We start from the raw sequence: 54852 nt of genomic DNA, 5'->3' as shown, positions 1-54852 counted from the left end.
TGTGCTTGTCGAGGAAATCGACCTCGCGCTGCGTAGCGGCGCGCATGGCGCGGCGGGTGCCGTCCATGATGTCCGACAGCTCCATGCCGCCGCGCTGGCGCAGCTTCTGGAATTCGGTGAAGCCGGCGACGAAGATCTTCTCCAGCCCGATGTTGTTGTTGCGCCGGGTATTGTCGTACAGCGCAGCCAGATCCGTGCCGCCCCAGAAGCGGTCCTCGAACTCGTCGGTGCGGCGGAGCGCCGATTTCAGCGTGAAGAACTTGCTGAAAATGTGCCACCACGACAGCAGCGACAGCAGGGCAAGGATGCCCATGACCAGTTGCACGACGAAGCTGGCTTCCAGCACCAGCGTCAGTATCGACATGTCTTGTGCGCCGATTGCAACGTCCACCCTGTTCTCCCTGTATTCAGTTTCCGGCTGTTTTTACAGCACACCGGCCTTACGATGACACGAAATAATGCCGTAAACCCGTGGCGCCTGCAGCTTAAGGCGTCACCCCCCCGACTCAATACTCTCCCGCGGGCTTGGGAGCCGGCAGGCCGAAATGCTGGTAAGCCAGCAAGGTGGCTACGCGGCCGCGCGGCGTGCGTTGCAACAGACCCTGCTGGATCAGATACGGTTCCAGCACGTCCTCGATGGTGTCGGAGGCCTCACCGATCGCCGCCGCCACGTTGTCGAGCCCGACCGGGCCGCCGCCGAACTTCTCGATCACCGCCGACAACAGCTTGCGATCCATCACATCGAGCCCGGCATGGTCCACGTCGAGCATGGCGAGCGCAGCATCGGCGACGGCGCGGGTCACCACGCCATCGGCCTTGACCTCGGCGTAGTCGCGCACCCGGCGCAGCAGGCGGTTGGCGATACGCGGCGTGCCGCGCGAGCGGCGTGCCACCTCGAACGCACCTTCCGGATCCATCTGTACGTTCAAGAGGCCGGCCGAGCGCTCGACGATGCGGGTCAACTCTTCCGGGGTGTAGAACTCAAGCCGCGCGACGATACCAAAACGATCGCGCAGCGGGTTGGTCAACATGCCAGCCCGCGTCGTGGCGCCGACAAGCGTGAACGGCGGCAGGTCGAGTTTGACCGAACGCGCCGCCGGGCCTTCGCCGATCATGATGTCGAGCTGGAAATCCTCCAGCGCCGGGTAGAGGATTTCCTCGACCACGGGGCTGAGGCGGTGGATCTCGTCGATGAACAGCACGTCGTGCGGTTCGAGGTTGGTCAACAGTGCCGCCAGATCACCGGCGCGCTCCAGCACCGGGCCGCTGGTCTGGCGCAGGTTCACCCCGAGTTCGCGCGAGATGATATGTGCCAGCGTGGTCTTGCCCAGGCCCGGCGGGCCGAACAGCAGCACGTGATCAAGCGCCTCGCCGCGCCGCTTGGCGGCCTCGATGAAGATTTCGAGCTGGCCGCGCGCCTTCTTCTGGCCGACATACTCGTCGAGCAGCTTGGGCCGCAGCGCGCGTTCCAGCGCCTCTTCCTGCTGCGACAGCGTCTTGGCGGTGACAATGCGCTCGGAAGGCAGCGAGGAGAGGGAATCGGTTTCGATCATCGGGAAAAACGGCCGGCAAGGGAGTGAAAGCCGGCGACCAGCACCACGGCCGCCATGTACCCGGCCATGATATCGGAGAAATGATGCACGCCCAGCACTACGCGGGCGAGGCCGCCGGATAGCAGCCAGATCACGCCCAACGGCCACCACAGCGCCTGTCGCGACGGCCAGCGCTGGGACATCAGCCAGGCCGCAGCCAGGCCCAGCGCCGCGGCGCCCATCGCATGGCCGCTGGGAAAGGACGAGCTATGCGTTGCCATCAGCGCTTCAAGCCCGGGGCGGGGCCGGGCGGTGGCGGACTTGAGCAGCCAGTTCACGCCCCACACGCAGGCCAGGAACAGCGGCAGGCCCGGCCATGCCGCGCGGCCGAGCCGGCGCAGCGCAAGGCCGAGCAAGGTGGAAACGGTCAGCGTACCGGCCAGACTGCCGCACCAGCCCAGCATCACCGCCAGTTGCACCCAGGCCGGTCGCGCGTCGTAGAGCAGGGCGAAAGCGGCGGCATCGAGCCGGCTGAGCCAAGGCGCGGACAGGCTGGCGGCCAACAGCGCATAGGCCAGCGCGGCGAAGCCCGCGATCGGTGTCGCCAGCCTCAAGCCTTGCTGGTCCTGGCCTTGGGCTTGAGCCGCACCAGCGGCGAGCGGCCACCGTTGGCGCCGGCGCTTTGCAGCTCGAACCAGCTGGACGCCTTGATCAGGCTGGAAAGCTTGGAATAGCCGTAGTTGCGTGCATCGAAATCGGGGCGAACCTGTACCAGCAGGCTGCCGAGGCTGCCGAGGTTGGTCCAGCCGTCGTCATCCGAAATCTGCGCGATCGCATCGGACAGCAGGCGCTTCAGTTTGCGATCGACCGGCAGCAACTGGCGGTTTTCCTGCTCGCCACCCGCCTCGCTCGCGGCGTCGCTTTCCTCGGTCGCGGACGGCTGCAGGATTTCGACGTAGACGAACTTGCTGCACGCCTTCACGAACGCTTCCGGTGTCTTCTGTTCGCCAAAGCCCCATACCTGCACGCCATCCTCGCGCAACCTCGTCGCGAGCCGGCTGAAATCGCTATCGCTGGAGACGAGGCAGAAGCTGGTGTAGCGCTGCGAGTGCAGCAGGTCCATGGCGTCGATCACCATGGCGATGTCGGACGCGTTCTTGCCCTTGGTATTGGGAAACTGCTGCACCGGGTGGATGGCGAAGCGGGCACACAGCTCGCGCCACGATTTCTCGTGGCGACTGAAGTCGCCATACACGCGCTTGAGCGCCAGCGTGCCGAGCGTGCCCGCTTCCTTGAGCACCTGCTCGATCCAGTTAGGCGACACATTGTCGGCGTCGATCAGCACTGCGACATTGGACATCGATCCACTCCTCTATCTGGTAGGGCGGGCCGGCGCTAGACCTTGGCCAGGCTCTTCAGCGCCAGCCGGATGCCGTCGTTGACGCTCACATCCACCGGCAGCGCCTTGATCGCGGCGGCGGCTTCGCGCTCGTTGTAGCCCAGCGCCAAGAGCGCGTGCTGGACGTCGCTCGTAGCGTCGTCCGCGGCGAACAGCGGACCGCTGACCTTGGCGGCGACGGCAGCGGAAGTCGGCAGGCTGCCAAGCTTGCCTTTCAGTTCCAGCACCAGCCGCTCGGCGGTCTTCTTGCCGATGCCGGGCACCTTGGACAGGCGTGCCACGTCTTCGCTGGCGATGGCCAGCGCCAGCTCGTCGCTGGACAGGCCGGACAGGATGGCGAGCGCGATCTTGGCGCCGATACCGGTGATCTTGATCAAATGGCGGAACAGGTCGCGCTCGGCGCGCGTGGCGAAGCCATACAGCAGCTGCGCATCCTCGCGCACCACCATGTGGGTATAGAGCTGCGCGTCGGCGCCCAGTGCAGGCAGCACGTAGAAGGTGCTCATCGGCACATCGAGCTCGTAGCCGACGCCATGCACGTCGAGCACGATCTGCGGTGGTTGTTTTTCCAGCAGCTTGCCGGCGAGGTGACCGATCATGGGCGGAACCTGGGTGGGGAAAGGCACCAGTATACGGCGGATGGCAAATCGCGCCGCCAGGCAGCGGCGCGATCGCGCGATTGAACAGGGGCGGGCGCGCTCAGGCGACGCCCGCGACGAGCCCTTTTACCGCAGCCTCAGTCGAACAGTTCTTCGAGGAAGCTCTTCTTGCGATAAGGCTTGTGGCCTTTCTGGTAGTGATCGCCATGGTATTGCTGCGGCTGCTGGAATTGTTGCGGTTGCTGCGGTTGTTGGTAGGCCGGCGCCGCGGCGGGCTGCGCTTGCTGGGGCGACGGGGCCATCTCGCGCGCTGCGCGCTCGATGATCTTGTCGAGTTCACCCCGATCGAGCCAGACACCGCGGCATTGCGGGCAGTAGTCGATCTCGACGCCTGCGCGCTCGCTCATCACCAATTGTGTGGTCTTGCAGACGGGACAATCCATGTTCTACCTCGTAGCGGGTTGCGAAAACGATCAGACGGCGGCCAGCAACCGCAGTTCCTTAGTGGGGCGAACAAAACCCAGCGCAGCGGCTCTGGCAAGAAGCGCGAAACGCAGACAGTTACAAGGCGTACGGCAAGTGAGTGCAACGTAGCCAGAAGGGTTTTGTTAGCCCCTCGAAGGTGCAACTGCGCCTAGCCCAGGCGACCACGACGGATGGTCAGGCCGCCGCCAAGCTGCTTGATCGCGCCGCCCTGGTGCTGGGCGTGCGTCAGTGCCACCGCGAGCGCATCGGCCGCATCGGCCTGCGGTATGCCGGAAAGCCGCAAGAGCCGCTGCACCATATGGCCGACCTGATCCTTGTCGGCATGGCCATTGCCGACCACCGCCTGCTTCACCTGCAGCGCCGTGTATTCGGCGATCGGCAGGTTGGCGGTAACGAGGCCGGCGACGATGGCGCCGCGCGCCTGCCCCAGCAGCAGCGTCGACTGCGGGTTGACGTTGACGAACACGATCTCGACCGCGGCGATGTCGGGCTGGTAGGTGGTGACCACCTGGGCGATACCATCGAGCAAGGCCTTCACCCGCTCGGGCAGCGTGCCGTTGGTGGGGGTCTTGATGCAGCCGGAAGCGACGTAGTGCCGGTTCTGGCCGACCACGTCGATGACGCCGAAACCGGCGACGCGCGAGCCCGGGTCGATGCCGAGCACGCGCATCAATCGTCCCCGATCACCGAATCGCCCTTGGCGAAGGTCCAGGTGCGGCTGATGCCGATGATGTCGGTGTCCTTGCGGATTTCCGGCGGGAACGGGCCGAACGGCGCGGCCCGCTTGACGATGGCGAGCGCAGCGGCATCGAGCTCGGCATTGCCGGACGAGCGGCCGACTTCGGCGACGACGAGATTGCCGTTGGCGTCGATCTCGATATTGAGCAACAACCGGCCGTAGAGCTTCTGCCCGTACTTGTCGGTCGGGTAGGAGAGGTTGCCGAGTCGCTCCACCTTCATTCGCCAGTCCTCGACATAGCGGGCGAAGCGGTATTCGCGCGAGCGGGCGCCGATGAAGGTCTTGCGCGGCCGGGTCTGGTACTGCTCCCAGCGCTTGCTGATCTGCGCGGCGGAGCCCGAGAGCTCGTGTGCCTGCTGGCGCAGGTCTTCCTGGTCGAGCCCGTCCTGCGAATCGGCCGGCTTGTCGCTCTTTTGCGACGCGGGCAGCGTGGCGTCGCGGCGATCGAGCTTGGTCATCAGCTGTTGCGCTTCCTGCTCCAGCTGCTTCTGCTTGCGTTGGGTGCGCTCGAGTTCGACCGAGGCCTCCTGCGATTGCACCGGCAGGGGGCTCTTCACCCGGCGGTTTTCGGCGTCGGTATTGCCACCGCCATCCAGATTGGCCTGGGCTTCGACATCGGCCTTGGTCGGCGCGCTTTCGGTGCGCTGGTTGACCAGCACCACTTCCAGCGGCTGGCTGGAAAACAGCGTCTTGGGGTCGGGCATGACAAAACGGATGCCGAGAATCGGTGCGGCATGCAGCAGCATGGACAGGAGCACTGCCGAGGCCATGAAACGTTGCGCGCGATCCATTGTCTTTCCGTAAGCGAAGCCGGTTTCTAGAATCGGCCGAGTGTAGCATAGGGCCAGGGGCCGGCTGCGTGGTGGGGTGCGTAGTCGTCGTGCGGCACGGGATGCGCGGCCGGGATTGCCGTTTGCCTTGGGTGGGGGGCTTGCATAAACTGCGCTATAGCCCACTGTAAGAGAAGCGTTCCATGCGTCTGATCGTTGCCCTCATGTTTGCCTTTGCCGCGTGCTGTAGCTTCGCCGCCGAGGATGGCGCCAAGGTGGCAGCCAAGTACAACTGCCTGGCCTGTCATGCCGTTGATCACAAGATCGTCGGTCCGGCGTACAAGGAAATTGCCAAGAAATACCGTGGCCAGAAGGGTATCGAAGCGAAGCTGATGGCCAAGATCAAGCAAGGCGGCGGCGGTGTCTGGGGCCAGATTCCGATGCCGGCACAACAGATTGGTGATCAGGACCTGCGTACCATTGTGCGCTGGGTGTTGGCGCAGTAGGCGGGAGTGTGGCAGCAGTGTTCGTGCGTATTGCGCGGCGTACACTAACTGATTAAGCTCCTTGCCCATTTGGCGGGTGAGCGCCTGTAAGCTCCCGCCCGTAGTTCTGAGAAGCGAGCACAACGATGGCCAAACTCACGGAACAAGACATCCTCGCCTGGAACGGTTCGGAAGAGGATTACATGAACGCCGACCACCTGGCGTTCTTCAGGGAAAGGCTATTGCAGATGAAGGCCGAGCTGCTGGCCAACGCCAACCAGACCAGCCAGCATCTGCAGGAGCAGGAAGCCACGCCCGATCCGGCTGATCGCGCCACGCTCGAGGAAGAGTACGCGCTGGAGCTGCGCACCCGCGATCGCGAGCGCAAGCTTTTGCTGAAAATCGATTCCACCGTGCGCAAGATTGACGACGGTTCTTACGGCTATTGCGAGGATACCGGCGAGCCAATCGGCCTCGCGCGCCTCGTGGCTCGCCCGACCGCATCGCTATCGCTGGAAGCGCAGGAACGCCGCGAGCGCATGAAGCGCCAGTACGCGGATTGACCATGCCCGCGCGTACGCCGGACGACGCGGAGCGCAATGCGCGCGCGCTGGTCGCCCGGTCCGGTGCGCGCATCACCCCGTGGCGGGTCAAGGTGTTGCAGGTGCTGCTCGATGCGCAGCGCCCCTTGTCGCATCAGGATGTCCTCGCGGTACTGGAGGATGACGCCGACCGCGTCACCGTCTATCGCGTGCTCGAATGGCTGACCGAGGTGGGCCTTGCGCACAAGCTGGCGGGCGACGATCGCGTCTGGCGTTTCTCGGTGGCGCCGGCACCGCACCGCCACGCCCACTTCCACTGCCATGTCTGCGGGCATTTCTATTGCCTGGAGGATGTGAGCGCCGATCTGCCGGTCACCCTGCCCTCCGGATTCGCCGCCGAAGCCGTTGAAATCACGGTCAAAGGCATTTGCGCGGACTGTCGTTAGGCGCTAATCTAGCCCTTCGCCAAAATTTAATGCATTGCGACATACGATAGCCTGTCACTTCACAGGTGCTGTCGCCGTGCTGCCAGGACCGCTTATGCAATACCAGACCGACGACGTACGCATCCGCGAGATCAAGGAGCTGCTGCCCCCGATCGCGCTGCTCGAGAAATATCCTGTCACCGAGACGGCGTCGGCCACTGCGTTTGAAACCCGGCAGGCCATCCATCGCATCCTGAACAACCAGGATGACCGCCTGCTGGTGATCGTCGGCCCGTGTTCCATCCACGATATCGATGCCGCGCTCGAATACGGTCGCAAGCTCAAGGTGCTGCGCGAGCAGTACAAGGATCGGCTCGAGATCGTGATGCGCGTGTATTTCGAGAAGCCGCGCACCACGGTGGGCTGGAAGGGGCTGATCAACGATCCGTACCTGAACGGCAGCTTCAATATCAACGACGGCCTGCGCATCGCTCGCAAATTGTTGCTCGACCTGAACGACATGGCCTTGCCAACGGCGGGCGAGTTCCTTGACATGATCACGCCGCAGTATGTGGCCGACCTGATGAGCTGGGGCGCCATCGGCGCGCGCACCACCGAATCGCAGGTGCACCGCGAACTGTCCTCCGGCCTGTCGTGTCCGGTCGGCTTCAAGAATGGCACCGACGGCAACCTCAAAATCGCCATCGATGCGATCCATGCCGCCGGTCGTTCGCACCATTTCCTGTCGGTGACCAAGTACGGCCACTCGGCCATCGTGTCCACTGCCGGCAATCCGGATTGCCACGTCATCCTGCGCGGCGGCAAGGAACCGAACTACGATGCCAACCACGTGCGCGCAGCGCAGGCGGATCTGGCCGCCTCCGGCCTGCCGCAGAAGGTGATGGTCGATTTCAGCCATGCCAACAGCCGCAAGGACTACCGCCGCCAAGTGGAGGTCTGCAACGACGTCTGCGCCCAGGTTTCGGCTGGCAATGATGGCCTGTTTGGCGTGATGATCGAATCGCACCTGGTCGAAGGTCGCCAGGAGCTGGTCGGCGATCAGGCCGCCTGCTATGGCCAGTCGATCACCGACGCGTGCATCGGCTGGGAAGCGACGGAACAGCTGGTGGCTGATTTGGCCAACGCGGTGGCCGAGCGCCGCGCATTCAGCCGACTGGCAAGCGTGACCGCCTGATCGCTGCGGCGCCGCCCGAACGCCCCGCGTTGCGGGGCGTTGTCGTTTGTGGCGTTGCCGCGCCAGGCGCGGGCTCGCTATGCTGGGGCATCGTCCTGCCGGAACCCGCCATGCGCCTGCCGCTGCATCTGCTTGCCCTGCGCAATGCGCCGCTGCCCTGGCGCAAGGGGATGTGCGCGGCGGTCGCCGTGGCCATTCCTGCGGTCGCGGCCATGCTGCTGGGGCAGCCCTGGGGTGTGTTGCTGGGTGGCATCGGCGGACTCTATGCCAGCTTTCTCGATTTCGGCGGCACGCTGCGCCACCGGCTGTGGACGCAGGCGGCCGGGCTGGCGCTGATCCTGGGGGCTGCCGTGCTGGGCCATTGGGTGGGGGGAGATTCGCCCTGGCTGTTCCTGTTGCTCGCGCTGCTGGCATTCGGTACCGGCTGGGCCGACGGCAGTGGCGCCGCGCTGGAGGCGATCTTTCGCTTTGCCCTGCTGGCGTTGCTGATCTACGCCTTCGTACCGGCGCCACCCGCCGTGGCGTTGGCGTTTGCCGGCGTCGGCGTCACGGCAGGCCTCGTTGCGGTCGGCATCGACAGCCTGCTGTGGCCGCGCGCGCTGCCGCGCCAGCATCCTGGGCTCGCCAATAGCGTGAAACAGATCGCCCGTGGCAGAACGGCCGGTTGGCGTCACGCGTTAGGCTATGCCGTGACCTGCTGCGCGGCATTGTGGCTGGCGCTCGATCTGCATTCCGTGAGGCCAGCCTGGGTGGCCGCGGCGACGGTGTTCGCCATCCGTCCGGACGGGCCGGACAGCCTGCGCCGTTTGTTCCAGACCGCGTTCGGCACGCTGGTCGGTGTGGCGGGCGCCTGGCTGCTGGCGCACCTAACTCCGCATCCGGCTATGCTGCTGCTCTGGGTGTTGCTGCTCGCGTTCTACCGGCCGCTGGCCATGGTGCACAATATGTGGCTGCACAGCGCCGCGCTGACCGCCTTTATCCTGCTGCTGTTCGATATCGCGTTGCAGCCCGGGGGTGCTGCCGCAGGGGCTGCCCTGCTGCGGGAGCGGCTGAATGACGTGATGCTCGGCTCGCTGGTCGCCTTGATCGGTGTGGCGCTGTTCAATTCCGCCGCACGACGTCATCTGCTGGCGCGGCTGGGAGGGCGCTAGCGCGCCCTAACGCCCCAACGCCTGGCGTACCCAGCGTTCCACTACCGCTTCGTTGATCAGGCCGCCGGCTTCCGGATTGACCTGCGAGAGATCGACCCCCAGCCTCGCCGCCAAGGCAGCGGCTGCGCGGGTGACTTGCAGGATGTCGCCCGTTTGCGGGGAGGATGCCGTCGGCGTCACGGCGCATGCCGGTGGCAATCCGTCGATCAGCGCCAGCCAGTCGGAGTCCTCCTCCTCGATTTCCATCATCAGCAGCAGTTCATCGCTGTCGACCGTATCGTTGACGCTGACAACGAAACTGGCCACGGTGCCGGCGGCAGGGGCGTGGACAACGACTGGCGCGCCGTCCGCGTCCAGGCTGACAAGGGGGGCATCGCCATGCACCCAATGGCCGGGCTGGGCATGGAGGGCGGTCACCGTGGCCGGGCAGCGGAGCGCGGGTGCGCAGATCAGGTGGGTGGTGGTCTGGGGCATGGTGTGACTATTCCACGAGTGCCGCTGGCGCACCAGCCCTGGCCGTGCCCTTGATCTGAACCAAGATGCATAGCGGCATCGCGAACTATGATGCTGAGGTGTGGAATTAACATTACGGCGCAATATCCGTGTGCCTACGATGATCCACAGCCCAACTCAGGTGATCCTGCAGGAGCATACATGGCCCACGAAAACATCCTGTTCGACGACATCCGTCCCGGCATGCGCTACGAGCGCAAGCACACGATGAAGACGAATGACGTCACGCTGTTCGGCATGATCGCCGGTTCGCGCGGGGAGGGCGAGCTGTGCAGCGTGCCCGCCATCGGCGCTTTCCCGCTGTTCTCGTCGACCACCGTCAATTTTTTTCCCGGCAATGGTTCCATACTCGCCGGGCACGAGCTGAAATCACACGGCTGGATCCGCGAGGGCGACGAGCTGACCATCGTGCTCGAAGTCACCGAAAAGCATGAGGTCTCCAAGCAGGTGGTGGTGCAGTGCGTTTGCACCAACCAGACGGGCGAGCAGATTGCTTCCGGTCCCATCGTGGTGGTTCCGCCCACCGAGAAACGGCTCAACCGTTTCGACGACCCGCCGCAGCTCACCTTGCGCCAGCACTATGTGTTCGCCGCGCTGCGCGCCAAGGCGGACGATCTGCCGCCGGTGCCGACCGCCGTGGTCCACCCCTGCGATCACGATTCGCTGGTGGGCGCGCTGGAAGCGGCCAAGGCCGGTCTGATCATTCCCATCCTGGTTGGCCCGCGCACCAAGATCGAAGCACTGGCGCACGCCGAGGGCGCCGATCTCACCGGCATACGCATCGTCGACGCCGAGCATAGCCACGACGCCGCCCATAAGGCGGTGGCGCTGTGCCGCAACGGCGAGGCCGAGGCGCTGATGAAGGGCAGCCTGCACACCGATGAGATGATGCGCGCCGCGATGAGCTCGACCACGGGCCTCAGGAGTGGCAAGCGGGTGTCGCACGTGTTCGTAATGGACGTGCCCGCCTATGGCCGCCCCCTGCTGGTGACCGATGCCGCGATCAATATCGCGCCCGATCTGGCTGGCAAGGTCGACATCACGCAGAACGCGATCAACCTGGCGCACATCCTCGGCATCGCCGAGCCCAAGGTCGCCATCCTGTCGGCGGTGGAAACGGTGTACGACAAGATGCCGTCGACGCTCGATGCGGCGCTGCTGTGCAAGATGGCCGATCGCGGCCAGATCACTGGCGGGATCCTCGACGGCCCGCTGGCGTTCGACAACGCGATCTCGATGTCCGCTGCCAAGACCAAGGGCATCAAGTCGCCGGTCGCGGGCCAGGCCGACATCCTGGTGGTGCCCGATATCGAGGCCGGCAATATGCTGGCCAAGCAGATGAGCTACTTCGCCGGTGCCGATTCGGCCGGCATCGTGCTCGGCGCGCGCGTGCCCATCGTGCTGACCAGTCGCGCCGACGACGTGAAGACACGGATGGCTTCGGCCGCCGTGATGGTGCTGGTGGCGCACGCCGGCCGCAAGGGAGTCCCTCATGCCTGAACAACAGCTGATTCTCGTCATCAATGCCGGCTCGTCCAGCATCAAGTTCTCGCTGTTCGATCAGGGCGAGGCCGATCCTGCCCTGCTCTACAAGGGCCAGGTCGAAGGCATCTACACCGAGCCGCGTTTCTCGGCCAAGGATGCGAGCGAGGCCAAGCTAGCCGACGAGGGGCTGCCAGCTAACCAGCCCAAGAGCCACGACAGCGCGCTGCGCCATATCCTCGCCTGGCTGCGCGAGCACACCGCTGGGCGCACGCTGGCAGTGATCGGCCATCGCGTGGTCCATGGTGGCCGGCGCTTCTCGCATCCGGAACGGGTCACAACGGAGCTGATCGCCGAATTGGAAAAGCTGGTGCCGCTGGCGCCGCTACATGAACCGCACAACATCACGCCGATCCGCATCCTGGCCGAGCTGCTGCCCGAGGTGCCGCAGGTGGTGTGTTTCGATACCGCCTTCCACACCACGCAGCCGGATGTGAACCAGCTCTACGCCTTGCCGCACCAGCTCTCGGAAGCCGAAGGCATACGCCGTTATGGTTTCCATGGCCTTTCCTACGAATACATCGCCAGCGTGTTGCCCGCTATCGACACCCGTGCCGCGGAAGGGCGCACCGTGGTCGCCCACCTGGGCAACGGCTCGTCGATGGCGGCGCTGTCGGCGTGCCAGAGCGTCGCCTCGACCATGGGCTTCACTGCGCTGGAAGGCCTGCCCATGGGCACGCGCAGCGGTTCGATCGACGCCGGCGTGGTGCTGCACTTCCTCAACCATCTCAAGCTCGATGCCAAGGCCATTGAGGACCTCTTGTACAAGCAGTCCGGCCTGTTGGGGATGTCTGGCTTGTCGAGTGACATGCGCGAGTTGCGCGGCAGCGACGATGCGCGTGCGCACTTTGCCATCGACTATTTCGTCAGCAAGATCGCCCGTGAAGCGGCGTCGCTCGCGACCGCGCTGCAAGGGTTCGATGCACTGGTATTCACTGCCGGCATCGGCGAGAACGACGCGCTGACGCGGCGCGATGTCTGCCGCCAGCTGCGCTGGCTGGGCCTGGAGCTCGACGAGACGGCCAACGCCGAGCGTAGTGGCAGCCCGCGCCGGGTGTCACTGCCGGAGAGCCGCATCAGCGTCTACGTGATCCCGACCAACGAAGAGCTTATGATCGCGCGCCACGCGCTGCATTGTCTGGCGCAATGATCGTGGCATCAAGCGCAAGGGCGGCCCACGGGCCGCCCTTGTCATGCGCGCTTCATGCGCATCGCCAATACTGCAACGCTTGTCAGCGACCTCGTCCCATCCCTACGATAGCGGCTCTTATACGCGGAGCAGGCTGATGCAAGACCTTGATGCGGTCATCGATATGTCGCTTGAGCCGCGACGGATCAATCTTACGGGCTGTATGCGCTGGTTGAACGATGCGTGGTCGCTTTTCGTAGTGCATGGCTTGACTTGGGCCACGATGTTTTGGCTGATGTTCTTGCTGGTTTTGTTTTGTATGGTCATTCCACTGTTAGGGATGGCATCTTCAATACTGAATGTAGTGTTGTTTGCTGGATTGATTACATCGATCGACGCTGCTCGACGTGGCGAGAAACTTGAACTTGGCGGACTGTTTTCTGGGTTCAAGCGCAATTTCGGAGAGCTGCTGCTGACCGCGGTGCTTATCTTGGCAGTCTCCATCTGTACCTTGTTCATTTTGCTAGCCATCACTGTCGCAATTGGCAGCCCCTATCTGCTGATGATTGCAAAGGGACAGTTGACCCCTGAGCTCATCAAAACCCCCGAATTCGCTGCCGGTCTGCTCGCGGTCGTGCTGGCTTGCGGCCTGGTGATGCAGCTGGTGAATAGTGCGTTCATGTATGCACCAATGCTGGTTGTTCTCCGCGGCGTCAAGGCGATGGATGCGATGAAGCTGAGCGTATTGGCGTGTTGCAGAAACATCCTGCCATTTTCGTTACTTGCAGTGCTCTGTATACCGGTACTAGTGCTGGTGTCGCTGACTTTTGGGTTGGTGCTGCTTGTGCTGATGCCATATGCAGCGCTAGTGAGCTACACCAGCTTCATCGACATCTTTGGCGAGGAAAACTGACGTGTCCGAGAGTCCGTTCAAGGGCAAGACCGGCGTGCAGCGCGTGATCAATGCGTTGGGCTACTCCCTCGATGGCCTCAAGGCCGGCTGGGACAACGAGGCCGCGTTCCGCCAGGTATCGCTGCTGGCCTGTGTTGGCGTGCCGCTCGCCTTTATCGTTGCTCTGCCAGGCTGGGCACGCGTGGCGGTGATCGCGAGCCATCTGCTGACCGTCATCGTCGAGTTGCTCAATTCGGCCATCGAGGCGGCAGTGGATCATACGTCGCTGGAAAAGCACCACCTGGCCAAGCGGGCCAAGGATCTCGGCAGCGCGGCACAACTGGTCTGCCTGCTGAACCTCACGCTGATGTGGGGATTGGCCGTTCTCGGCTGATTCAGAGCGCCAATAAAAAACGCCCTTCGCGGGCGTTTTTTATTGGGCTGCAAGCGCTCATTCGAGCTTGTGCAGCTCCGATTCGATATCGCTCAGCAGGATGTTGAGCGCCGAATCGGAGATCAGGATCTCGCCCAGGCATAGTATCAGCGAGGCGACCATCAACAGCAGGCTGCCACCGAACAGCAACTGCGCCCCAAGCGTTTGATGGATGGCCATCAGCACCATGGAGATCAGGCAACACAGCAAGCTGCCGATGCCGAACGCCTGCATGCCGCGGATCAGCGCCACCCGCCGCCGCAGGTTACCCAGCTGGCGCAGGTTGTTCACATGCGGCTCGTGATTATGGGCGTCGTACAGCTGGCGGATGATGGTGGAAAGTGCAAGGAAACGGTTGGTATAGGCGAGCATCAGCAACGAAATCGCCGGAAACAGCAACGATGGCGTTGTAATGCTGAACTCATCCATTCTTCTTGAAATCCTTGATCACGTGTTGTTGCCGGCGGCTGACAGCGAGGCGGTCCGGCACATCGCGCAGCACGGCCACCCAGTGCGTTTCACCGCCGTTGGAGGGCACCTTCTCGAAGCCGATCAGGGAATCGCGCGCGACCAGGCAATTGCGATGTATCCGCACGAAGCGGCTGCCGAATTCCTCTTCCAGCCGGGTCAGCGAATCCTCCAGCAGGTATTCGCGCTCGCGGGTACGCAGCGTGATGTATTTCTGCTCGGCCTTCAAATAACGCGCCTCGGCCACCGGGATCAGGTGCAGGCGGCCGCGTTCGGTCACGCTGAAATGACTGCGAGCGGTCGACGACGGCTCGGCCATGCTCTTGGCCTCGCGCTGTTCGCGCACGCGGTTGAGTGCGTCGAGCAGGCGCTCGCGGCGGATGGGCTTGAGCAGGTAGTCGATCGCGCGCACTTCGAAGGCGGCGACGCCATATTCCTCGAAGGCCGTGGCGAAAATCACCGCCGGCGGTTGTGACAGACCCTGTAGCTCGCGCGCCAGTTCAATCCCGCTCATTTGCGGCATCTGGATGTCGATGATGGCGGCATCGGCATCGGCCTCGGCCAGCTGGGCCAGCGCGGAAACCCCGTTGGTGGCAGTGCCGACGATTTCCAGCGGAATTTCGGCGGCACAATCGTTCAATACATCTTCCAGGCGGCGCAGCGCCGGCAACTCGTCATCGACCAGAAAAAGGCGCAATGGCGTCGTCATGAGCAATCTCCCGATAAGGGACCACAATGTGTACTTGATAATAGCCGTTCACGGCTTGCGTCGTGAGGTTGGCTTCGGCGTCGAAATGCAAGAGCAGGCGCTCGCGGATATTCTCGAGCGCGATGCCATTTCCCTGATGCTGCCGGACCGCGTCCACCGGCGGCAGCGGATTGCGCACATCCAGGTGAAGTTGATCCCGGATCCGGAAAATATTGACCTGGATCGGTGCCGGTTCCAGTGCCGGCTCGATGCCATGATAGATGGCATTTTCGACAAGTGGCTGCAACATCAACGGCGGTACCGCGGCGTCGCCCGGCATATTGTCGATATGCCAGTCCACTCGCAGCCGCGCCCCGAGGCGCACCGCCTCGACATTCAGATAGCGCTGAGTCAGGTCGACTTCGCGATCGAGCCGCGCCAATTGCCGGTTGTCCTTCATCAGCACGCGGAACAAGTCGGCCAGGTCTTCCAGCATCTGCTCGGCCTTCATCGGCTCGTAGCGGATTAGCGACAGTACGGCATTGAGGCTGTTGAAGAAGAAATGCGGACGGATGCGTGATTGCAGCGCGGCCAGCCGTGCTTCCGACAACCGAGGCGATAGCGAGCGCTGGCGCAGGCGAAAGTAGCCCAGCAGTGTAAGCGTGATCGCCAGGATGGCCAGTGCCCCGGCCAACAGCGTCGGGCCGCCGCCTTCCACTGGCAGCACGATGGCCCGGCCTATGCTGCCCCCCAGGATGGCGATGAAGCAGACCGCTGCTGCGCCCCAGTTGTAGGGCAGGCGCGCGAGCAAAGGCGTGGCAAGCCCAAGCAGCAGCAGCGCTGGCAACAGCGAGAATTCCAGCCAGAGTACGTTGTCGGAGAAACGGGACGCCCACAGCGACCAGTTGGAAAGCCCGATCAGCGAATAGACAAACAGCGCCAGATGGGCGAATACCAGCACGCGCAGCACTACGCCCATATTGCGGAAATCCGGCAACAAGTCCGGCTCGGTCGCTGGATTCACCCTGCGCTCGCTGTATCGTTATGTTGAAAGCACTGCCTACACTATAAACAAAGTCTGACTTTGCCAAGCAGGGCCTCCCTGACCGTTGCATGTCCCTCGCCATCATCCACAGTCGTGCCTTGCTCGGCCTCAACGCCCACCCCGTCGTGGTCGAGGTCCATTTGGCCAATGGCCTACCTGCATTCAACCTCGTCGGCTTGCCTGACACCGAAGTCAGGGAAAGCCGGGAGCGCGTGCGCGCGGCGCTCGCCGTTTCCGGTTTCGATTTCCCTGCCCGCCGCATCACCGTCAACCTGGCGCCGGCCGATCTGCCCAAGTCGTCGGGCGTGTACGACTTGGCAATTGCCATTGGCATCCTCGTTGCTAGTGGCCAGCTTCCCGCCGACCAGCTCGATCAGTACGAATTCGCCGGAGAACTGGGTCTGGCCGGTGATCTGCGTCCGGTGCGCGGCGGTATCGCGCTGGCTCGCGCCGCCAGTCTGGCCGGCCACGCGCTGGTCTTGCCACAAGCCAGTGCCAGCGAGGCCGCGTTGATTCCGCAAGCTACCGTTTATGCCGCACAACATCTGCTCGAAATTTGTAAGCATTTTGCGGCAGGCGAGATGCTAACCGCAGTCAGCGTCCCACCCGCATCCGTGTCAGCCAGCTATCCCGATCTGGCCGACGTACGGGGGCAGGCCCAGGCCAAGCGCGCACTGGAGATCGCGGCGGCAGGCGCCCATAGCGTGTTGCTGATTGGCCCGCCCGGTACCGGCAAGAGCATGCTGGCCAAGCGTTTGCCCGGCCTGTTGCCGCCGATGCAGACCGATGAAGCGCTGGAAAGCGCGGCAATCCAGTCGCTGGGACGCAGCGGTTTCACGCTGACGCAATTTGGCGCGCGCCCATTTCGTTCGCCGCATCACTCGGCTTCCGCTGTGGCGCTGGTTGGTGGTGGCAGCGTGCCGCAGCCAGGCGAGGTATCGATGGCCCACAACGGTGTTTTATTTCTGGATGAACTGCCCGAGTTTGATCGCAAGGTGTTGGAGATGCTGCGCGAGCCGCTGGAAAATGGCCAGATCCAGATCAGCCGCGCTGCGCATGCCGCCGATTTTCCGGCGCGCTTCCAGTTGATCGCGGCAATGAACCCATGCCCCTGCGGTTACCTGGGGCACCCGCGCAAGGCTTGCCGCTGCACGCCGGACCAGGTGGCGCGTTATCGCGGCAAGCTCTCTGGCCCGCTGCTCGATCGCGTCGACCTACTGGTCGAGGTGCCGGCGCTGCCGGATACGGCGCTGACCGGCGGCGCCGATGGCGAATCGAGCACCGCGGTGCGCGAGCGGGTATGTCGGGCCCGTGATCGGCAGCAGTGCCGGCAGGGCCAGGCCAACGCCGCGTTGGAGGCCGGGCTGATCGATGCACATTGCGCACCGGACGAGGGCGGTCTTGCCTTGCTGAGTACCGCGTTGACCCGGCTAGGCCTGTCGGCACGGGCTTACCACCGTGTGCTCAAGGTGGCGCGCACCATTGCCGATCTCGCCGGTGCCGGGCAGGTTGGCGCGCCGCACGTGGCCGAAGCCATTCAGTACCGCCGCGCCTTGTAGCCCTAACGCTCGGGCGGGATGGTCCCCGGCGAGACGCCGATCACCCGTTTGAACGCGCGGCTGAAGGCCGCCTCTGATTGATAGCCCATACGCAGCGCCAGGCTGGCGATGGGCTCGGCCTTGCGCTTCAGGCTCGCGAGCGCCACGTGCATGCGCCAGTCGGCGAGGTATTGCATCGCGGGTTGGCCGACCAGCTGGGTGAAGCGTGCGGCGAAGGCGGAGCGCGACATGCCGATCTGGCCGGCGAGTGTAGCGAGCGTCCACGCCTGGCCCGGATCGCGGTGCATCAGCGCGATCGCCCGGCCGATCTGCCTGTCTTGCAATGCGCCCAGCCAGCCTTGCCGCGCCGCCGGGTCGCTGGCCATCCACGCGCGGATGGCCTGGATCACCAGTACATCGGCCAGGCGGGCGATCACCGTGTCGCCGCCGGGTTGCAGCGTCTGTGCTTCGGCCGCCATGAAGCGCAACAGGTCGTGCAACCAGGGCTGGCGCTGAGTGGTGCCATCCAGCCGTAGCACCGGCGGCAGCAGCGCCACCAGCCGGTGCGCGGCAGGATCATCGAAATGCACTGCGCCGCAGATCACCTGCGTTGCATCCCCGCCGTCACCGTGGCGCAGCACCTCAAACCGGGGTGAGAGCAGCGTACGATCGAGCTCGAACAGATTGGTGGTTGCCACACCAGGCGCGCTGGTCAGCGTATGGCCGTGGCCATGGGGCAACAGCACGAAATCCCCCGTACGCAAGGGTTCCGGTGCTCGGCCCGGGGCATGCAGCCAGCCGCTGCCGCTCGCCACGAAGTGGAACATCAGGCAGTCGGGCAGCGGTGGCAATGCCACACCCCACGGTGCGGTCAGCTCCGAGCGGCAGTAGATCAGGCCGTTCATGCGCAGGAAGTGCAGTGCCTCGGCCAGTGGATCGACAAAGAGCCATGCATCGTCTGGATTCATGACTGCAGTTTAGGCGCGTCGTGCCATCGTCCAAGCGATTTGGACGAATAAGCATAAAGCAGCGACTTGCCATCATGGATCATCCCAATACTCCAGCGGATAGTGGACGAACCATCCGCACAAGGAGTGCCGAAATGAAGATTGCAGTCATGGGTGCGAGCGGTCGCACCGGTTCCCGTATCGCCCAGGACCTGTTGCAGGCCGGCATCGATGTCGTTGCTCTGGGGCGCGATGCGCAACGGCTCGTCGCGCTGCAGCGCAGGGGTGCGCAGATCGCGGTGGGTGAAGTTGACGACGTTACGTATCTGGCGCGTGCCTGGCAGGGCGTGGACGCGGTCTATGCGTTGCTACCCTATGATGTGAGCCAGCCGGGCTATCTGGCCAGCCAGGAGCGCCAGAGTAGGGCCATGGTGCAGGCCATCGCCGAGGCGGGGGTGGGCAGGGTGGTGCAGCTCACCAGCGTGGGCGCGGACCAGGCCGGTGCCACCGGCATGATACGCAGCCTGCATGCGCATGAAGCGCGGTTGGGCGAGCTCGCCGGCGTCGATCTGCTGTTGCTGCGCGCCAGCCATTTCTTCGAGAACTTCGGCCCCGCGCTGCCTGCCATGCTGGCAAGCGGCGTGCACGCCGACGGCGTAGCCCCCGACATCAAGCTGCCCATGCTGTCGACGCACGATATTGCCGACGCAGCCATCGCCGCCTTGCGCGATCCAGACTGGCAGGGCCGGCAGATCCGCGAGCTGCTGGGGCCGCGCGATCTCGATTTCGTGGAAGTGACCGCGTTAATTGCCGCGCATGCTAACCGCCCCGATTTGCGCTACCAGCAGGTCGGGACGGCCGAGCTCTCGGCGGGGTTGCGTGAAGCCGGCCTCGCCGCCGATGTGGCGGCGCTATGCGTAGAACTGGTCGAGGCCTTCAACAGCGGGCTGATTCATACGCTGCAAGGCCGCAGTGCAGCCACTACCACCCCGACCACGCTGCAGGATGCGCTGCCGGGCTTGTTTACAACGTATGCGACCGTGCAGCAGGAAGCCGCTCAGACCGGTACGGTTTCGCCGAGCTGATCGACCCGCCGATGCCAGTGCTGGGCCAGATGGCCCGGCACGTGGCGATCGATCGCGTGGTGGAGCAAGGTTTCGATGGAGTGCCAGCGTTGGCGATCGATGTCGTCGATCAACGCTGGCAACTGGCTGGCGGGGCGGTCCAGGCGATAGCTCTCGCCGTCGAGCGCGGCGGTCCAGAAGGCGATCAGCCGTTGGCGATAGGGTCTCAGGTCGGAAGCGCGGGACAGCCACGCAGCCAGTCGCGGATGCCGGGCCGCTGCGTGGATGAAGTCGTCGATGACCGCTGCGATGTTGTCAAAGCCGATCAGGCTGGCAAGCTTGTTCATTGATGCTCCCCTTCTTGTATCGCCCCATGTAGATAGGCAGACCGCACGGGATAGCGGAGGGTTCCCGGTGCTTCACCGATGGTTACATGGCCGGGCATGGCCGGCTTTTGCTAGACTGCTGCGCTATATCCGCAACACGTTCCCGAGCCAATGAGCACAGCCCGCTACGACGAGTCAGCCGTCAAAGTCCTCAAGGGTCTCGACCCGGTCCGGCACCGTCCGGGCATGTACACCCGCACCGACAATCCGCTGCACATCTGCCAGGAAGCGATCGATAACGCCGCCGACGAGGCGCTGGGGGGCTTTGCCAGGAAGATCCACGTCACGCTGTATCGCGACCAGTCGCTGAAGGTGATTGATGACGGCCGCGGCATCCCGGTTGGCATCCACCCGGAAGAGGGCGTGCCGACGGTGCAGGTGGTGTTCACGCAACTGCACGCCGGCGGCAAGTTCGACAAGAAGGATGGCGGCGCTTACGCGTTCTCCGGCGGCCTGCATGGCGTCGGCGTCTCGGTGACCAATGCGCTCTCCACCCGGCTCGAAGTCGAAGTGAAGCGTGACGGTGCACAGCACCGCATCGTATTTGCCGGCGGCGAGGTGCTCGAACCGCTGGCAGTGCTGGGCAACGTGGCCAAGAAAGATACCGGCACCACCATCACCGTGCGTCCCGATCCGCGCTATTTCGATAGCCCGACCATTCCGCAAGGCGAGCTCGAGCACCTGCTCAAATCCAAAGCCGTGCTGCTGCCGGGCCTGGTGGTGACACTGGATGTGGAAACCGCCGGCGGAGAGTTTGTACACAAGGAATGGTGCTACCCGGACGGCCTGATCGGCTATCTGTCGGAGCAGCTTGCCGGCTACGACACACTGATCCCCATCTTCAAGGGCGAGAAATACGCCGACGCCGGCGACGAGGCGTTCGCGCCCGGCGAGGGCTGTGCCTGGGCTTTCACCTGGAGCGACGCCGGCCCGGTGAACCGTGAATCGTACGTGAACCTGATCCCGACTCCGGCCGGCGGCACGCACGAATCCGGCCTGCGCGACGGCGTGTTCCAGGCGGTGAAGACCTTCATCGAATTCCACAGCCTGCAGCCCAAGGGCGTGAAGCTGCTGCCCGAGGATCTGTTCGGCCGCTGCTCCTTCGTACTCTCGGCCAAGGTGCTCGATCCGCAGTTCCAGGGTCAGACCAAGGACAAGCTCACCAGCCGCGATGGCCTCAAGCTCGTGTCGACCATGGTCAAGCCGCCGTTCGAGCTGTGGCTGAACCAGCACGTCGACCTGGCCAAGAAGCTGGCCGAGCTCGCTATCCGCGCCGCGCAAAGCCGGCAGAAGAACGCGACCAAGGTGGAGAAGAAAAAGTCGTCTGGTGTGGCGGTGCTGCCGGGCAAGCTCACCGATTGCGCCAGCGACGAGACCGAGCGCTGCGAGTTGTTTCTGGTCGAGGGCGATTCGGCGGGCGGCTCGGCCAAGTCCGGTCGCGAGAAGGATTTCCAGGCCATCCTGCCGCTGCGCGGCAAGGTGCTGAACACCTGGGAAGTGGACAAGGACCAGATCTTTGCCAACAACGAGGTGCACGACATTGCGGTGGCGATCGGCGTCGACGCCCACGGCCCGAACGACGCGGCCGATCTGTCGAACCTGCGCTACGGCAAGGTCATCATCATGTCCGATGCCGACGTCGATGGCTCGCATATCCAGGTGCTGCTGCTTACGCTGTTCTATCGCCATTTCCCACGGCTGATCGAGGCGGGGCACGTGTACGTGGCGCAGCCGCCGCTGTATCGCGTCGACGTGGCGGGCAGTGGCAAGAACAAGCCGCCGCGCAAGTTCTATGCGCTCGATGAAGGGGAGCTCACCGCCATCCTCGATAAATTGCGCGCCGAGAAGGTGCGTGAGGGCGCCTGGAGCATCAGCCGCTTCAAGGGCCTGGGTGAAATGAACGCCGAGCAGCTGTTCGAAACCACGATGAACCCCGACACCCGCCGCGTGCTGCGCGTACGCGTGCCCGGCGACGTGAGCCGCAATACCCGCGAGCTGATGAACATGCTGATGGGCAAGGGCGAGGCCAGCAGCCGCCGCGCTTGGCTGGAGGCACGCGGCAACGAAGTGGAGGCGGACCTGTGAGCCAGCGCGATGTCGTCAGCCAGCTGAGGTTGCTGTGGGAGTGCCGCTACCCGCTGATCCTGATCGAAACGCACGACGAGGTTGCGGCTTTCGAGCAGGTGCAGCGCTTCTGCCAGCTGGACCGGGTGCCGTGTTTCGCCTGGAGCGCCGCCGATGGGCTCTGCCGGCCGCCCGAGCACAAGGCCGAATACAACACGCAGTCGCTCGACGACGCGCTCAAGCATATCGACGCCAGCCCGCAGAACGGCCTGTTCGTGCTGCTCGACCCGCATCCGTATCTGGACGACCCGGTCACGCTGCGCCGACTGCGCGAAGTGGTGCAGGAGCATCACCGCGCCGATCGCGCCATCGTGCTGATCGCCCCCGAACTCAACCTGCCCGGCGAGCTTGCGGCGCAGGCGGCGCGGCTGGAAATACCCGGCTCGACCCGCAGCGAGATCCAGCAGATCGTGAAGGACGAAGCCGCCCGCCACAAGCGCGACAGCGGCGAGACGCTGCGGGCCGACGAAGCGGCGTACCAGCTGCTGATCCAGTACCTGACCGGCACGCCGCTGCCGCTGGCGCGGCGGCTGGTGCGCCAGGCCATGCGCGACGACGGCCAGATCACCCGTGACGATCTCACTCAGGTGCTCAAGCAGAAGCAGGCCAGCCTCGGTAGCGACATCCTCGGTTTCGAGTTCCCCGCTGCCCGGCTCGACGAGGTGGGCGGGCTGACCAACCTCAAGCAATGGCTGTCGCTGCGTCGCCGGGCCTTTATCCAGGCCGACGCCGAAGCCAGCGTCGAGGCGCCGCGCGGCATGCTGCTGCTCGGTGTGCAGGGCGCCGGCAAGAGCTTTGCCGCCAAGGCCGTGGCCGGCAGCTGGGGCGTGCCCTTGCTGCGGCTGGACATGGGTACGCTGTTCAACAAGTTCTTCGGCGAGACCGAGCGCAATCTGCGCCAGGCGCTGGCCACGGCCGAAACCATGGCGCCGTGCGTGCTGTGGGTGGACGAGATCGAGAAGGGCCTGGCTTCCGATGCCGACGGTGGTACCGATGGCGGCGTATCGCGCCGCGTGCTCGGCACGCTGCTCACCTGGCTGAACGAGCGCCCGGCGCCGGTGTTTCTGGTCGCCACCGCCAACGACGTGCGCGCCTTGCCGCCCGAGCTGATGCGCAAGGGCCGCTTCGACGAGCTGTTCTTCGTCGATCTGCCCGATGGCCCGGCGCGCGCGGCGATCTTCCGCGTGCATCTTTCGAAGCGCAAGCAGCCGCTCGATCGCTTCGACCTGCTCGCGCTGGCCCAGGGCAGCGATGGATATTCCGGCGCCGAGATCGAGGCCTCGGTCCGGTCCGCCTTGCTCGAAGCGCACGCGGCCGAGCGATCGCTGGACCAGCCCACATTGCTGGCCACGCTGGCTGCGACCAAGCCGCTATCGGTACTGCGCGCCGAGGAGCTGGACGAGCTGCGGGCGTGGGCCCGTAGCCGTACCGTACCGGCGTAAGGTGCGGCGCAGACGGGTATCGGCGCAACACCCGGAGCTACATCGGGCTCTGGAGATGAAATCGGGGCTGGGCGCACATATCCTGATGCATCGCGTTACCAGATACCCGCCGAATCATGCGCACCTTCCTCTGTTTGATGCTTGTTGCCTATGTGCTGACCGCCGTGTTTGGCACAGCCAGCGTTCACAACTGTCGCCACGAAAAGCCTCGAGTGCGGTTGTTGAGCGCGGACGAGGTGGCGCTGGGGGAAGAGCCAACCCACTGGGTTGAAGGCATGCCGTTGGCGATTCATGTTCCCCACTCAAGCGAGAGCGCGTTGCTGCCCATCGCCCCTTTCCTGATCGTGGCTCGCTGGAGCTATTGGGATAACCCCGAGGGCGCAGGAAGTGGGGAAAAATTGTACTTCTGGTATGGCTGGGGACTGATAGAACTCGGGAAGAGGTCGGGCGCGATCTCGTGATTCCTTAGCCTGCGGGAAGCGGTGTTCTGTTTTGCCTTTGTTGTTCACCGATTCTTCCGTGGTAGGCAACGCCCTTCCGCCCAGCTACCTTGTCACGCAAGGCCCAGCACAGCGCCATCAGGGGAGAGGGGCTATGGATACGCAAGCGTGGATCGCGGCACAGGCGCCGCGCTGGTTCGGTGGGGCGGCGGAGCTCGACGCCACCTACGAGGGTTTCTACGCCCAGGTATACCGGATGCGCCTGCCCGATGGCCGGCTACGCACGGTGAAGTGCTTCCGTCAGCAGGGCATGGCGGCGCGCGAGGCGTTGTCGCTCAAGCGGCTGCGGCTCAATAGCCCGTCGCAGGTGGCGGTGCCGGAACTGATCGCCATCGAGCTCGACGCATCCATGCAGACGCTGGTGCAGACCTGGGTCGACGGCGTGCCCTCGGGCGAAGTGGCGCATGAATACGCCGGCCCGCTGGGCGAGGCCATCGTCGACGTGCTGCTGCACTGGCATGCGCAGGCGGGCGATGCGTTCGAAGACCAGCAGGGTGGTCGCCATGTCGATTTCGCCAGCTGCTACCACGCCGATCTCACGCGACTCTCCGCATGGCTGGCCGGTGCCGATGGCTTCAGCGATGCGACCCGCGCCCGCATCCTGGCCACCGGTGAGCTGGCGCCAGCGCTGATCGCCCCACTGGCGGGCGAGGCGCCGGTGTTCATCCACGACGATTGCCACGCCTGGAACTTTCTCGCTGACCCGGTCAGCGGCCATCTCACCGGCGTGATCGATCCGGCGCAGGCGCGCTACAGCCATCGCGAGCTCGACCTCTTTCATTTGCCCGACGCGGCGCCGCAGCTCGACCTGCTGAACCGCTATCTGGCCCAGAGCCCATGCGCGCCCGGCTGGCCGCAGCGGCGCTGGCTGTTCAGCCTGTGGGACGACGTGAAACACGCCATGCTGGTGGGTTGGCGCGACGAAGCCTGGTTCGAGCGCAAGCTGGGCGAGTTCGACGCGGCGCTGGCACCAGGCATGTCGGGCTGACCGAACAGGGCTGCGCGGCAGTCGTGTTGCCCGCGTTATAGTGTCCGATGTCTTATCGCGGAGCTGGGCCATGTCGTTTGCCATCTATCTCGCCGGCCCCGGCGTGTTCCGCCCCGATGCGCTGGCCTGGGGCGAGGCGCTCAAGGCCGGCTGCGTCGAGCACGGCTTCACGGGGCTATTCCCGCTCGACAACGCGGTGCCGCACGGCCTCGATGCAGCGGCGCAACGGCAGTGGATCTTTGCCGCCAACTGCGCGCTGATCCGTGAGGCCGATCTGGTGCTGGCCGATGCGCGCGCATTCCGCTCGGCGAGCGAGCCCGATTCGGGTACTGCGTTCGAGATCGGCTATGCGCATGCGCTGGGCAAGCCGGTCTGGCTGTGGCTACCCGATGCCACGGTTGGAACCCAGATGGTCGATCGGGCGAGCCACGGCTGTGACCACGCAGGCCGGGCGGTCGACCGGGATGGCTGGCATGTCGAAGACTTTGGCGCGCCGCTCAACCTGATGCTGTGGCAGGCGGCAAAAGGTGTGTTCCACGCTCCTGAGCCTGCCGCCGCGTTGGCCGAGCTGGCTGCTCGTCTCGCGCGGACCGACGTGGCGTACTAACTCAGAACGGGCTGCGCGCAGGCCCGCAAGCCAGCGCGGCGCTATAGCCTTCCGGCACCGGCAGCAGCCAGGCATGGGTATCAAGCTGCGGCGTCTCGTCGAAGGTCAGCGTGACCTGCCCGTCGTTCTCAGGCACAACCGAGAGCCGCGCCATATGCCCGGCGATGCCGCAGCCCCATGCCTTGAGCACGGCTTCCTTGCATGACCACACGGTGTAAAAGCCGGCCACTTCGTCGTGCTGCGCCTTGAGCCAAGCCTGCTCGGCGCGGGCGTAGATCTTGTCGGCAAGGGAGATGGTGTCGCGCGCGGGCTTGATCTGCTCGATGTCGACGCCGACCGGCAAGCCGGTCGAGATCGCGATCAGCGCATGGTTGCCAGTGTGCGATACGTTGAACTGCAGTCCGCTACGCGCCAGTGCGGGCTTGCCGTGTGGGCCTTGCTCGAAGGCCACCACGCGCGGCGCGCGGTCCAGCCGTTCGCCCAGCAGGCGCCGCAGACTGAGGCGGGTGGCGACAAAGCGCAAGCGGTCCGCCGGGCGTACGTAGCGCAGCGCGCGCGTCGCTTCGTCGTCGGATAAGTCCTGCAGATAATCGATATGCCACGGCGTGGCATGATCGAGATCGAGCCGCCACAGCGCAACGTCGGCTGCGGGAGATCGCAGCGGGTTCAGCGTCCACATGCGGGCATGGTACTTGATCGGCGCCAGATTGCGTCGATCCGCCCGCATTGCCGTCGATACGTTGTGCCGCGTCCGGGCGCTGGCCCGGGTGGCGCGCACCCGGTCGCGGCGTGATTCGTCGACGCGCTCAGGCGGGAACGCCTTCGCGCCCAAGCCGGGCCCGCTGCTCATGCAGCGCATCCAGCATCACGTGGCCTAAGCAGCGGCCGCTGCTGGTCGCGGGCTCACCCGCCTCGATCGCCATCGCAAATTGCACCGCAGGATCGGCGCGCAGCCGGTCCAGATGGTGCCGCAGGTTGGGGTAATCCAGCGCCAGATCGAACTGCGGGAAGTACTCGGCCCAGCGCGCCACGCCGGCGAAGTAGGCATCGGCCACCGTGCGCTGTGCGCCCGCCAGCCATGGCCGGCGGCCCAGTAGGGCCTCGACATGGGCCAGCGCCTTGGCCACACCGGCATTGCCGATCCGCTGCAGCACGGCGCGCGTAGCCTCGTCCGCATCCTGCATTTCGTAAGCGGCCCACAGCGGGCCGAAGGCGGCGAAGAAATCGCTGTTGAGGTAGGCCAGCACCTCGTTCAGCCGGTCCGCTTCGGGCGTGCCCTGGTAGAAGCCCAGCCCACGGGCAATGCCGCGCGTGCCGATGTTGAGCAGGATGGCCAGGCTTTCACTCAGTGCCTCGCCTTCTTCCAGCAGCAACGCGGGGGTCTGGTTCAGCGGGTTGATCGCGGCGTAGGCCGCGGGCCAGGGGTGATCCAGCATCTCGATCCGGCATAGCCGGTAGGGCTGGCCCAGCCACTCCAGCGCGACGATGGAACCGAACGAGCAACCTTGCGGCACGCCATAGAACAGTACGGGTACGGGATGCATTTTGGATCTCCTGGTGTAGGAATACGCGACGGGGCAGGGTGCTGCCCCACCATGACGCCACGATAAAACCCAAATAGGATATATTCCGACCTAATACGAAACGGTGAATGCGAGATGTCCAAACCGGCAACGCGGGTGCTGGCGGTCCTGGAGCTGCTGCAGACCCACGGCCAGCTGTCGGGGCGGGAACTGGCGCTGCGGCTTGAGGTGGACGGGCGCACGCTGCGCCGTTACATCGCCGCGCTGGAAGAGATTGGCGTTCCGGTGATCGCCGAGCGTGGCCGCTACGGCGGCTACAAGCTGGTCGCCGGCTTCAAGTTGCCGCCGATGATGTTCACCGACGAGGAGACGCTGGCGATCTCGCTGGGCCTCGCCGCTGCCCGCGGGCTGGGCCTTGCCGATGCCGGCCCGGCGCTCGAGAGTGCGCAGGCCAAGCTGGAGCGGGTGATGCCCACGGCGCTCAAGCCCCGGCTGCGTGCGCTGACGGAACGCGCCACGCTCGATCTGGCGCCCGCCAGCCCGGAAGGCGGCGCGGCGCTGGTCGCGCTTGCCACCGCCGCCCATGCGCAGCAGCGGGTGCGGCTGCTCTACCAGGCCGAGGGCGGCGAGGCGACCGAACGCGACGTCGATCCCTATGGCCTCGTCTACCGGCGTGGCCGCTGGTACCTGTGTGGGCATTGTCACCTGCGGCGCGACCTGCGCACCTTCCGGCTCGATCGTATCCACGAGGCCCGACCGTTGCCGGCCTCGTTCCTGCGCCCGGCTGATTTTGATGCCGCGCGCTACCTGCAGCAGAGCTTCACCGACATGCAGCGTGCCCACCCGGTGGATATCCTGCTGCACACGGACCTCGCCGCCGCATTGTCCGAACTCGGCGGCCATGTCGGCGCGCTGACGCAGCAGTACGATGGCGTGCGTCTGCAGACCAGCACCGACAGCCTGCGCTGGTTCGCCCGCCAGCTTGCCGCGCTGCCGTTCGAATTCTCGGTACGCACGCCGGATGCGCTGAACGAAGAGATCCGCGAGTGTGCCGCGCGGCTGTTGCGGGCAGTGCCTGGCGTCGAACTGCCGGGTTAGACGCTACCCGCCGGTTGACCCGTGTTGCGGCGATTGCCGCGCCACCATAGCAACAGTGCAATAGCCATGATCAATAGCACCGCGACGAAGCCGCCGAGCAGCAGGCGGGATTGGGAGGCGAGCTGCCGTTCGAGGGCCTGGCGATCCTTGGCGTGAGTCTGATGCAGCTGCTCCAGGCGTTCGGCCACGCCTTCGAGCGTTTCGCGGACGTAGTTTTCCTCGCCTTCTTTGACCAGCGACTTGTCGTCGGCGCGCAGGCGCAGCAGCGTGTCCTTGGTGACTTCGAGCTCCAGGCTGGCGAAGTGATCGGCACAGCCGCGCAGTTGCGCATCGATCTGGGTCGGCCCGACGGGAATCGCGAACAGAAAGCCAGTCTTGATCCGCAATGGCCTGCCGGTCGTGAAAAGCGGCTCGCTCAGGAAAGGTTCGTCATTGATCGCGATGACCATCATGCAGTCTGCTTTGCCCTGAATGGGCGCGTCGACCGTCAGCTCCAGCCACGCATGGTCGTGCGCCAGGATGTAGTTGCTGCGTTCCACCGACATGTCCGCTCGACCGCAGCCGGAGATCAGCAGCAAGGTCAGCAGCAGGCAGATGTGACGGCAAGAAAGCGGCATGGTGGTGTTCGCCAAGGAAGATGGCCGAGTGTCCGGGTGCAGCCCCATAGCGGACAAGATGCCTTGTGTGTCTGCCGGTAACCGCGTGTCATTTGCCCATCATTCCGCCTTGCCCACCCACAGTCGGCTTGGCCTGGGGCCGAGGGTGGCGAGCTCGTCGTAGGGATTGTGCAGCCGGAGGTGATCGATAGCAGCCGCAGCTAATGCAGTCGTCGAGCTCGTCACGCAGGCGGGTAAGCTGGGCGAGGTCGGCCAGCGCGACACCGACCCGCTGGGCTACGCGGATGAAGGCCAGCCGCCGCAACACTTCGCGCGGATTTCGGCCAGTATGGCCGGGTGACGGAGGCGACCAGCCTGCTGAGTCCGGCGTGACGCAACGGCGTGTCCGGACTGCTTACGTTGAAGTTGAGAATTGTTCGCGTTAAACTGCCGGTCTTCGCGCCTCTCGGTCGCGCCGCTTTACGCATCAAGGAGTTGTACCCATGGAACACAATCCCTACGGCATCGCCGCGCTCTGGGCGCAGGGCGACTTCGTCACGCGCGGCGTGGCCGTGCTGCTGCTCATCATGTCGGTTGCCTCGTGGTGCGTGATCCTGATGAAGGCGTGGCGGTTGATGAACCTGAAGCGCCAGGCCCGCGCGGCCAGCCACGATTTCTGGCACCAGCGCGATTTCGCTGCTGGCCTTGCGGTGCTCGGTGAAACCAAGACCGACAACCCGTTCCGCAACCTGGCCGAGGAAGGCGCGGAAGCGGTGGCGCACCATGCGCACAACAAGTCGGACCTGCACGGCGCACTCAACGTCAGCGACTGGGTCACCAGCAACCTGCGCCGCGCCATCGACGACGCGGTGCAGCAGATGCAGTCGGGGCTGTCCATCCTCGCCTCGGTCGGCTCGACCGCGCCGTTCGTGGGCCTTTTTGGTACTGTGTGGGGCATTTATCACGCGCTCGTCAGCATCGGCGTTTCGGGGCAGGCCAGCATCGACAAGGTGGCGGGCCCCGTGGGCGAGGCGCTGATCATGACCGCCTTCGGCCTGGCGGTCGCGATTCCGGCGGTGCTCGGCTACAACGCGCTGGCGCGCGGCAATAAATCGGTGCTGGCCCAGCTCAACCGCTTCGCCCACGACCTGCACGCCTACTTCATCACCGGTGCGCGGGTCGGTACTGTTTCGTCGCCGGCGCCGACGCTGAACGTCGTAGCCGGAGGCCGCTGAGATGGCCTTCGGCAGCTTCGACGACGCGGGCGATGAGGTGATGAGCGAAATCAACATGACGCCACTGGTCGACGTCATGCTGGTGCTGCTGATCATCTTCATCATCACCGTGCCGGTGATCAGCCATCAGGTGAAGCTGGATCTGCCGCGCGCGGCCAACCAGCCGCAGGAACTCAAGCCCGACCATATCGCACTGTCGATCGATGCGAGTGGCCAGCGTTTCTGGGACGGCAAGCCGGTCGATGAGGCGACGCTCGACGCCAAGCTCGCCGAGGCCGCGGCCAAGCAGCCGCAACCGGAACTGCACCTGTCGGCCGACCGCACCGTCGTGTACGAAGCGGTGGCGCAGACCATGGCCGCGGCGCAGCGCGCGGGCATGGCCAAGATCGGTTTTGTCACCGACCCCGGCCAGCAGTAACAGCGGCTGACAACCAGGGTTTCGTTGGCTGCGCTGTATCCACACGAGTACGCGAGGGCGGAGCCGGGCCACCTGCTTCGCCCTCGCTGCATCCGACGTTCACGCTGGCAGGGTGTCCTAGGCAAGGCGATTGCGCGCGCTACACTGCAGCGTCGCCCTGCCCGGAATCTGCCATGTGGAACGCCATCGCCGCCGCCATTTCCGCCTCGCTCCAGCTTCCAGTCACCCTGGCCACGCCGCGTAGCGTGGGCGGGGGCAGCATCAACCGCGCGTGCCGGGTGGAAAGCGATGCCGGCCCCTTCTTCGTCAAGTTGAACCAGGCGCGACGGCTGCCCATGTTCGAGGCCGAGGCGCAGGGATTGCTGCAGCTGGCCGAGGGCGCGCGCGTGCCACGGCCCATCTGCCATGGCGTGGCGGGCGAGCATGCCTTCCTGGTGCTGGAGTGGCTGGATCTGCAGCCGCGTGGCGACGACGCCGCGCTCGGGAACATGCTGGCCGGGCTGCACCGCATCACGCGCCCGCGCCATGGCTGGGATATCGACAACACCATAGGTAGCACGCCGCAAAGCAACGCCTGGTGCGACGACTGGATAGCCTTCTGGCGCGAACAGCGCCTGTTGCCACAGCTGGCGCTGGCGGCCCGCAATGGCCATGTCTTGCGCGATACCACGAGTTTGCTCGAGCGGTTCCCCGTGCTTTTTACCGGCTATACGCCGCTGCCTTCCTGCTTGCATGGCGATTTATGGTCCGGTAACGTCGGTTTCCTCACCGATGGCGCACCCGTGCTGTTCGATCCGGCGTGCTACTTCGGCGACCGGGAAACCGATCTGGCAATGAGTGAACTGTTCGGCGGCTTCGGCCCCCGCTTTCGCGCTGCCTACGACGCAGCCTGGCCCCTTGATCCAGGCTATCCGCGCCGACGTGCGCTGTACCAGCTCTACCACCTCCTGAATCACCTCAACCTGTTCGGCGATGGCTACCTGGCCGCTGCGCAGGGCGCGCTGGACCAGGTGGTGGCAGTGACCTGACAGGACACCCATGCAGGCGATACTCGCAAAACTGAAACAGATCGCGCCCGACGGCGCGTTCGAACTCTTGGCGCAGCTCGTGGCCGAGTTGCGCCCGCGCAAGGCCGCCGACCAGCGCGCCGCCATCAACAACGTGCAGGCGCTGTGCTATCTGCTGGAGCAGCACCCTGATTACCGCGCCGCCTTGCGCGCGACCTTGCTGCATTTGCTCGCCGGGAGCTGGCAGGTGCCGCTCTATACCGAAACGGGCCTGCTCTCGAACGAAACCTTCTTCTCCACGCTGCGCAACCGCATCGGCATGCGCCTGTTGCCGCCGGTGCGCAATCCGGCCTCGCTCAAGGATCGCCTTGCCGAGCTGTTCAGCCGCAGCGACGACTACGAGTGGCTGGAAGGCGTGCCGCGCGAACAGTGGTTCGATCTGGGCCGCGCGCTGCATTTCGAGGAAGAAACCGACAACGACAGCATCGAGCGCACCCGGCTGCAGATGCTGGAGGCGATCCAGATCCTGTCGGCGCGGCTGGCGGCAATCGGGCTCGAGCCGGAGATCGTGCACAACCTGCCCGACGTGCGCCGATTCGAATCGCCCTTCGTGCACCAGAACGTCGAGACCCAGGCGTATATCGAGCGCTACCGCGCCGCGCTCGTCGACAAGACGCTGCCCCAGGACGACGACGCGCAGATCCTGGTGCTGCTCGATCAGTGCGAGGCGCAGATCGCCAAGGTGCGCAAAAGCGCCGCGCGCCAGGGCGTGTCGGTCAGCCTCACCTATCACCTGGTCCGCGTTCGTCAGCATATCGAGCGCATACGCATGCTGCTCGACCTGGTCGACCCGGACACTGACCGCGACCAGCGCGCCGAGCGGTTGCTCGCCACCATGATGGGCCTGGTGCGGGCCGAAAACCGCCGCCATAGCATCCGCGACGTGTTTTCCGAGAACACCGAACTGTTGGCGCTGCAGGTGACCGATCACGCCAGCCGCACCGGCGAGCACTACATCGCCGAGAACCGCCGCGAGTGGATGGAGATGCTCAAATCCGCCGCCGGCGCGGGCTTTATCGTCGGCTTTATGGCGCTGCTCAAGCTGCTCACCTCCAAGATGCATCTGCCCTTGCTGGTCGAGGCGCTGGCGTTCGGCCTTAACTACGCGCTCGGCTTCATGCTGATCCACGTACTGCACTTCACCATTGCCACCAAGCAGCCGGCGATGACGGCGGCCAAGATCGCCGCGTCCATTCACCAGCAGACCACCAAGGGCGGCAAGAAGCAGCTGGATCTGGACGAGCTGGCGGCGCTGATCGTCAAGGTGCTGCGCACGCAGTTCGTGGCCATCTTCGGCAACGTGATCGTCGCCATGCCGGTGGCGCTCGGCATTGCCTGGCTGTGGCTCTATACATCCGGCAGCGCGCCGGTCGATGCCGCCAAGGGGCAGGTGCTGCTGCACGACCTCTCGCCGATCGCCAGCCTCGCGCTGTTCCATGCCGGCATTGCCGGCGTCTGCCTGTTTCTCGCCGGCCTGATCTCGGGCTACTACGACAACAAGGCGATCTACAACCAGATCCCGCAGCGCATCGCCGCGTTGCCTTGGCTGAACCGGATCGTTGGCGAGAACCGCACGCGGCGCATTGCCGGCTATATCGAGCACAACCTGGGCGCGCTGGCGGGTAACTTCTACTTCGGCATGATGCTGGGCACCATCGGCACCATCGGCGTGCTGCTGGGCCTGCCCGTCGATATCCGCCACATCACCTTCGCCTCGGCCAATCTCGCGTACGCCGCCGTTGCGCTCGATTTCCAGCTGCCGCTGCGCGTGCTGCTGATCTCGTTGTTGGGTATCGGCCTGATCGGCCTGACCAACCTCGCAGTCAGTTTCGGCCTCGCGCTATGGGTGGCGCTGCGCTCGCGCAAGCTCAACTTCCGTGCCACCCGTCCCTTGCTTGGCCGCATACTGCGCCACTTCATCGCCCGGCCGGGCGACTTCCTGCTGCCGCCACGCGAGCAACCGGCGCTGCCCGCCGCCGCGCGCGCGCAGCCCGATATCGATCTTGCGGAGACCGCGCGTGACTGGATACGCCTGCGTCGCTGACGCGCTGGCGGAGCATGGCCTGGCCGTGCTGCCGGATTTTCTGGGCCGCGACGAGACCGAGCGGCTCGCCGCCGTTTGCCGTGCCCGACGCGAGCGCTTTGCCCGCGCCGGCGTGGGCCGGGCCGACGGCCACACGGTGAACGCCGCCATCCGTGGCGACGATGTGCTGTGGCTGGATGACGACGATCCTGCTGCCGCGTCCGTGCTTGCCCGGCTCGGCGCGCTGCAGGACGAGCTCAACCGCTCGCTCTATCTGGGCCTCGCCCGGCTCGAATGCCATCTGGCGGCCTACCCGGCCGGCACCTTCTACAAGCGCCATCTGGACCAGCATCGTGGCGAGGACACCCGGGTCGTCACCATCGTGCTCTATCTCAACCCCGATTGGCGCGAGGAGCACGGCGGCCAGCTGCGTATCTATACCGAAGAGGGGCCGCACGATGTGTTGCCGGTCGGTGGTACGCTGGTCACCTTTTTATCCGACCGCTTCGAGCATGAAGTGCTACCGGCCACGCGCGAGAGGCTGTCGCTCACCGGCTGGTTCCGCCGCCGCGAGTCGGGTGTTTTGTGAGCTGCCGCACGGACGTCACCCGCCACCGGACGTAGAATGCGTGGTATGAAAGCGGAGAGTAACGCGATGAAAATCAATCGGTTGTGCGCGGTGGGCATCGCTGCCGTCGTCCTGGCACTGGGCGGTTGCGCCACCAGCGATTCGGCCAATGTCTACACGCGTGATCAGATGCGCGCGGCCGCCACCGTGCAAAGCGGCGTGGTCGATCAGGTGCGCGAAGTCCGGATGGAAAACTCCACCGGCATCGGCGCGATGGCTGGCGGCGTGATCGGCGGCATCGCGGCGGGCCGGAATATCGGCGGCGGCTCCGGCCAGATCGTCAGCGGGATTCTCGGCTCCATCCTCGGCGGCCTCTTGGGCAACGTGATCGAAGAGAACGTGATGAGCAAGCAGGCGCTGGAAATCTCGCTGACGCTCGACAACGGCCAGCGCATGGTGGTGGTGCAGGAAGCCGACCAGCCCATCATACCCAACCAGCGCGTCGACGTGATTTCGGACGGCCAGACCACGCGCGTGGTACCGGCTACTGGCGGCTACCAGAAAGGCACGTCGGCGACGCCGGCGAACTATTCGTTCTGAGCGGTGTTCCTTTGGTTTTGAATTCAGGCGTGAGCGGAAAGATATCGATGCAGGGAGTCAAACTCAGTTCAGTCGGTATGATGCTCGGCGCTTGCGCACTGCTGCTGGCGGTCATTCATTTCTGGGCCGGGCCGTTCTCCCCAACACCCTCGCTCGAAGCCGTGGTGGCGGCCAAGACGGTCGCAATCCGCGACGTGGTAGTGGCCACCCTGGGTGGTAAGGCAGCGCCCACGGTACCGGCTTCGCCGTGGGACCTGGATCGCACCCTCATGTTGCTAGGTTCAGTGCTTGGTGCTGCGGCACTGGTTTTGGCGGTGCTCGGTTTTGTGCGCAATGAGCCGGCAAGGGCTTGCGGCGGCGCCGCTGCGTTGGGTGGCGCGGCGCTTGCCTTTCAGTTCGTGGTTATTGCAGTTGCCGCAGTGGTGCTGGCCATTCTGGTTGGCGCCTTGCTGAAAACATTGGCCTGACGTCGAGCCCGGCCGGCGGCTACCTTGAGCGGCCGAGCCACGGAGGCCGGCTTTATCTGGCCAGCCAGCGCGCCGCATCGAGCGCGTAATAGGTCAGTACCGCATCAGCGCCAGCGCGCTTGAAGCCCAGCAGCGCTTCGAGCACCACCGCTTCCTCGTTCAGCCAGCCGTTCTGGCTCGCCGCCTTCAGCATCGCGTATTCACCCGACACTTGGTAGACAAAGGTCGGCACGCCGAATTGGTCCTTCACCCGGCGCACGATATCGAGGTAGGGCATGCCGGGCTTGATCATCACCATGTCGGCACCTTCGGCCAGGTCCATCGCTACCTCGTGCAGCGCCTCGTCGCCATTGGCCGGGTCCATCTGGTACGTGTACTTGTTGCCCTTGCCGAGGTTGCCGGAGGAACCGACCGCATCGCGGAACGGGCCGTAGAAGGCCGAGGCGTACTTGGCCGAGTAGGCGAGGATGCGGGTATGGACGTGGCCGGCAGCGTCGAGCGCCTGGCGGATGGCGCCCACGCGTCCATCCATCATGTCGGACGGCGCGACCATGTCGGCGCCGGCCGTGGCGTGGCAGAGCGCCTGCTTCACCAGCGCCACCACCGTTGCGTCGTTCATCACGTAGCCGTTTACGTCGGTGAGCCCGTCCTGGCCATGGCTGGTGTACGGGTCGAGCGCGATGTCGGTGATCACGCCGAGCTCGGGAAAGGCCGCCTTCAGCGCGCGCACGGTGCGCGGCACCAGGCCATCCGGGTTCCACGCCTCCTCGGCACCGTCGGTCTTCAGATGCGACTCGGTGACCGGGAACAGCGCCAGCCCCGGAATGCCCAGGCGCACCGCCTCGGCGGCGGTTTGCAGCAGCAGATCGATGCTTTGCCGCTTCACGCCGGGCATGGAGGCAATGGCTTCCTCGCGCTGTTCGCCGTCGAGCACGAACACCGGCAGAATCAGATCGTTCGCGGTCAGCACGTGTTCGCGCATCAGGCGGCGCGAGAAGTCGTCGCGGCGCATGCGGCGGGCGCGAAAGGCAGGAAAAGCACGTTGGCTCATCGGGCGGGGCTCCGTATCGGTCGGTTCGCGCAAGATTCTACGCCTCGTCGTCACCAAACCCGGCATGCAACGATTACCAGCGGCGGCCAGCCTCGCTACAATCGGAAGCATCTGTTTTCTATCAAGGCCGTCCGTGTCCGACCTTGCCACCTTGGCCCGTCTTGCTGATATCGCCCGCCGCGTTGCCGCCGAGGAAGTGATGCCGCGCTTCCTGTGCGTGGCGCGCGAGAAGAAACACGACGGCACGCTGTTCACCGAGGCCGACCTCGCGTCGCAGCGTGCGCTGGCCCGGCTGCTGCCCGAGCTCGTGCCCTGCCCGGTGCTGGGCGAGGAAATGAGCGAGGCCGAACAGCAGGCGCTGTGGGATGCGAATCCGGACGGGCTGTGGGTAGTCGATCCCATCGACGGCACCACCAACTTCGTCCATGGCCTGCCGTACTTCGCGATCTCGATCGCGCTGATGCGGCGCGGGCGCTCGGTGCTGGGGGTGGTCTACCTGCCGGTGATGGACGAATGCTTTTCTGCCGCGGCGGGCCACGGCGCCTGGCTCGATGGCCAGCCGCTGCCACTGGCGAGCGAAGAGATCGCGCTCTCCGACGCGGTGGCCATCGTCGAGCCCAAATGGCTGGGTGGCCATCTGCCGACGCGTGCCGTTACCGTGGCGCCGTTTGCCAGTCTGCGCAACTTTGGCGCTTCGACCATAGATTGGTGTTATCTCGCCGCTGGCCGGATCGACGTGGTGCTGCATGGCGCACAGAAGCTGTGGGATTACGCGGCTGGTGCGTTGATCGCCGAGGAAGCCGGTTGCCGCTTTGCCACGCTGTCGAGTGACGACTACTGGGGCCATCACCCGGTCTGGTCACGCTCGGTGATTGCGGGGCGCACGCCGACGCTGTTCGAGGCGTGGAAAGCCTGGGCCCGCGCCAATCGCTGACGAGCAGGCCGCGCGATGCGCGCGACGTGCAGCATCAAGGCCGCACGCCTTGAGCTTTGCGCCGACCTGACACGATGGGTCTATTGCGCCATTTTGGTGCATTGCCAACGGGCAGTGTTGCGATTGTGCAGTGCACAAAATTCCTTGCGACGTTTTATGATGGTCTCGTTCCAGCCAGGAGAGACCCCGATGAACGCGCCCCTTGCCCTTCCCCGGCCCAATGACCATCCGCAGCGCCGACAACTGAACGACGAGGCCCATGCTCGCCCGTACGAGCCGCTGGCCACGCCGGCCCGCGCCAGCTACCTCGCCTATCTGCACCGCAATACCAGTCACGAGCAGGAGCTGTGGCTGATTGGCGAACTCTGCGCCTGGGGGGGCGCGCCGCCGCCGCCGGCCGGCTGCCTGCATTGGTCGGCGACCGTGGGCGGCGTGCGCATCAAGTGGGCGCGGCACACCGAGTTTTCGTCGCTGACGGTGATTGCCGAGCTGGGGGCCGAGGCAGCCTTCGCGCAGACAGCGCTTGCGATGCTACCGGCGGACTGGCTGGTGCAATTGCCGGGCAATGTGCTGCACGCGGCCCATGCCTGGCTGTTACCGGAGCTGGACCTGCCCGGCGGTATCGATGCGATCTCCGAACAGTATTTCGAAGGGTACGAGCTGATCGGCGCACGCATCGGCGAGGGTGCCGGCGTGGCCTATACCGATTTTCGTATCCATGCCGACGGCTATACGCGCTACGTGCTCGGCAACGCGGGGATGGGTGCCCGCCAGGCGGGCCGTATGCTGCAACGCCTGTTCGAGCTCGACACCTACCGCATGCTGGCTTTTCTGGCGCTGCCGCTGGCCAAGAGCATCTCGCCCGAGTTGTCCGACGCCGATCATGAACTGGCCGAGCTGACCAGCGCGATGTCGAACGCGCGTGAGGAGGACGAGCCGGCGCTACTGAACCGGCTGACGCAGCTGGCGGCCCGTATCGAGAGCGCGCTTTCCAAGACCGACTTTCGCTTCTCCGCGGCCCACGCCTACTACGAAATCGTGCAACGCCGCGTCGTCGAGCTGCGTGAGCTGCGCATCCAGGGCGTGCAGCCCTTCTTCGAGTTCGTCGAGCGGCGGCTGTCGCCGGCCATGGATACCTGCGAATCGGTGGCGCGGCGCCAGCGCGTGCTGGCCACGCGGGTGGCGCGCGCCTCGTCGTTGCTGCGCACCCGGGTCGAGATCACCCACGAGCGGCAGAACCAGCTGTTGCTGGCGTCGATGGACAAGCGTGCCCGACTGCAACTGCGCTTGCAGGAAACGGTGGAAGGGCTGTCGGTGGCCGCGATCACCTACTATGCGGTGGGCCTCGTCGGATATGGCGCCAAGGGGCTCAAGAGCGCGGGGGTGCATGTGAACGCGGAGCTCGTCACGGCGCTTGCCATCCCGCTGGTGGCGCTCGTGGTGGCGTGGGGCTTGCGGCGGATGCGGCGCGCGCTGGTGGCGCATAACGATTGAATGCCGCTCGTCGGACCGCATCGAAACAATCGTTTCAAACCGGGGTGTCAGGTTTCTCCGGATTGCACCAGAATGCGGCGCATTTTAATGATGCTGCCATGTCCGTCCGGCGCAGACCGGCGGTTCCAGAACAAGCCCCCGGAGAATACTGTGCGCATTGGCATCGTCACCGATTCCTGCTGCGATCTACCGCGTGCCCTGCTCGACGAGCAGGGCATCGTGATCCTGCCCATCACCATCCATGGTGACGACGAACATTTTATCGACAACCGCAACCCACAAGCGACGCTGGCATTCTATGAGCGTGTGAGCCGGGGCGACGGCAACTACACCTCCGCGCCGCTGTCGGTCGACGAGATCCGCGCGCTGTTCCTCGACAAACTGGTGGTCGAGTTCGACTACGTGTTCTGCGTGACGGTGATGGCGAGCCGCAGCAAGATCAACGAAAACGCGACGCAGGCCTCGCTCGGCATCCTGAACAGTTACAAGCCCATCCGCGCCGCAGCCGGCGTCGCCGGGCCGTTTTCATTGCGGGTATTCGACAGCAACAGCCTGTTCTCCGGACAGGGGCTGATCGTGGCCGAGGTGGCGCGCTTGATCCGCGAGGAGCGCTCGACGCTCGATATCATCCGCCACATCGAAGTGCTGCAGCAGGTCACCCAGGCCTTCCTGATCCCTGAGAACCTGAACCAGCTGCGCAACCAGGCGCGGCGCAAGGGCGACAAGAGCGTGGGCTTCGCCTCCTACCTGTTGGGCAGTGCGCTCGATATCAAGCCCATCATCCGGGGTTTTCACGGCACCACGGAGCCCGTGGGCCGCATTCGCGGCTTCGAGGCCGGTGTGCAGAAGCTGTTCGATACCGCGTGCGAGCACGTCGAGCGGGGCCTGATCGCGCCCACTGTCTGCGTCAGTTACTGCGGCGACCCGGTGCGCGTACGCGACATGGCGGGATGGGGCCGGCTGGTCGAGGTCTGCGCCGCGCATGGCGTGAGCCTCAATCTGTCCGAGATGAGCACCACCGCAGCGGTCAATATCGGCACCGGTGGCCTCGCCGTGGCCTTTGCCAGCGAGCGCGAAGCACGCTTCGACTAGCTGCCCGCCACGCGTATGACCTTGGCCGGCATTGGGATGATCAGCTCTGCCCGGCGGCGAAACAGTGGGGCCGGCGGTAACAATTGCCGTTACGACCGCTGCCTTTCTGCGTCATGCTGCGTGTGATTGTGGCCCGGCTTGCGCGCTGAGCGCAGCCGCAGGTGCCACCCCGCCAGCTCTGCGGGAACGAACAACACACTGGAGCATAAGCATGAACGCAGCAGTCATACCGCATCGCATCGTCATCGTCGGCGGGGGCGCCGGCGGGATCGAGCTCGCCACCCGCCTGGGCCGTACCGTTGGCCGGGGCCGGCAGGCTGAGGTCATCCTGGTCGACGCCTCGCCCACCCATATCTGGAAGCCGCTCTTGCACGAGGTGGCGACCGGCGCGCTCAACAGCGGCGAGGACGAGGTGAACTACTTCGCCCACGCGTGGCGCAACGGCTATCGCTTCGAATATGGCTTTATGACGGGGCTCGATCGCGCGGCCAGAAGCGTCCATCTCGCCGAAGTGCGCGATGACGAAGGCACGGTGATGTCGGCCGCGCGTGAATTGGCCTACGACACGCTGGTGATCGCCGTTGGCGCCGTTGCCAATGACTTCGGCACGCCCGGTGTTGCCGAGCACTGCATGTTCCTCAACAACCCGCAGGATGCGGAAAAGCTCAGAAAGCGCATCCTGGCGCTGACCTTTGCCGCCAGTGCGCATGCGTCGACTGTGCCCTTGCGCATCGCCATCATCGGCGCCGGCCCTACCGGCGTGGAGCTGTCGGCCGAGATCCACCACACTATCTGCGAGATGCATCACTACGGTGCCAATTTCACGCCAGATCGGCTGGAAATCACGCTGATCGAAGCCGGCGAGCGCATCCTCGCCGCTGCGCCGTCAACCTTGGCGGACTACGCCACGGCCGAGCTGGAAAAGCGCGGCATCCAGGTTTTCACGCACCGGCGCGTCGAGGCAGTCGAGCCCGGCGTGGTGATGCTGGCCGACGGCACGCAACTGGCGATCGACATCGCGGTATGGGCGGCCGGGGTGAAGGCCTCGCCCTGGCTGGCCGAGTTGGGGCTGGAGGTGAATCGCGGCAACCAGATCAAGGTGACGACCACGCTGCAGACGCTGACCGATCCGGCCATCTTTGCCATCGGCGACTGTAGCGAGGCACCGGATGGCGAGGGGGGCAGGCCGCTGGCCGCCACCGCGCAGGTGGCGCACCAGGAGGCCGAATGGCTGGCCGGTGCGCTCGCTGACAAGCTGGCGGGCCGGGAAGTGGTGCCTTTCGTATTCAAGCCGCAGGGGATCATGGTGTCGCTCGGCAAGCACACTGCCGTCGGCAGCCTCGCTGCCATCGTCGGCCCCAAGCGCAACTACTACGTGGAAGGACGCGGCGCCAAACTGATCTACGCCTCGCTCTATCGTATCCATCAGGCGGCGGTGCACGGCTGGCCGCTCACCATCCTGTTATGGATGGGCGACAAGCTGCGCCGGGTTGCACGGCCGGCGATCAAGCTGCATTGATGCGTCACTCACAAAACCCTGCTGGCATCGTTGCACTCACTGGCCGTACAGTTTGTACTGTCTGCGTTTCGCGCGCCTTGCCAGCACCGCTACGCGGGGTTTTGTGAGTGACGCCGGTGGTTCTGATGGGAATTGCATGAAAACGGCGCCGCGAGGCGCCGTTTTCATTGTTGCGAACTGCCGCGGGTGGGATCAGTTCTTCGGCATGATGTTGTTGAACACGTATTGCACGCCCTTCACCTTTTCGGCGATCAGCCCGGCCTTGGCCATTTGCTCACCGGTGTCGGTCGCGCCTTCGATGGTCACGTCCTTGCCCTTGCCGCTGACCTTGAGGCCGAAGGGCGCGAGTTCGGCATCGGCATTGAGCGCGGCCTGCACGGCGGCGGCCAGCGCTTCGTCCTTCAGTTCGGCCGGCTTTTCGGTGACGGCCGGTGCGGCCGGCTTCTGTTCCGGCGCACTGGCGCAGCCAATTGCGAGCAGCGAGCCAACAAGGGCAGCGATCAGGCCCAGGCGCGAAATGGTGGTGGTCATCGGTGTCCCCTAAAGACGATTCTGGTGGTATCGGGTCTGGGCCCTGGTGGCTCAGGTGGACACAGATTGTGTGGACGCCATGTTGCAAAAAGATGAAATCCCCACAGCGACGGCGTCATCACGACGGGCGTGCCGGGAGCGGCCAGTGCCGGGCCGCGCCTGCAAACCGACAGGCCGCCCCGTCATGCTGGCCGAACTGATCACGGCAGCCAGCATGACGGGGTTGGGCAAGGTTGGGTTGTTACGATGCCTGCACAGTCACTTCGACCGTGTCGCAGCCGGGCGTAGCGGCCAGCGCCCGCTGATACAGCGAGATCAGTTGCGGCGGATCGTCGTAGCAGATGCGCAGCCCGGCGATCATGTCCTCGCGCATCAGCGTGCGCATCTGCACGAGGGTGGCGTCGCTTACCGGCTCGGTCACACCACATTCGATCAGCCGGCCGCGGATCACCGGGATGTCGCTGGCGACCGGCGTGACACGCCAGCCGGGCGTGGCGCCGATGGCGGCAGCGGGCAGGTCCATCCAGTTGGCGCCGGTCTGCTCGAACACGCTGAGCATGGTGCGATAGGCGTTGCTGCCGATCACCGGGAAATCATCCGGCTCGGCCTGCAAGGTGTTGATCCGGGTCATTGCCTGGACGATGGGCACCAAGCGGTCGAGCCGGTAGCGGCGGGCGATGTTGGGATTGCCGATGCGCGCGAGGTTGGCGAACAACTCGGAACTGGGCGCATGGCCAATGGTGGCGGCCTCGCGGGCAAAGCCAGCCCACACGCCATCGGCACCGTTAAGCAGTGCCTCAATCAGGTTGGCGTTTTCCATACCACAGCCCACATGCATGTGTACCAGGAGGCGCTGATCTGGCCGCAGGTTGGCGCGCACCACGGCGGCCATGGTGCCGATCTGGAACGGGAAGCTGGTGCCGCGCCCGTCCTCGAAAGCAGCGGCGGCCACCGGCTGCTGCGCCAGCACGGCGGCGATGGTCGCGACCCATTGCCAGTCCTGGTAGAACGCGTCCGGCATGTCCTGATAGTTGATATAGATGCGCGGTGCGCCGCCATGGTCGCCGCGCATGTTCTGCGCCATCCACTGGATGCTGGCGACCAGCGCATCGATGAAGGCCTGGCGCGCCTGCGGCGTGGGCGGCACGGCGTCGTTGGCAACGTCGATGTCGACGATGGTGTTGGGAATGCGGTAGTCCACCAGCTTCTGCATGCTGATGTCGGGCTGGAAGTTGCCTTGCGCGTCAAAGCTGCCGATGGTGGCGAAGGCAAAACAGCCAGTGAGATCGGCGCCAGCTGCGTTGAGCTGCTGCACGAACACGTCGTCCACCTGTGGCACCTTGGGCAGGCTCACGTCGAACGTGCCGAGCAGGATGTCAGTGAAGCCGACCTGGCGGGCGAGATCCAGCAATTCGTACTTGTTGGTGACGGTATGACCAAGCGGAATACCAACAACGGGCTCGCGCAGCGACAGATCAAGCAGCACCGGATCGATGCGCTGCAGCGTAGCGGTCTTGTCCTGCATCTGGGCGATGCGCGCCTGGCAGGCGGCGAGGGCCTCGGGGGAGAGCGGCGGAATGGGGTAATGCGGCACGGGCGCGTTTCCTTGTGGTGATTGAACGGCCCATGCAGGATAGATAGACAAGAAAAAAGCCGCACAGCAGTGCGGCTTTTTTCTTCGAATCTTGGTCGGGGTGAGAGGATTCGAACCTCCGGCCTCTACGTCCCGAACGTAGCGCTCTACCAGGCTAAGCTACACCCCGACTTGCAAAGAAGCGCGATTATTCCCGCCTCTTTGCAAGCTGTCAACTGCTGCGATTCACCGCCAGATCGGCAAGAGCGACCAGTGCCTGCGTGGCCGGGTTGTCCGGCAGACCGGCCAATTCGGCGCGCGCGGCGTCGGCCTCGCGACGGGCCACGGCCATGGCGTAGTCGAGGGCGCCGCAGCGCTCCACTGCCCCCAGCACGGCACCGAAGTGCTCACGCTGGGCGTGTTGCAGCGCATTGCGCACGATGGCGGCATCGTCGGCGCTGCCGTGTCGCATGGTGTAGATCAGTGGCAGCGTCGGCTTGCCTTCGGCCAAGTCGTCGCCCAGGCTCTTGCCGATCTCGTCCTGCTTGCCGGTGTAGTCGAGCACGTCGTCGACGATCTGGAAGGCGGTGCCCAGGTGCATGCCATAGGCGGCCATGGCGGTTTCGCGCTCGGTGCCGGCGCCGGTGAGGATGGAACCCAGGCGCGCGGCGGCCTCGAACAGCTTGGCTGTCTTGTAGCGGATCACATGCAGGTAGCCGGCCTCGTCGATGTCGACGTTGCCGATATTCATCAGCTGCATCACCTCGCCTTCCGCGATGATGTTGGTCGCGTCGGCCAGCACTTCCATCACCCGCATCGAGCCGCAGTTCACCATCATCTGGAAGGCGCGGCTGTAGAGGAAATCGCCGACGAGGACGCTCGCGGCATTGCCGAACAGCGCGTTGGCGGTATCGCGACCCCGGCGCAGGCTGGATTCGTCGACCACGTCGTCGTGCAGCAGTGTGGCGGTGTGGATGAATTCGACCACGGCGGCGAGTTCGCGGTGGTGTTCGCCCTCGTAGCCCTGTGCGCGGGCCGAGAGCAGGGTGATGACCGGGCGCAGGCGCTTGCCGCCGGAGCTGACGATATACTCGGCAACCTGGCGCACCAGTACCACATCGGAATACAAACGGTCGCGGATCAGTGCATCTACTGCCACCATCTCCGCTCCGACGACCGATTTGACGAAATCCATCGTCACGCTCGACCCCGCTTATGCCTGGAAACAAACGGGCGATGGTAGCACGAGTCGGCGGACTCTCGCAGGCAGGCCGCAGTGACGGCAGGGCGGTTCTGCGGCACGGGTTGCGCTAAGTGTTTGACCCAGCAGCATCTTGCGCGTATAGTCGCGGGTTCCCGTTCTCAAGGGCGGGATATGTGCGCATGGGGCGCACAGTCCAAATTTTGGAGCTCGTTATGTATGCAGTCGTAAAAACCGGTGGCAAGCAGTACAAAGTTGCCGTCGGCGAAAAACTTAAAGTAGAACAGATTGCTGCAGACATCGACAGCCAGATCGTACTGAATGAAGTATTGATGGTGGCAGACGGTGACGCAGTCAAGATCGGTGCACCGCTGGTGGCCGGCGCGGCCATCAAGGCAACGGTGATTTCGCAGGGTCGTCACGACAAGGTTCGCATCTTCAAGATGCGTCGTCGTAAGCACTACCAGCGTCACCAAGGCCATCGTCAGAACTACACCGAAATTCGCATCGATTCGATCGACGCGTAATCAGCGAGGAGCTTACAACCATGGCACACAAAAAAGCTGGCGGTAGTTCCCGTAACGGCCGCGACTCACAAGCCAAGCGTCTTGGCATCAAGGTTTACGGCGGCGAGCTGATTCCGGCAGGTTCGATCATCGTGCGTCAGCGCGGTACCGAATTCCACCCGGGCGATAACGTTGGCATCGGCAAGGATCACACCCTGTTTGCCCTCGTCGACGGCTACGTCAAGTACGCGATCAAGGGCGCTGCCAAGCGTCGTACCGTGATCGTACTGCCGTACACCGGCGAAGAAGCTTAACTCAAGCCTCTCTTCCGGTTCGCGAAGCCCTATCCTGCGATAGGGCTTTTTTCATTGCAGGACGGGTGACATGCAGTCGCCATGCGTCTTGCGCGTATCATCGCGACCATAAGCCCGCACCGGATCATCCGGCGCGCAGGCACTCACGAATCACAGCAGGACTGGGCCTGGCCTATGAAATTCATTGACGAAGCAAGAATCGAAGTGATCGCCGGCAAGGGCGGCAAGGGTTCGGCCAGCATGCGCCGCGAGAAATTCGTGCCGCGCGGCGGCCCGGACGGCGGCGACGGCGGCAAGGGCGGCAGCGTCTGGGCCGTGGCTGACCAGAACATCAACACGCTGGTTGATTATCGCTTCGTCAAGAAATACAAGGCGCAGGATGGCGAATCCGGTCGTGGCGCCGATTGCTACGGTGCCGCCGGTGATGAAGTCGAGCTGCGTTTCCCGGTCGGCACCTTGATCACTGACGCTGAAACTGGCGAGGTGGTGGCCGATCTGACCTGCGACGGCGAGCGGATCTGCCTCGCCAAGGGGGGCAAGGGCGGCTGGGGCAATATCCACTTCAAGAGCTCGGTCAACCGTGCGCCGCGCCAGACCACGCCGGGCGAGGAAGGCGAGCGGCGCGATCTGCGGCTCGAGCTGAAGGTGCTGGCCGACGTGGGTCTCCTGGGCATGCCCAATGCCGGCAAGTCGACCTTTATCGCTGCGGTCTCGGCCGCGCGCCCTAAGGTCGCCGATTACCCGTTCACCACGCTGCATCCCAACCTGGGTGTGGTACGCATCGATGAGAACCGCAGCTTTGTCGTCGCCGATATTCCCGGTTTGATCGAAGGCGCGGCCGACGGCGCGGGCTTGGGTCATCGCTTCCTCAAGCATTTGCAACGCACCGGCCTGTTGCTGCATATCGTTGACCTCGCGCCGTTCGATGCCGAGGTTGATCCGGTCGCCGAGGCACGTGCCATCGTCGACGAGCTGCGCAAGTACGACGACGCCTTGCACCGCAAGCCGCGCTGGCTGGTGCTGAACAAGCTCGATATGGTCGAGGACGAGGAGCGCGCAGCGCGCATCGACGCCTTCCTCGCCGCAATGGGCATCACCGAGCGCCAGCCCGATCCGCTGGCGGTGTTCGATCCCAATTTCCTGCGCGTATTCACCATCTCCGGTTTGACCGGTGAGGGCTGCCGCGAGCTGACCTACGCCATCATGGATTACCTTGAGGCTGCCCGTGCATTGGTGCGGGAAACCGAGGCCTTGCTGCCACCCTCGCCCAAGCTTGACGAAGATGAGGCCGACGCCCTCAACGCCTTCGACGCGGACGAGAACTGAGCGGCTACGCCCGTGTTGCCCGCCGTGGTGCGGGGCTGGTTTTCCGGCTTCGTAGCCGCAGCGCCCTACATTTTGCGCTCGCCCGGCCTGCCCCGCCATAGCTGGGCTGGCCATGCTGCCCGATGTGGGAAACGCCGCTGAGGTGGCTCTGCAACGCATGCTGTTTCCCCGCCGTGACAACAAGGGTTTCTGGCCCTAATCTGCCTTGCCATGCACGCCGATACCCTATCCGAATTCTTCCTGCCGGGCTTCGAGGCGCGTGATCTGGGGCCGCTTGCCGGCCTGTTGCGCGCCAAGCCCTATCTCGATGCGCTGATCACACTTTTTCGCGGCGGCGAGGACGAAGTGCTGGTGCGCCTTTTGATGCTGCGCGAGATCGGCGCGCGCGCCGATGCGCCGCGCTGGAGCCCGCAGGAACTCGACAGCCACTTCGGCTATATCAACCCGATCAAGCGCGACACCGTGCTCAAGCGCCTGCGTGACAACGGGCTCCTGGTCTGGGATAGCGACAACGCCTTGTATTCGCTGTCCGAACCCGGCCGGGTCGCGCTGTCCGCCATCGCTACGCTGACGCAGTTCGCCGATGGCGATGCCGAGCTTGGTTACCTCACCGCCCAGGTCGCCGCCGGCCAGGCCGTCGGCAATATCGCGCCCGAGGCGCTGCAGCATCTGCTGGCGCGGCTCAACGAGCTGCATGGCGATTTCGAGAATGCGCTGGAATCGCAATCGGAATTCCAGATCCGCAGCGCGCGCGCCAAGCTAGAAAGCGTTTGGCGCTGGGTCGAGAAGGGCACCGAAGTGATGCGTGGCGTGTTGGCCGATGATGAGACCGACCACGCGGTGCATCAGGTGGCGCAGGCGATCGCGCTGGCACAGGGGCGCATGCTGCGCATGGCGGGGGTGTTCCAGCGCCGGCTGGCCGAACTCGCTGCCCAGCGCGTGCACCTGGGGCAGTCTGGCCTGACTTCGACCAATGTCGCCGACTGGCTGCGCGGCCGCTCGCAGGAACAATTGGCCGCGCTTGGCCGCGATCTGCTCACCTTTCACCCGGAGCCGGCGTTTGTTGTGTCCGACATCCTGCTCGACGTCGCCGAGTTCGAGCTGATCGAGCGCGAGCGTGCCGACGAAACGGCCTCGGCCTTGCCCACCTCGGAACTCGCCGCTTCTGTCTCCGCCGTTGAGGCAGAGCGCCTGCTGCTGGCCGAGGAACTCTACGGCTTCCTCAAGGGCATCGACACCACTGCGCCGCTGGCTCGGGCTGTGCTCTCCGATACCTACCCCGAAACCGCCTATAGGCTGTCGTTGCTGTCGCTGCTCGGCGATGCCGAGGCCGCGCTGGAGCACAGCATCGTCGCCGATCTCGTCAAATTGCCGCTGGCGCTGGTGACCGAGGATGCGATCGATGAGCTCGATCATCCTAATGTCGCCACGCTGACACGAGGTCATCTAAAGCCGTTGGGCAAAGTAAAATAGCGCCTTGCCCAAGGCCAGGAATACATGATGAGTTTGCTTGATGAACTGAAAAAACAGGCGCAGAACCGTGCGGTTGACGATGCAGAGGCGCGTGCGCTGCGTGCCCAGCGGTTGGCTGATATCAATGCCAGCCTGCGCGACGTCTTCAACTACCTGTACGAGTTGACCGAACAGCTCAAGGTGATCCGCCCGGCTAACCCTTATCGCTATCGCATTTGGGGTGTGGGTGAGTGGGAAAACCTACAGTTCGACAAAGTGGCGGTCGATCTACGGCAAAAGCGCGTCGACGAAGCCGACCATGCCGATACGCTGGAATTTGCCGTGGTCTGGCTGGCGGCCCAGCCGCTCAAGGCCAGCTACGGTTCGCAGTCCGAGGCTAACTACCTCAAGGACAAGCTGTGGAACCTCGGTTGTCGGCTGGAAGAAAAGCTGCAGCGCACACCTGAAGGGCGTTTCCTGCGCGCCGTGATCACCGTTGAGCCCTTCCTGCCCATGCGCTGGCGTTTCGAGGCGCTGCACGGCGAGGGGAATATCCGCCTCACCGTGCGCAACCTGGATGATCTACGCGAGGACATCGTTGTACTGACCCCGGCCGAATGCACGCCGGCGCTGTGCGAAGAGCTTGCGCGTGCGCTGCTCGGCCAACCCAACCACGCTGCCCAATTGCTGCGACGCTGAAAACAGAATCCATGGACCAAGCCCTCAACATCCTGGTGGCCCGCCTTTTGGCGCACCGCTTCATTCCCCGCCGCGATCCGCTGGCGCGACGCGCGCTGATCGACGAGCTGTTCCGCGAAAGCCTGGAACACCGCCTCGCCGAGTGCGGCCTGCAATTGCTGGAAAATCCCTACGCCGAGTACATCGCCGTTGGCCTCAAGCCCGAGATGGAAGACTGGGTGTTCGGCGAGGGCGAAAACTGGCTCTCCAACAACATGGGCCTGCCGCGCGATGCGATAGCGCTCTTGGTGGTGCTGTGGGCGTTGATCATTTTGCCGAAGCGCGAGCGCCAGATTGCCCGCGCCGAAACCACCGGCGACACTCAGTCCGATATGTTCGGTGAGCAAAAACCCATCACCCACGGCGAGGAAATGGCGCCCGGCGTGCCGGAAGACGCGGTCTATGCCGATTTCGGTAAGAAGCTCGGCGGCAAGGCGCGGTTCTCGATGAACCTCGGGCAGCTCGCCAAGCTCGGCTTCGTGCTCCGCCGCAACAAAATGATCCATGAGGGGCCGCTGCTCGATCTGATGATCGACTACGCCAGGCTCGCACCGCGCATCATCGAAGGCGCGCTGGGCGAGGTGTTGCAATTGTCCGGTACCCGGATCGCCGTCGAGCCCGATGAGGAGGTGCGTACCGATGAAGCCGATGTTGTCGCCGAGCCGCTCGAGCTGGTGAGTGGGGAGGAAGGCTGATGTTTCAGATCCGCGAACTCGAAATGATCCACTGGGATTTCTGGCGTGCCGTGCGCGTGCCGCTCGATGCCCAGATCGTCACCATCGTCGGCCCCAATGGCTCGGGCAAGACCACCTTGCTCGATGCGCTGCGCACGCTCTTGGCGCTCAAGTGCTCGGGCCGGCGCGATTACAAGCGCTATGTGCGCAACAACCGTGAGAACTATGCCTGGCTGCGCGGCGTGGCGAGCAACCCGCGGCGCAATAGCGGCGGCTTGTTCCCCTATCTGTTCTTCCCGGCCACCAGCGACGAGGTCACGCTGTTCTGCCGGATTAAGAAGCAGGGTGGCGACTGGGTGCGGCAGTACGCGATCGCTGAGGGTAACGTCACGCTCACGGCCGAGACCGAGTCGCAGCTGTCCTGGATCGGCGTCAATGAATACAAGCGCCGGCTGGAGCAGGCCGGGCTGACGCCGGCGATCGCCGAGGTGCTGGCGCTGGAGCAGGGCGATACCGACAAGCTGTGCGAGTACAGCCCCAAGGCGCTGCTCGATCTGGTGTTCCAGGTGTTCGGCGACAAACAGGTGCTCGATCACTATGCCGAGACCAAGTTGCGGCTGAAGGAAGCCGAGGGTGAGCTCGGCAAGATGGAGCAGCAGCTCTCCACCTTGGGGGTCGATGTCGAGCGCCTCAAGTTGCGCGCCAACAACCACCTGGAATGGCGCGCGCTGCAGGACGACGTGACCCGGCTGGAAGCGCAGGTGGTTCCTGCCCTGCGCTATGTCGAGCAATGGGACAGCCTGCGCGGCTACGTCAACCAGTTCAAGGGCAGCCGCCGCGCACTCAAGCTAAAGCAGGACGAGCTCGACCTGATCGATGTCGATTACCGGGCGGCCGAGACCGCGCAGCGCGAGGCGCTGACGCATGAGGAAGCGGCGCGGCGGGAGTACGACCAGGCATTCAAGGTATTCCAGGACGCGCGTGATGCCGCGCGCGACAGCGAAAAGACCTTGAAGGAAGCCGAGCGGCTGCGCCAGCTGGCCGAGCTGGAGCATGGCGCCGACGCGGTGGCGCTGAACGATACGCTGGGCAGGAAGAAGGACGCCGCAGGCGAACTGAAGCAGGCAATCCGCGCGGCCAAGGAAGAGCGGCAGCGCTTGGCCGAGGCGCAGTTCGCGCTGCAGCAGGGGCGCCCGCCACATCCGGATTTCGTGTCGCGCATGCGCGCGGCGCTCGACGAGGCCGGCATTGGCCATCAGTTGCTGACCGAGATCGTCGAAGTACGCGACAACAGCTGGCAGGATGCGGTCGAAGCGCTGCTGGCGCCGTATCGCCATATCATCCTGCTCAATCGCAGCAGCGATAAGCAGCGCGCCTGGGAAATCGGCCAGGAACTGAAATACCGCCACTTCATCGTGCCCGAGCGCGAGACTGTGGCACGCGCGCCGGCCAATTCCATTCTGGAGATCGTTGATTTCAAGGCCGACGCGCCGGGCTGGCTGGTCGGCCTCTTGAGCCGTACCCAGCGCGCTCGCTCGGTGGCCGATGGCCAGAAGCTCGATGGCGACTGGATCACCCGCGACGGTTATCACAAGGAGCGCCGCGGCGCGCGCGATATCTCCGCCAAGCCCGGCGATTACGCCTTTGGCGAGGCGGCGCGCCATTCGCGGCTGACCGAAGTAAGCCGTCGATTGCGCGAGCTGAACGAGCAACTGCTGGCCGATGAGGCAAGGCTGGGCGATCTGGAACGCGAGGCGTCGATGCTCACCCAGTCGCTGATGGGCATGCAGGCCGTAGTGCAGCTCGCTGCGCGGCAGGACGAATTCGCCGCTGTCGCCGAGCGCTGGCCGGAAGAGGAACGTCGCGCGCAGGAAGCTGGCGCCGCGCTGGCCGCCGCCCAGGTCGGCTGGGACGAAACCCGCAATGCGCGCGAGGAAGGCCGCGTCGCTTTCGAAAAACTGAAGGACGCACGCACCCGACTCGATATCCAGGTGGGCGCGCTGATCGATCAGCTCACGCGCCAGCGCGAGGAGCAGTCGCGGCAGATCCGTGCATTGCGCGGCGCCAAGGCGGCACTGCCGGTGGACTATTCCGCCGCAGCGGCGCTGCGCGAGCTGAAGGACAAGTACGGCGGATCGCGCGAAGTGCTGCACATGGTCGAGCACGAACAAGCCCGGCTGGCCGGTGGCGATTGGGAAACCGACCCGATGGTGGTGGCGCGGCGCGACAAGCTAGCTGGCGACCACGGTGCGCTGGAGCGCGATACCCAATTGCATCGCAACGAAGTTGATCGCACCAATCAGCTGACCGACGAGGCGCGCGCGGCCTATATCAATAAGCTCAAGGCCACCGTGCGCGCCTACGGTCGCAACGTAAAGCGGCTGGGGGAGCTCGCCGGCATCGAGGTCGAGCTCGATCTGCCGCAGCTCGACAATGACGACCTGACGCTGGCGCAGGCCGGTCTTTCTGCCCGCTTCAACTTCGATCAGAAGGGCATGATGGGGCTGAACGATGGCGAGGCGTCAGGTGGCCAGCAGGTGATGAAATCGCTGATCCTGCTGATCGGTCTGATGATGGACGAATCGAACCCCACCGGTTTCGTCTTCATCGACGAGCCGTTCGCCCACCTGGACATCTTCAACATCGACCGGGTCGGCGCCTTCCTCAAGGCGACGCAGGCGCAGTACCTGATCACCACGCCGCTGACGCACAATACCAATGTCTATGGCCCGTCCGAATTGACGCTGACCACGCGCAAGAAACAGCCTGGCGAAACCTGGGCGCCGCTGATCGCGCAAACGCGGCGGCGCATCCGCGCCACCGAGCCGGCCTGAACCGGGAGCACAACATGACTGTCACCGATCCGACCTTCTGGCGCGCTACTTGCGCCGCGCTACCAGGCGCTACCCGCGATATCAAATGGGGCGACGTCGAGGTCTGGTCGGTCGGCGGCAAGATGTTCAGCCTGCACGGTCTTACTCGCGGCCGCATTGCCTTCAAGGTCGATGCGGCCCGCTTCCTGGAGCTGACCGATCTGCCCGGCATCGAGCCGGCGCCTTACCTTGCGCGCCATCACTGGGTGGCGCTGGATCATGCCGGCGTGCTCGATAACGAGACCCTCGCCGCGTTGCTCACCAATGCCTACCGGCTGGTGCGTGCCAAATTGCCAGCCAGACAGCGCAACGGGCTGCCCGAATTTCCCCGAGAAGATCAATGACCAAGAAAACCCTCAGCCTGTCCAAGCGCGGCAGCACTACCCCGGCGAGCGAAGAAGGCCGCAAGGCGCCATTGCGCCCCGGTGCGCGCGGCCATATCCGCCCGCCGCAGCCACGCACCGGCGAAACCAAGGCCGCCGCGCCAGTGGTGCAGCCTAGATCGCTGTCGATCAGTGGTATCCAGCAATTCTTCGCCCCCAGCCCGCGCGGCCTTGAGCAGCTCTTGGCGGATGAACTCGGCGCCATCGGTGCCGGCGGCGTGCGCGTGGTCGATGGCGGCGTTGCGTTCAGCGGCGACTGGTCGCTGGTCTACAAGGCCAACCTGCATTCGCGCATCGCCAGCCGCATCCTGTGGCGGCTCGACGAGCGCGCCTACCGCAACGAGAGCGATCTCTTTCGCATGGCGGGCCGCATCGCCTGGTCGGAACTCTTTGACGTGCATCGCACGATCAAGGTCAGCGTAACCGCCCAGCGTAGCCCGCTGCGCAGCGTCGATTTCGCCGCGCTTAAGATCAAGGATGCCGTTTGCGACGTGTTTCGCGCTGCCACCGGCGAGCGCCCCAGCGTCGATACCGCCGTGCCGGACGTGCGGCTGCATCTGTTCCTGACCGATCGGGTGGCCACTTTATATATGGATACCTCGGGCGAGCCACTGTTCAAGCGCGGTCACCGCGTCGAAACCGTCGATGCTCCGCTGCGCGAGAATCTCGCCGCCGGCCTGCTGCAGCTGGCCGGCTGGCATGGCCAGGAAGCGCTGCTCGATCCCATGTGTGGCAGCGGCACCTTCGTGCTCGAAGCAGCCGGGATTGCGCTCAAGCGCGCGCCAGGGCGCGATCGTTCATTCGGCTTTGAAAAGCTTGCACCCTTCCAGGTAGACGTCTGGCAAGCGATCCGCGCCGAAGCGCGCGCGCAGGAACTCACCAGCTTGCCGTATCCCATCGTCGGCAGTGATCGCGACGCGATGAGTCTCGATGCCGCGCGCAGCAATGTGCGTGCAGCCGGCCTGGAGTCGCTGGTGACGCTGAAGCTTGCTGACGTACTCGATGCCGAGGCGCCGGCGGATAGCGGTTGCCTGATTGCCAACCCGCCCTATGGCGTCCGGCTGGAAGATCAGGAGGCGCTGGCCAACTTCTATCCGCATCTGGGCGACGCGCTCAAGCGCAGCTTCTCCGGCTGGCGCGCCTATTTTTTCACCGGTGATCTGCGGCTGCCCAAACTGATCCGGCTCTCGGCCAGCCGCCGCCTGCCGCTCTACAACGGTGCGCTGGAATGCCGCTTGTACGAATTCCAGGTCGTGGCGGGATCGAATCGCTGAACGAAGAGGGCGCCTACGGGCGCCCTTTGCCTATCCATCCCTCACCTAATAAGAGGCACGCCATATGCCGGATATGCTGGTCAGGCTCTATGACTTACCGCCACTGGAGCCGGCTCTGGCCAGGGTGCAAGCGCAGGGAGTAGAAATCCGCCGCGGACTTGCGCCGGAGAAACACCTGATCGCCGATTGGGCCGGACGAACGTTCGGTCCGACCTGGCAGAGTGAATGCGAAGTGGGCTTCGGTTTTGCTCCACCCACCGTCTTTGTCGCAACGCGGGAACGGCAACTGCTGGGTTTCGCCTGCTACGACACCACGGCCAAGGGCCTGTTTGGTCCGACCGGCGTGGACGAAGCGGGGCGAGGTCAGGGCATTGGCACCGGATTGATGTTGATGGCGTTGCATGCCATGCGCGCCCACGGTTATGCCTATGCAGTGATCGGCTCCGCTGGTCCGATGGAATACTATGGCCGCACCCTGGGCGCGATGGTGATCGAACACTCGGATCCAGGTCTTTATGCGGGCATGCTCTGGGACTGATTTCCGGCGTTGCCGTAGACAGTTTAATACGAGCCTGAATCACACCTAGCCGCCCTCTGGGGCGGCTTGGAGCTTGTTTGGGGTGGGGGTTTGCAGCGTGTCTACTGGCTCATTCCGCCGGTTGCTCGCGCATGCTGTTGCGATGTTCCGTTGCC

The 54852-nt window shown here is 64.8% G+C and carries 59 protein-coding genes and 1 tRNA gene (1 of these 60 only partly in view); 38 read left to right on the top strand and 22 right to left on the bottom strand.

What is annotated here, in order from left to right; genetic code table 11:
* From tolQ to NLI84_RS02745, 8 genes are all read right to left on the bottom strand, one after another.
* Positions 1-364, bottom strand: the 5' portion of a protein-coding gene (gene tolQ, locus NLI84_RS02780; RefSeq protein ID WP_255988031.1) for a protein TolQ. The gene continues 293 nt to the left of window position 1, outside the view; the window shows 364 of its 657 coding nt (coding positions 1-364); it begins with the start codon at positions 362-364; its stop codon lies off the left edge, out of view.
* 142 nt (positions 365-506) lie between these two features.
* On the bottom strand, positions 507-1553 hold the full coding sequence (gene ruvB / locus NLI84_RS02775) for a Holliday junction branch migration DNA helicase RuvB (protein WP_255988029.1): 1047 nt from the start codon (positions 1551-1553) through the stop codon (positions 507-509).
* Positions 1550-2146, bottom strand: coding sequence for a phosphatase PAP2 family protein (locus NLI84_RS02770; protein WP_255988028.1), 597 nt, complete (start codon positions 2144-2146; stop codon positions 1550-1552). The genes ruvB and NLI84_RS02770 overlap by 4 nt, the downstream gene beginning before the upstream one ends.
* Positions 2143-2892: an NYN domain-containing protein gene (locus tag NLI84_RS02765; RefSeq protein WP_255988026.1), complete on the bottom strand. Its 750-nt coding sequence runs from the start codon at positions 2890-2892 to the stop codon at positions 2143-2145. Before NLI84_RS02765 ends, NLI84_RS02770 begins: the two co-directional genes overlap by 4 nt.
* 35 nt (positions 2893-2927) lie before the next feature.
* Positions 2928-3530 carry a Holliday junction branch migration protein RuvA gene (gene ruvA / locus NLI84_RS02760; protein WP_255988024.1) on the bottom strand — a complete coding sequence of 201 codons (603 nt, stop codon included), beginning with the start codon at positions 3528-3530 and terminating at the stop codon, positions 2928-2930.
* 137 nt (positions 3531-3667) lie between these two features.
* Complete coding sequence (locus tag NLI84_RS02755) at positions 3668-3973, bottom strand: TFIIB-type zinc ribbon-containing protein (RefSeq protein WP_255988022.1); 306 nt, start codon at positions 3971-3973, stop codon at positions 3668-3670.
* A gap of 191 nt (positions 3974-4164) precedes the next feature.
* On the bottom strand, positions 4165-4686 hold the full coding sequence (gene ruvC, locus NLI84_RS02750; protein ID WP_255988021.1) for a crossover junction endodeoxyribonuclease RuvC: 522 nt from the start codon (positions 4684-4686) through the stop codon (positions 4165-4167).
* Positions 4686-5546, bottom strand: coding sequence for an energy transducer TonB family protein (locus tag NLI84_RS02745; protein WP_255988019.1), 861 nt, complete (start codon positions 5544-5546; stop codon positions 4686-4688). The genes ruvC and NLI84_RS02745 overlap by 1 nt, the downstream gene beginning before the upstream one ends.
* Before the next feature lie 182 nt (positions 5547-5728).
* On the opposite strand from NLI84_RS02745, the gene NLI84_RS02740 reads away from it, so the two are divergent.
* From NLI84_RS02740 to NLI84_RS02720, 5 genes are all read left to right on the top strand, one after another.
* Positions 5729-6031 carry a c-type cytochrome gene (locus tag NLI84_RS02740; RefSeq protein WP_255988018.1) on the top strand — a complete coding sequence of 101 codons (303 nt, stop codon included), beginning with the start codon at positions 5729-5731 and terminating at the stop codon, positions 6029-6031.
* Between the two features lie 125 nt (positions 6032-6156).
* On the top strand, positions 6157-6573 hold the full coding sequence (gene dksA / locus NLI84_RS02735) for an RNA polymerase-binding protein DksA (protein WP_255988017.1): 417 nt from the start codon (positions 6157-6159) through the stop codon (positions 6571-6573).
* Between the two features lie 2 nt (positions 6574-6575).
* A complete protein-coding gene (locus NLI84_RS02730; protein ID WP_255988016.1) occupies positions 6576-6998 on the top strand; it encodes a Fur family transcriptional regulator in 423 nt (140 codons plus the stop codon).
* A gap of 94 nt (positions 6999-7092) precedes the next feature.
* The gene (aroG, locus tag NLI84_RS02725) at positions 7093-8172 is read left to right on the top strand and encodes a 3-deoxy-7-phosphoheptulonate synthase AroG (protein WP_255988015.1); all 1080 of its coding nucleotides are present in this window, start codon (positions 7093-7095) and stop codon (positions 8170-8172) included.
* 110 nt (positions 8173-8282) lie between these two features.
* Positions 8283-9323, top strand: a complete 1041-nt coding sequence (locus NLI84_RS02720) for an FUSC family protein (protein WP_255988013.1) — start codon at positions 8283-8285, stop codon at positions 9321-9323.
* A 6-nt stretch (positions 9324-9329) separates the two neighbouring features.
* Here NLI84_RS02720 and NLI84_RS02715 read toward each other — a convergent pair whose 3' ends face one another.
* The gene (locus NLI84_RS02715) at positions 9330-9797 is read right to left on the bottom strand and encodes a biotin/lipoyl-containing protein (protein ID WP_255988012.1); all 468 of its coding nucleotides are present in this window, start codon (positions 9795-9797) and stop codon (positions 9330-9332) included.
* A 180-nt stretch (positions 9798-9977) separates the two neighbouring features.
* Here NLI84_RS02715 and NLI84_RS02710 point away from each other — a divergent pair, with 180 nt between their 5' ends.
* The 4 genes from NLI84_RS02710 to NLI84_RS02695 all read left to right on the top strand — a co-directional run bounded on the left by NLI84_RS02710 (position 9978) and on the right by NLI84_RS02695 (position 13793).
* On the top strand, positions 9978-11336 hold the full coding sequence (locus NLI84_RS02710) for a bifunctional enoyl-CoA hydratase/phosphate acetyltransferase (protein ID WP_255988010.1): 1359 nt from the start codon (positions 9978-9980) through the stop codon (positions 11334-11336).
* Positions 11329-12528, top strand: coding sequence for an acetate/propionate family kinase (locus NLI84_RS02705; RefSeq protein ID WP_255988009.1), 1200 nt, complete (start codon positions 11329-11331; stop codon positions 12526-12528). Before NLI84_RS02710 ends, NLI84_RS02705 begins: the two co-directional genes overlap by 8 nt.
* 136 nt (positions 12529-12664) lie before the next feature.
* Complete coding sequence (locus tag NLI84_RS02700) at positions 12665-13420, top strand: BPSS1780 family membrane protein (RefSeq protein WP_255988008.1); 756 nt, start codon at positions 12665-12667, stop codon at positions 13418-13420.
* 1 nt (position 13421) lies between these two features.
* A complete protein-coding gene (locus NLI84_RS02695; RefSeq protein WP_255988006.1) occupies positions 13422-13793 on the top strand; it encodes a diacylglycerol kinase in 372 nt (123 codons plus the stop codon).
* Positions 13794-13850: 57 nt separating this feature from the next.
* Here the strand turns inward: NLI84_RS02695 and NLI84_RS02690 are convergent, their stop codons facing one another.
* The 3 genes from NLI84_RS02690 to NLI84_RS02680 are packed head-to-tail and all read right to left on the bottom strand — an operon-like array spanning position 13851 to position 16012.
* Complete coding sequence (locus tag NLI84_RS02690; RefSeq protein ID WP_255988005.1) at positions 13851-14261, bottom strand: DUF2721 domain-containing protein; 411 nt, start codon at positions 14259-14261, stop codon at positions 13851-13853.
* Entirely contained in the window at positions 14254-15009 is a 756-nt protein-coding gene (locus tag NLI84_RS02685; RefSeq protein WP_255988004.1) for a LytR/AlgR family response regulator transcription factor, read from the bottom strand. The genes NLI84_RS02690 and NLI84_RS02685 overlap by 8 nt, the downstream gene beginning before the upstream one ends.
* A complete protein-coding gene (locus NLI84_RS02680; protein ID WP_255988003.1) occupies positions 14975-16012 on the bottom strand; it encodes a sensor histidine kinase in 1038 nt (345 codons plus the stop codon). Before NLI84_RS02680 ends, NLI84_RS02685 begins: the two co-directional genes overlap by 35 nt.
* Before the next feature lie 89 nt (positions 16013-16101).
* Between NLI84_RS02680 and NLI84_RS02675 the strand changes: the two genes are divergently transcribed.
* Entirely contained in the window at positions 16102-17592 is a 1491-nt protein-coding gene (locus NLI84_RS02675; protein WP_255988001.1) for a YifB family Mg chelatase-like AAA ATPase, read from the top strand.
* Between the two features lie 2 nt (positions 17593-17594).
* Here the strand turns inward: NLI84_RS02675 and NLI84_RS02670 are convergent, their stop codons facing one another.
* Entirely contained in the window at positions 17595-18539 is a 945-nt protein-coding gene (locus NLI84_RS02670) for an AraC family transcriptional regulator (protein WP_255987999.1), read from the bottom strand.
* 134 nt (positions 18540-18673) lie between these two features.
* Here NLI84_RS02670 and NLI84_RS02665 point away from each other — a divergent pair, with 134 nt between their 5' ends.
* A complete protein-coding gene (locus NLI84_RS02665; RefSeq protein ID WP_255987998.1) occupies positions 18674-19603 on the top strand; it encodes an NmrA family NAD(P)-binding protein in 930 nt (309 codons plus the stop codon).
* Here NLI84_RS02665 and NLI84_RS02660 read toward each other — a convergent pair.
* Entirely contained in the window at positions 19576-19929 is a 354-nt protein-coding gene (locus NLI84_RS02660; RefSeq protein ID WP_255987997.1) for a hypothetical protein, read from the bottom strand. The two genes, NLI84_RS02665 and NLI84_RS02660, sit on opposite strands and share 28 nt — an antisense overlap.
* A 150-nt stretch (positions 19930-20079) precedes the next feature.
* Between NLI84_RS02660 and parE the strand changes: the two genes are divergently transcribed.
* The 5 genes from parE (at position 20080) to NLI84_RS02635 (ending at position 25629) form a co-directional block, all read left to right on the top strand.
* Complete coding sequence (gene parE, locus NLI84_RS02655) at positions 20080-22053, top strand: DNA topoisomerase IV subunit B (RefSeq protein WP_255987996.1); 1974 nt, start codon at positions 20080-20082, stop codon at positions 22051-22053.
* Entirely contained in the window at positions 22050-23534 is a 1485-nt protein-coding gene (locus tag NLI84_RS19110) for a Ycf46 family AAA ATPase (RefSeq protein WP_255987994.1), read from the top strand. The genes parE and NLI84_RS19110 overlap by 4 nt, the downstream gene beginning before the upstream one ends.
* A 116-nt stretch (positions 23535-23650) precedes the next feature.
* A complete protein-coding gene (locus NLI84_RS02645; protein ID WP_255987992.1) occupies positions 23651-23995 on the top strand; it encodes a hypothetical protein in 345 nt (114 codons plus the stop codon).
* A 133-nt stretch (positions 23996-24128) separates the two neighbouring features.
* A complete protein-coding gene (locus NLI84_RS02640; protein WP_255987991.1) occupies positions 24129-25022 on the top strand; it encodes a phosphotransferase in 894 nt (297 codons plus the stop codon).
* 70 nt (positions 25023-25092) lie between these two features.
* Positions 25093-25629, top strand: coding sequence for a nucleoside 2-deoxyribosyltransferase (locus tag NLI84_RS02635; protein ID WP_255987990.1), 537 nt, complete (start codon positions 25093-25095; stop codon positions 25627-25629).
* Between the two features lies 1 nt (position 25630).
* Here the strand turns inward: NLI84_RS02635 and NLI84_RS02630 are convergent, their stop codons facing one another.
* Both NLI84_RS02630 and NLI84_RS02625 read right to left on the bottom strand, forming a co-directional pair.
* Positions 25631-26479, bottom strand: a complete 849-nt coding sequence (locus tag NLI84_RS02630) for a 4'-phosphopantetheinyl transferase family protein (RefSeq protein ID WP_255987989.1) — start codon at positions 26477-26479, stop codon at positions 25631-25633.
* Positions 26436-27173, bottom strand: a complete 738-nt coding sequence (locus NLI84_RS02625) for a glutathione S-transferase family protein (RefSeq protein ID WP_255987987.1) — start codon at positions 27171-27173, stop codon at positions 26436-26438. Before NLI84_RS02625 ends, NLI84_RS02630 begins: the two co-directional genes overlap by 44 nt.
* A 114-nt stretch (positions 27174-27287) precedes the next feature.
* Here NLI84_RS02625 and NLI84_RS02620 point away from each other — a divergent pair, with 114 nt between their 5' ends.
* The gene (locus NLI84_RS02620) at positions 27288-28250 is read left to right on the top strand and encodes a helix-turn-helix transcriptional regulator (RefSeq protein WP_255987985.1); all 963 of its coding nucleotides are present in this window, start codon (positions 27288-27290) and stop codon (positions 28248-28250) included.
* On the opposite strand, the gene NLI84_RS02615 is transcribed toward NLI84_RS02620, so the two are convergent.
* Positions 28247-28882 carry a hypothetical protein gene (locus NLI84_RS02615; protein WP_255987983.1) on the bottom strand — a complete coding sequence of 212 codons (636 nt, stop codon included), beginning with the start codon at positions 28880-28882 and terminating at the stop codon, positions 28247-28249. The genes NLI84_RS02620 and NLI84_RS02615 overlap by 4 nt on opposite strands.
* Positions 28883-29349: 467 nt before the next feature.
* Between NLI84_RS02615 and NLI84_RS02610 the strand changes: the two genes are divergently transcribed.
* The 7 genes from NLI84_RS02610 to yidI all read left to right on the top strand — a co-directional run bounded on the left by NLI84_RS02610 (position 29350) and on the right by yidI (position 35224).
* The gene (locus NLI84_RS02610; RefSeq protein ID WP_255987982.1) at positions 29350-30081 is read left to right on the top strand and encodes a MotA/TolQ/ExbB proton channel family protein; all 732 of its coding nucleotides are present in this window, start codon (positions 29350-29352) and stop codon (positions 30079-30081) included.
* Position 30082: 1 nt separating this feature from the next.
* Positions 30083-30499 carry an ExbD/TolR family protein gene (locus NLI84_RS02605; RefSeq protein WP_255987981.1) on the top strand — a complete coding sequence of 139 codons (417 nt, stop codon included), beginning with the start codon at positions 30083-30085 and terminating at the stop codon, positions 30497-30499.
* A gap of 173 nt (positions 30500-30672) precedes the next feature.
* Entirely contained in the window at positions 30673-31527 is an 855-nt protein-coding gene (locus NLI84_RS02600) for a fructosamine kinase family protein (RefSeq protein ID WP_255987980.1), read from the top strand.
* Between the two features lie 10 nt (positions 31528-31537).
* Positions 31538-33610: a site-specific recombinase gene (locus NLI84_RS02595; RefSeq protein ID WP_255987979.1), complete on the top strand. Its 2073-nt coding sequence runs from the start codon at positions 31538-31540 to the stop codon at positions 33608-33610.
* The gene (locus NLI84_RS02590; RefSeq protein ID WP_255987977.1) at positions 33585-34178 is read left to right on the top strand and encodes a 2OG-Fe(II) oxygenase; all 594 of its coding nucleotides are present in this window, start codon (positions 33585-33587) and stop codon (positions 34176-34178) included. Before NLI84_RS02595 ends, NLI84_RS02590 begins: the two co-directional genes overlap by 26 nt.
* Positions 34179-34244: 66 nt before the next feature.
* Positions 34245-34757, top strand: coding sequence for an outer membrane lipoprotein (locus NLI84_RS02585; RefSeq protein WP_255987976.1), 513 nt, complete (start codon positions 34245-34247; stop codon positions 34755-34757).
* 29 nt (positions 34758-34786) lie between these two features.
* Entirely contained in the window at positions 34787-35224 is a 438-nt protein-coding gene (gene yidI, locus NLI84_RS02580; protein WP_255987975.1) for an inner membrane protein YidI, read from the top strand.
* A gap of 52 nt (positions 35225-35276) precedes the next feature.
* Here yidI and hemB read toward each other — a convergent pair whose 3' ends face one another.
* On the bottom strand, positions 35277-36275 hold the full coding sequence (gene hemB, locus NLI84_RS02575) for a porphobilinogen synthase (protein ID WP_255987974.1): 999 nt from the start codon (positions 36273-36275) through the stop codon (positions 35277-35279).
* Positions 36276-36408: 133 nt separating this feature from the next.
* Between hemB and NLI84_RS02570 the strand changes: the two genes are divergently transcribed.
* The 4 genes from NLI84_RS02570 (at position 36409) to NLI84_RS02555 (ending at position 41314) form a co-directional block, all read left to right on the top strand.
* The gene (locus NLI84_RS02570) at positions 36409-37209 is read left to right on the top strand and encodes an inositol monophosphatase family protein (RefSeq protein WP_255987973.1); all 801 of its coding nucleotides are present in this window, start codon (positions 36409-36411) and stop codon (positions 37207-37209) included.
* 189 nt (positions 37210-37398) lie between these two features.
* Complete coding sequence (locus tag NLI84_RS02565; protein WP_255987972.1) at positions 37399-38703, top strand: DUF3422 family protein; 1305 nt, start codon at positions 37399-37401, stop codon at positions 38701-38703.
* A 150-nt stretch (positions 38704-38853) separates the two neighbouring features.
* Positions 38854-39795, top strand: coding sequence for a DegV family protein (locus tag NLI84_RS02560; protein WP_255987971.1), 942 nt, complete (start codon positions 38854-38856; stop codon positions 39793-39795).
* Between the two features lie 211 nt (positions 39796-40006).
* Entirely contained in the window at positions 40007-41314 is a 1308-nt protein-coding gene (locus tag NLI84_RS02555) for an NAD(P)/FAD-dependent oxidoreductase (protein ID WP_255987970.1), read from the top strand.
* Positions 41315-41506: 192 nt separating this feature from the next.
* Here the strand turns inward: NLI84_RS02555 and NLI84_RS02550 are convergent, their stop codons facing one another.
* The 4 genes from NLI84_RS02550 to NLI84_RS02535 form a co-directional block, all read right to left on the bottom strand.
* Complete coding sequence (locus NLI84_RS02550; RefSeq protein ID WP_255987969.1) at positions 41507-41845, bottom strand: BON domain-containing protein; 339 nt, start codon at positions 41843-41845, stop codon at positions 41507-41509.
* 241 nt (positions 41846-42086) lie between these two features.
* A complete protein-coding gene (locus tag NLI84_RS02545) occupies positions 42087-43439 on the bottom strand; it encodes a beta/alpha barrel domain-containing protein (RefSeq protein WP_255987967.1) in 1353 nt (450 codons plus the stop codon).
* Between the two features lie 92 nt (positions 43440-43531).
* A tRNA-Pro gene (locus NLI84_RS02540) sits at positions 43532-43608 on the bottom strand.
* Positions 43609-43650: 42 nt separating this feature from the next.
* Complete coding sequence (locus tag NLI84_RS02535; RefSeq protein ID WP_255987966.1) at positions 43651-44613, bottom strand: polyprenyl synthetase family protein; 963 nt, start codon at positions 44611-44613, stop codon at positions 43651-43653.
* Positions 44614-44834: 221 nt separating this feature from the next.
* Between NLI84_RS02535 and rplU the strand changes: the two genes are divergently transcribed.
* The 10 genes from rplU (at position 44835) to NLI84_RS02485 (ending at position 54697) form a co-directional block, all read left to right on the top strand.
* Positions 44835-45146, top strand: coding sequence for a 50S ribosomal protein L21 (gene rplU, locus NLI84_RS02530; protein WP_255987964.1), 312 nt, complete (start codon positions 44835-44837; stop codon positions 45144-45146).
* A gap of 20 nt (positions 45147-45166) precedes the next feature.
* Positions 45167-45439 (top strand): 50S ribosomal protein L27, encoded by a 273-nt coding sequence (rpmA, locus tag NLI84_RS02525; RefSeq protein WP_255987963.1) that lies wholly within the window; start codon positions 45167-45169, stop codon positions 45437-45439.
* A gap of 174 nt (positions 45440-45613) precedes the next feature.
* The gene (obgE, locus tag NLI84_RS02520) at positions 45614-46765 is read left to right on the top strand and encodes a GTPase ObgE (protein ID WP_255987962.1); all 1152 of its coding nucleotides are present in this window, start codon (positions 45614-45616) and stop codon (positions 46763-46765) included.
* 210 nt (positions 46766-46975) lie between these two features.
* Positions 46976-48238: a hypothetical protein gene (locus NLI84_RS02515; RefSeq protein WP_255987961.1), complete on the top strand. Its 1263-nt coding sequence runs from the start codon at positions 46976-46978 to the stop codon at positions 48236-48238.
* A 27-nt stretch (positions 48239-48265) separates the two neighbouring features.
* Positions 48266-48916 (top strand): hypothetical protein, encoded by a 651-nt coding sequence (locus NLI84_RS02510; RefSeq protein WP_255987959.1) that lies wholly within the window; start codon positions 48266-48268, stop codon positions 48914-48916.
* Between the two features lie 11 nt (positions 48917-48927).
* Positions 48928-49650: a hypothetical protein gene (locus tag NLI84_RS02505; RefSeq protein ID WP_255987958.1), complete on the top strand. Its 723-nt coding sequence runs from the start codon at positions 48928-48930 to the stop codon at positions 49648-49650.
* Positions 49650-52463: an AAA family ATPase gene (locus NLI84_RS02500; protein WP_255987957.1), complete on the top strand. Its 2814-nt coding sequence runs from the start codon at positions 49650-49652 to the stop codon at positions 52461-52463. Before NLI84_RS02505 ends, NLI84_RS02500 begins: the two co-directional genes overlap by 1 nt.
* A gap of 14 nt (positions 52464-52477) precedes the next feature.
* A complete protein-coding gene (locus tag NLI84_RS02495; RefSeq protein WP_255987956.1) occupies positions 52478-52846 on the top strand; it encodes an MmcQ/YjbR family DNA-binding protein in 369 nt (122 codons plus the stop codon).
* Positions 52843-54159: a THUMP domain-containing class I SAM-dependent RNA methyltransferase gene (locus tag NLI84_RS02490; protein ID WP_255987955.1), complete on the top strand. Its 1317-nt coding sequence runs from the start codon at positions 52843-52845 to the stop codon at positions 54157-54159. Before NLI84_RS02495 ends, NLI84_RS02490 begins: the two co-directional genes overlap by 4 nt.
* Positions 54160-54223: 64 nt before the next feature.
* Positions 54224-54697 carry a GNAT family N-acetyltransferase gene (locus NLI84_RS02485; protein ID WP_255987954.1) on the top strand — a complete coding sequence of 158 codons (474 nt, stop codon included), beginning with the start codon at positions 54224-54226 and terminating at the stop codon, positions 54695-54697.
* The last annotated feature ends 155 nt before the right edge of the window (positions 54698-54852 follow it).

Origin of the sequence: Chitinolyticbacter albus (assembly GCF_024437655.1) — a bacterium.
GTDB lineage: Bacteria > Pseudomonadota > Gammaproteobacteria > Burkholderiales > Chitinibacteraceae > Chitinolyticbacter > Chitinolyticbacter albus.
Note: the sequence above shows the minus strand (reverse complement) of the source record. Positions and strands in the feature narration are given on the sequence as shown.

Coding starts and splice junctions, on each gene's coding strand:
- ruvB (WP_255988029.1), bottom strand. CDS start 1,553: ATGATCGAAACCGATTCCCTCTCCTCGCTGCCTTCCGAGCGCATTGTC.
- NLI84_RS02765 (WP_255988026.1), bottom strand. CDS start 2,892: ATGTCCAATGTCGCAGTGCTGATCGACGCCGACAATGTGTCGCCTAAC.
- ruvA (WP_255988024.1), bottom strand. CDS start 3,530: ATGATCGGTCACCTCGCCGGCAAGCTGCTGGAAAAACAACCACCGCAG.
- NLI84_RS02755 (WP_255988022.1), bottom strand. CDS start 3,973: ATGGATTGTCCCGTCTGCAAGACCACACAATTGGTGATGAGCGAGCGC.
- ruvC (WP_255988021.1), bottom strand. CDS start 4,686: ATGCGCGTGCTCGGCATCGACCCGGGCTCGCGCGTCGCCGGTTTCGGC.
- NLI84_RS02745 (WP_255988019.1), bottom strand. CDS start 5,546: ATGGATCGCGCGCAACGTTTCATGGCCTCGGCAGTGCTCCTGTCCATG.
- NLI84_RS02740 (WP_255988018.1), top strand. CDS start 5,729: ATGCGTCTGATCGTTGCCCTCATGTTTGCCTTTGCCGCGTGCTGTAGC.
- dksA (WP_255988017.1), top strand. CDS start 6,157: ATGGCCAAACTCACGGAACAAGACATCCTCGCCTGGAACGGTTCGGAA.
- NLI84_RS02730 (WP_255988016.1), top strand. CDS start 6,576: ATGCCCGCGCGTACGCCGGACGACGCGGAGCGCAATGCGCGCGCGCTG.
- aroG (WP_255988015.1), top strand. CDS start 7,093: ATGCAATACCAGACCGACGACGTACGCATCCGCGAGATCAAGGAGCTG.
- NLI84_RS02720 (WP_255988013.1), top strand. CDS start 8,283: ATGCGCCTGCCGCTGCATCTGCTTGCCCTGCGCAATGCGCCGCTGCCC.
- NLI84_RS02715 (WP_255988012.1), bottom strand. CDS start 9,797: ATGCCCCAGACCACCACCCACCTGATCTGCGCACCCGCGCTCCGCTGC.
- NLI84_RS02710 (WP_255988010.1), top strand. CDS start 9,978: ATGGCCCACGAAAACATCCTGTTCGACGACATCCGTCCCGGCATGCGC.
- NLI84_RS02705 (WP_255988009.1), top strand. CDS start 11,329: ATGCCTGAACAACAGCTGATTCTCGTCATCAATGCCGGCTCGTCCAGC.
- NLI84_RS02700 (WP_255988008.1), top strand. CDS start 12,665: ATGCAAGACCTTGATGCGGTCATCGATATGTCGCTTGAGCCGCGACGG.
- NLI84_RS02690 (WP_255988005.1), bottom strand. CDS start 14,261: ATGGATGAGTTCAGCATTACAACGCCATCGTTGCTGTTTCCGGCGATT.
- NLI84_RS02685 (WP_255988004.1), bottom strand. CDS start 15,009: ATGACGACGCCATTGCGCCTTTTTCTGGTCGATGACGAGTTGCCGGCG.
- NLI84_RS02675 (WP_255988001.1), top strand. CDS start 16,102: ATGTCCCTCGCCATCATCCACAGTCGTGCCTTGCTCGGCCTCAACGCC.
- NLI84_RS02670 (WP_255987999.1), bottom strand. CDS start 18,539: ATGAATCCAGACGATGCATGGCTCTTTGTCGATCCACTGGCCGAGGCA.
- NLI84_RS02665 (WP_255987998.1), top strand. CDS start 18,674: ATGAAGATTGCAGTCATGGGTGCGAGCGGTCGCACCGGTTCCCGTATC.
- NLI84_RS02660 (WP_255987997.1), bottom strand. CDS start 19,929: ATGAACAAGCTTGCCAGCCTGATCGGCTTTGACAACATCGCAGCGGTC.
- parE (WP_255987996.1), top strand. CDS start 20,080: ATGAGCACAGCCCGCTACGACGAGTCAGCCGTCAAAGTCCTCAAGGGT.
- NLI84_RS02645 (WP_255987992.1), top strand. CDS start 23,651: ATGCGCACCTTCCTCTGTTTGATGCTTGTTGCCTATGTGCTGACCGCC.
- NLI84_RS02640 (WP_255987991.1), top strand. CDS start 24,129: ATGGATACGCAAGCGTGGATCGCGGCACAGGCGCCGCGCTGGTTCGGT.
- NLI84_RS02635 (WP_255987990.1), top strand. CDS start 25,093: ATGTCGTTTGCCATCTATCTCGCCGGCCCCGGCGTGTTCCGCCCCGAT.
- NLI84_RS02630 (WP_255987989.1), bottom strand. CDS start 26,479: ATGAGCAGCGGGCCCGGCTTGGGCGCGAAGGCGTTCCCGCCTGAGCGC.
- NLI84_RS02625 (WP_255987987.1), bottom strand. CDS start 27,173: ATGCATCCCGTACCCGTACTGTTCTATGGCGTGCCGCAAGGTTGCTCG.
- NLI84_RS02620 (WP_255987985.1), top strand. CDS start 27,288: ATGTCCAAACCGGCAACGCGGGTGCTGGCGGTCCTGGAGCTGCTGCAG.
- NLI84_RS02610 (WP_255987982.1), top strand. CDS start 29,350: ATGGAACACAATCCCTACGGCATCGCCGCGCTCTGGGCGCAGGGCGAC.
- NLI84_RS02605 (WP_255987981.1), top strand. CDS start 30,083: ATGGCCTTCGGCAGCTTCGACGACGCGGGCGATGAGGTGATGAGCGAA.
- NLI84_RS02600 (WP_255987980.1), top strand. CDS start 30,673: ATGTGGAACGCCATCGCCGCCGCCATTTCCGCCTCGCTCCAGCTTCCA.
- NLI84_RS02595 (WP_255987979.1), top strand. CDS start 31,538: ATGCAGGCGATACTCGCAAAACTGAAACAGATCGCGCCCGACGGCGCG.
- NLI84_RS02585 (WP_255987976.1), top strand. CDS start 34,245: ATGAAAATCAATCGGTTGTGCGCGGTGGGCATCGCTGCCGTCGTCCTG.
- hemB (WP_255987974.1), bottom strand. CDS start 36,275: ATGAGCCAACGTGCTTTTCCTGCCTTTCGCGCCCGCCGCATGCGCCGC.
- NLI84_RS02565 (WP_255987972.1), top strand. CDS start 37,399: ATGAACGCGCCCCTTGCCCTTCCCCGGCCCAATGACCATCCGCAGCGC.
- NLI84_RS02555 (WP_255987970.1), top strand. CDS start 40,007: ATGAACGCAGCAGTCATACCGCATCGCATCGTCATCGTCGGCGGGGGC.
- NLI84_RS02550 (WP_255987969.1), bottom strand. CDS start 41,845: ATGACCACCACCATTTCGCGCCTGGGCCTGATCGCTGCCCTTGTTGGC.
- NLI84_RS02535 (WP_255987966.1), bottom strand. CDS start 44,613: ATGGATTTCGTCAAATCGGTCGTCGGAGCGGAGATGGTGGCAGTAGAT.
- rplU (WP_255987964.1), top strand. CDS start 44,835: ATGTATGCAGTCGTAAAAACCGGTGGCAAGCAGTACAAAGTTGCCGTC.
- rpmA (WP_255987963.1), top strand. CDS start 45,167: ATGGCACACAAAAAAGCTGGCGGTAGTTCCCGTAACGGCCGCGACTCA.
- obgE (WP_255987962.1), top strand. CDS start 45,614: ATGAAATTCATTGACGAAGCAAGAATCGAAGTGATCGCCGGCAAGGGC.
- NLI84_RS02515 (WP_255987961.1), top strand. CDS start 46,976: ATGCACGCCGATACCCTATCCGAATTCTTCCTGCCGGGCTTCGAGGCG.
- NLI84_RS02510 (WP_255987959.1), top strand. CDS start 48,266: ATGAGTTTGCTTGATGAACTGAAAAAACAGGCGCAGAACCGTGCGGTT.
- NLI84_RS02505 (WP_255987958.1), top strand. CDS start 48,928: ATGGACCAAGCCCTCAACATCCTGGTGGCCCGCCTTTTGGCGCACCGC.
- NLI84_RS02500 (WP_255987957.1), top strand. CDS start 49,650: ATGTTTCAGATCCGCGAACTCGAAATGATCCACTGGGATTTCTGGCGT.
- NLI84_RS02495 (WP_255987956.1), top strand. CDS start 52,478: ATGACTGTCACCGATCCGACCTTCTGGCGCGCTACTTGCGCCGCGCTA.
- NLI84_RS02490 (WP_255987955.1), top strand. CDS start 52,843: ATGACCAAGAAAACCCTCAGCCTGTCCAAGCGCGGCAGCACTACCCCG.
- NLI84_RS02485 (WP_255987954.1), top strand. CDS start 54,224: ATGCCGGATATGCTGGTCAGGCTCTATGACTTACCGCCACTGGAGCCG.